At 69.1% G+C, this 56,798-nt stretch carries 53 protein-coding genes (2 of these 53 running past the window's edge); 21 read left to right on the forward strand and 32 right to left on the reverse strand.

The features are described from left to right. The 3 genes in view from ACFXKA_RS19215 to ACFXKA_RS19225 are tightly spaced (at most 53 nt apart) and all read right to left on the reverse strand, a layout consistent with a single transcriptional unit that may run on beyond the window. Window positions 1-582 carry the 5' portion of an alpha/beta fold hydrolase gene (locus tag ACFXKA_RS19215; protein WP_379428247.1) on the reverse strand. The gene continues 258 nt to the left of window position 1, outside the view, so the window shows 582 of its 840 coding nt (coding positions 1-582); its start codon is at window positions 580-582; its stop codon lies beyond the left edge, outside the window. A gap of 53 nt (window positions 583-635) precedes the next feature. Continuing rightward, window positions 636-1,208, reverse strand: a complete 573-nt coding sequence (locus tag ACFXKA_RS19220; RefSeq protein WP_379428248.1) for a TetR/AcrR family transcriptional regulator — start codon at window positions 1,206-1,208, stop codon at window positions 636-638. After that, on the reverse strand, window positions 1,201-2,052 hold the full coding sequence (locus tag ACFXKA_RS19225) for an alpha/beta fold hydrolase (protein ID WP_379428249.1): 852 nt from the start codon (window positions 2,050-2,052) through the stop codon (window positions 1,201-1,203). The genes ACFXKA_RS19220 and ACFXKA_RS19225 overlap by 8 nt, the downstream gene beginning before the upstream one ends. 356 nt (window positions 2,053-2,408) lie before the next feature. Between ACFXKA_RS19225 and lon the strand changes: the two genes are divergently transcribed. The 4 genes from lon (at window position 2,409) to ACFXKA_RS19245 (ending at window position 6,945) form a co-directional block, all read left to right on the forward strand. Further along, the gene (gene lon, locus ACFXKA_RS19230) at window positions 2,409-4,802 is read left to right on the forward strand and encodes an endopeptidase La (protein WP_379428282.1); all 2,394 of its coding nucleotides are present in this window, start codon (window positions 2,409-2,411) and stop codon (window positions 4,800-4,802) included. 130 nt (window positions 4,803-4,932) lie between these two features. After that, window positions 4,933-5,748, forward strand: a complete 816-nt coding sequence (locus tag ACFXKA_RS19235; RefSeq protein WP_379428250.1) for a heavy metal-binding domain-containing protein — start codon at window positions 4,933-4,935, stop codon at window positions 5,746-5,748. Continuing rightward, window positions 5,745-6,116: a DUF5073 family protein gene (locus ACFXKA_RS19240; RefSeq protein ID WP_364609173.1), complete on the forward strand. Its 372-nt coding sequence runs from the start codon at window positions 5,745-5,747 to the stop codon at window positions 6,114-6,116. Before ACFXKA_RS19235 ends, ACFXKA_RS19240 begins: the two co-directional genes overlap by 4 nt. 127 nt (window positions 6,117-6,243) lie before the next feature. Next, the gene (locus ACFXKA_RS19245; protein ID WP_379428251.1) at window positions 6,244-6,945 is read left to right on the forward strand and encodes an endonuclease/exonuclease/phosphatase family protein; all 702 of its coding nucleotides are present in this window, start codon (window positions 6,244-6,246) and stop codon (window positions 6,943-6,945) included. Here the strand turns inward: ACFXKA_RS19245 and ACFXKA_RS19250 are convergent. From ACFXKA_RS19250 to ACFXKA_RS19275, 6 genes are all read right to left on the reverse strand, one after another. Then, window positions 6,942-7,934: an oxidoreductase gene (locus ACFXKA_RS19250; RefSeq protein ID WP_354841315.1), complete on the reverse strand. Its 993-nt coding sequence runs from the start codon at window positions 7,932-7,934 to the stop codon at window positions 6,942-6,944. The genes ACFXKA_RS19245 and ACFXKA_RS19250 overlap by 4 nt on opposite strands. Before the next feature lie 89 nt (window positions 7,935-8,023). Further along, on the reverse strand, window positions 8,024-8,860 hold the full coding sequence (locus tag ACFXKA_RS19255; RefSeq protein ID WP_379428252.1) for an enoyl-CoA hydratase/isomerase family protein: 837 nt from the start codon (window positions 8,858-8,860) through the stop codon (window positions 8,024-8,026). A 29-nt stretch (window positions 8,861-8,889) separates the two neighbouring features. Next, the gene (locus tag ACFXKA_RS19260; protein ID WP_379428283.1) at window positions 8,890-9,963 is read right to left on the reverse strand and encodes a DNA polymerase IV; all 1,074 of its coding nucleotides are present in this window, start codon (window positions 9,961-9,963) and stop codon (window positions 8,890-8,892) included. A 51-nt stretch (window positions 9,964-10,014) separates the two neighbouring features. After that, window positions 10,015-10,485, reverse strand: coding sequence for a hypothetical protein (locus tag ACFXKA_RS19265; RefSeq protein ID WP_379428253.1), 471 nt, complete (start codon window positions 10,483-10,485; stop codon window positions 10,015-10,017). 190 nt (window positions 10,486-10,675) lie between these two features. After that, window positions 10,676-11,641 (reverse strand): class I SAM-dependent methyltransferase, encoded by a 966-nt coding sequence (locus tag ACFXKA_RS19270; protein WP_379428254.1) that lies wholly within the window; start codon window positions 11,639-11,641, stop codon window positions 10,676-10,678. A gap of 96 nt (window positions 11,642-11,737) precedes the next feature. Then, window positions 11,738-13,618: an ABC transporter ATP-binding protein gene (locus ACFXKA_RS19275; RefSeq protein WP_354840860.1), complete on the reverse strand. Its 1,881-nt coding sequence runs from the start codon at window positions 13,616-13,618 to the stop codon at window positions 11,738-11,740. A gap of 177 nt (window positions 13,619-13,795) precedes the next feature. On the opposite strand from ACFXKA_RS19275, the gene ACFXKA_RS19280 reads away from it, so the two are divergent. Next, entirely contained in the window at window positions 13,796-16,567 is a 2,772-nt protein-coding gene (locus tag ACFXKA_RS19280; protein ID WP_379428255.1) for an FAD-binding and (Fe-S)-binding domain-containing protein, read from the forward strand. 330 nt (window positions 16,568-16,897) lie between these two features. Next, the gene (locus ACFXKA_RS19285; protein WP_379428284.1) at window positions 16,898-17,815 is read left to right on the forward strand and encodes a DNA-3-methyladenine glycosylase family protein; all 918 of its coding nucleotides are present in this window, start codon (window positions 16,898-16,900) and stop codon (window positions 17,813-17,815) included. A 7-nt stretch (window positions 17,816-17,822) separates the two neighbouring features. Here the strand turns inward: ACFXKA_RS19285 and ACFXKA_RS19290 are convergent, their stop codons facing one another. From ACFXKA_RS19290 to ACFXKA_RS19300, 3 genes are read right to left on the reverse strand one after another with little or no spacing between them, the layout of a single operon-like run. After that, on the reverse strand, window positions 17,823-19,112 hold the full coding sequence (locus tag ACFXKA_RS19290; RefSeq protein ID WP_379428256.1) for an extracellular solute-binding protein: 1,290 nt from the start codon (window positions 19,110-19,112) through the stop codon (window positions 17,823-17,825). Further along, entirely contained in the window at window positions 19,109-19,939 is an 831-nt protein-coding gene (locus tag ACFXKA_RS19295; RefSeq protein WP_379428257.1) for a carbohydrate ABC transporter permease, read from the reverse strand. Before ACFXKA_RS19295 ends, ACFXKA_RS19290 begins: the two co-directional genes overlap by 4 nt. Beyond that, window positions 19,929-20,816 carry a sugar ABC transporter permease gene (locus ACFXKA_RS19300; RefSeq protein ID WP_354840871.1) on the reverse strand — a complete coding sequence of 296 codons (888 nt, stop codon included), beginning with the start codon at window positions 20,814-20,816 and terminating at the stop codon, window positions 19,929-19,931. The genes ACFXKA_RS19295 and ACFXKA_RS19300 overlap by 11 nt, the downstream gene beginning before the upstream one ends. Window positions 20,817-21,011: 195 nt before the next feature. On the opposite strand from ACFXKA_RS19300, the gene ACFXKA_RS19305 reads away from it, so the two are divergent. The 4 genes from ACFXKA_RS19305 to ACFXKA_RS19320 are packed head-to-tail and all read left to right on the forward strand — an operon-like array spanning window position 21,012 to window position 25,863. Then, window positions 21,012-22,892, forward strand: a complete 1,881-nt coding sequence (locus tag ACFXKA_RS19305) for an SCO2524 family protein (RefSeq protein WP_354840874.1) — start codon at window positions 21,012-21,014, stop codon at window positions 22,890-22,892. Further along, complete coding sequence (locus tag ACFXKA_RS19310; RefSeq protein ID WP_354840877.1) at window positions 22,889-23,821, forward strand: SCO2523 family variant P-loop protein; 933 nt, start codon at window positions 22,889-22,891, stop codon at window positions 23,819-23,821. The genes ACFXKA_RS19305 and ACFXKA_RS19310 overlap by 4 nt, the downstream gene beginning before the upstream one ends. After that, a complete protein-coding gene (locus ACFXKA_RS19315) occupies window positions 23,818-24,867 on the forward strand; it encodes an SCO2522 family protein (protein ID WP_354840880.1) in 1,050 nt (349 codons plus the stop codon). The genes ACFXKA_RS19310 and ACFXKA_RS19315 overlap by 4 nt, the downstream gene beginning before the upstream one ends. Before the next feature lie 12 nt (window positions 24,868-24,879). Beyond that, window positions 24,880-25,863, forward strand: coding sequence for an SCO2521 family protein (locus tag ACFXKA_RS19320; RefSeq protein ID WP_354840883.1), 984 nt, complete (start codon window positions 24,880-24,882; stop codon window positions 25,861-25,863). Between the two features lie 18 nt (window positions 25,864-25,881). Here ACFXKA_RS19320 and ACFXKA_RS19325 read toward each other — a convergent pair whose 3' ends face one another. From ACFXKA_RS19325 to ACFXKA_RS19340, 4 genes are all read right to left on the reverse strand, one after another. Further along, window positions 25,882-26,742, reverse strand: a complete 861-nt coding sequence (locus ACFXKA_RS19325; RefSeq protein WP_379428258.1) for a hypothetical protein — start codon at window positions 26,740-26,742, stop codon at window positions 25,882-25,884. A gap of 2 nt (window positions 26,743-26,744) precedes the next feature. Beyond that, window positions 26,745-27,215 carry a GNAT family N-acetyltransferase gene (locus ACFXKA_RS19330; RefSeq protein WP_379428259.1) on the reverse strand — a complete coding sequence of 157 codons (471 nt, stop codon included), beginning with the start codon at window positions 27,213-27,215 and terminating at the stop codon, window positions 26,745-26,747. 155 nt (window positions 27,216-27,370) lie between these two features. Then, window positions 27,371-27,622: a hypothetical protein gene (locus ACFXKA_RS19335; RefSeq protein ID WP_354840892.1), complete on the reverse strand. Its 252-nt coding sequence runs from the start codon at window positions 27,620-27,622 to the stop codon at window positions 27,371-27,373. After that, a complete protein-coding gene (locus ACFXKA_RS19340; RefSeq protein ID WP_040862491.1) occupies window positions 27,592-27,795 on the reverse strand; it encodes a hypothetical protein in 204 nt (67 codons plus the stop codon). Before ACFXKA_RS19340 ends, ACFXKA_RS19335 begins: the two co-directional genes overlap by 31 nt. A 263-nt stretch (window positions 27,796-28,058) precedes the next feature. Between ACFXKA_RS19340 and ACFXKA_RS19345 the strand changes: the two genes are divergently transcribed. Both ACFXKA_RS19345 and ACFXKA_RS19350 read left to right on the forward strand, forming a co-directional pair. Continuing rightward, window positions 28,059-28,946 (forward strand): helix-turn-helix domain-containing protein, encoded by an 888-nt coding sequence (locus tag ACFXKA_RS19345; RefSeq protein ID WP_379428260.1) that lies wholly within the window; start codon window positions 28,059-28,061, stop codon window positions 28,944-28,946. Continuing rightward, window positions 28,943-29,146: a DUF397 domain-containing protein gene (locus ACFXKA_RS19350; protein WP_354840899.1), complete on the forward strand. Its 204-nt coding sequence runs from the start codon at window positions 28,943-28,945 to the stop codon at window positions 29,144-29,146. Before ACFXKA_RS19345 ends, ACFXKA_RS19350 begins: the two co-directional genes overlap by 4 nt. A 46-nt stretch (window positions 29,147-29,192) precedes the next feature. On the opposite strand, the gene ACFXKA_RS19355 is transcribed toward ACFXKA_RS19350, so the two are convergent. The 4 genes from ACFXKA_RS19355 to ACFXKA_RS19370 all read right to left on the reverse strand — a co-directional run bounded on the left by ACFXKA_RS19355 (window position 29,193) and on the right by ACFXKA_RS19370 (window position 33,033). Next, window positions 29,193-29,348, reverse strand: coding sequence for a hypothetical protein (locus tag ACFXKA_RS19355; RefSeq protein WP_354840902.1), 156 nt, complete (start codon window positions 29,346-29,348; stop codon window positions 29,193-29,195). Between the two features lie 130 nt (window positions 29,349-29,478). Continuing rightward, window positions 29,479-30,225 (reverse strand): succinate dehydrogenase/fumarate reductase iron-sulfur subunit, encoded by a 747-nt coding sequence (locus ACFXKA_RS19360; protein ID WP_379428261.1) that lies wholly within the window; start codon window positions 30,223-30,225, stop codon window positions 29,479-29,481. A gap of 2 nt (window positions 30,226-30,227) precedes the next feature. Then, the gene (locus tag ACFXKA_RS19365) at window positions 30,228-32,159 is read right to left on the reverse strand and encodes a fumarate reductase/succinate dehydrogenase flavoprotein subunit (RefSeq protein ID WP_354840908.1); all 1,932 of its coding nucleotides are present in this window, start codon (window positions 32,157-32,159) and stop codon (window positions 30,228-30,230) included. 40 nt (window positions 32,160-32,199) lie between these two features. Then, on the reverse strand, window positions 32,200-33,033 hold the full coding sequence (locus ACFXKA_RS19370) for a hypothetical protein (protein ID WP_379428262.1): 834 nt from the start codon (window positions 33,031-33,033) through the stop codon (window positions 32,200-32,202). Between the two features lie 336 nt (window positions 33,034-33,369). Here ACFXKA_RS19370 and ACFXKA_RS19375 point away from each other — a divergent pair, with 336 nt between their 5' ends. Further along, window positions 33,370-34,671, forward strand: coding sequence for an acetyl-CoA acetyltransferase (locus ACFXKA_RS19375; protein ID WP_379428263.1), 1,302 nt, complete (start codon window positions 33,370-33,372; stop codon window positions 34,669-34,671). 24 nt (window positions 34,672-34,695) lie between these two features. Here ACFXKA_RS19375 and ACFXKA_RS19380 read toward each other — a convergent pair whose 3' ends face one another. Then, entirely contained in the window at window positions 34,696-35,169 is a 474-nt protein-coding gene (locus tag ACFXKA_RS19380) for a nitroreductase/quinone reductase family protein (protein WP_379428264.1), read from the reverse strand. 115 nt (window positions 35,170-35,284) lie between these two features. Here ACFXKA_RS19380 and ACFXKA_RS19385 point away from each other — a divergent pair, with 115 nt between their 5' ends. Next, window positions 35,285-35,878, forward strand: a complete 594-nt coding sequence (locus ACFXKA_RS19385; protein ID WP_379428265.1) for a TetR/AcrR family transcriptional regulator — start codon at window positions 35,285-35,287, stop codon at window positions 35,876-35,878. Here ACFXKA_RS19385 and ACFXKA_RS19390 read toward each other — a convergent pair whose 3' ends face one another. From ACFXKA_RS19390 to ACFXKA_RS19405, 4 genes are all read right to left on the reverse strand, one after another. Then, on the reverse strand, window positions 35,879-36,166 hold the full coding sequence (locus ACFXKA_RS19390; protein WP_354840923.1) for a hypothetical protein: 288 nt from the start codon (window positions 36,164-36,166) through the stop codon (window positions 35,879-35,881). A 181-nt stretch (window positions 36,167-36,347) separates the two neighbouring features. Further along, window positions 36,348-37,322, reverse strand: coding sequence for an alpha/beta fold hydrolase (locus tag ACFXKA_RS19395; RefSeq protein ID WP_379428266.1), 975 nt, complete (start codon window positions 37,320-37,322; stop codon window positions 36,348-36,350). A 357-nt stretch (window positions 37,323-37,679) separates the two neighbouring features. Continuing rightward, window positions 37,680-39,635, reverse strand: a complete 1,956-nt coding sequence (locus tag ACFXKA_RS19400; RefSeq protein ID WP_379428267.1) for an acyl-CoA dehydrogenase family protein — start codon at window positions 39,633-39,635, stop codon at window positions 37,680-37,682. Between the two features lie 127 nt (window positions 39,636-39,762). Further along, window positions 39,763-40,947 (reverse strand): ATP-binding protein, encoded by a 1,185-nt coding sequence (locus ACFXKA_RS19405; protein WP_354840932.1) that lies wholly within the window; start codon window positions 40,945-40,947, stop codon window positions 39,763-39,765. Window positions 40,948-41,135: 188 nt separating this feature from the next. Between ACFXKA_RS19405 and ACFXKA_RS19410 the strand changes: the two genes are divergently transcribed. The 3 genes from ACFXKA_RS19410 (at window position 41,136) to ACFXKA_RS19420 (ending at window position 42,750) form a co-directional block, all read left to right on the forward strand. Continuing rightward, entirely contained in the window at window positions 41,136-41,393 is a 258-nt protein-coding gene (locus ACFXKA_RS19410; protein ID WP_354840935.1) for a hypothetical protein, read from the forward strand. A gap of 220 nt (window positions 41,394-41,613) precedes the next feature. Then, complete coding sequence (locus ACFXKA_RS19415; RefSeq protein ID WP_354840938.1) at window positions 41,614-42,285, forward strand: NlpC/P60 family protein; 672 nt, start codon at window positions 41,614-41,616, stop codon at window positions 42,283-42,285. 42 nt (window positions 42,286-42,327) lie between these two features. Further along, on the forward strand, window positions 42,328-42,750 hold the full coding sequence (locus ACFXKA_RS19420) for an RNA-binding S4 domain-containing protein (RefSeq protein ID WP_354840941.1): 423 nt from the start codon (window positions 42,328-42,330) through the stop codon (window positions 42,748-42,750). A gap of 88 nt (window positions 42,751-42,838) precedes the next feature. On the opposite strand, the gene ACFXKA_RS19425 is transcribed toward ACFXKA_RS19420, so the two are convergent. The 5 genes from ACFXKA_RS19425 to ACFXKA_RS19445 form a co-directional block, all read right to left on the reverse strand. Further along, a complete protein-coding gene (locus ACFXKA_RS19425; protein WP_379428268.1) occupies window positions 42,839-44,002 on the reverse strand; it encodes a cation:proton antiporter in 1,164 nt (387 codons plus the stop codon). A gap of 27 nt (window positions 44,003-44,029) precedes the next feature. Continuing rightward, window positions 44,030-44,419 carry a hypothetical protein gene (locus ACFXKA_RS19430; protein WP_354840947.1) on the reverse strand — a complete coding sequence of 130 codons (390 nt, stop codon included), beginning with the start codon at window positions 44,417-44,419 and terminating at the stop codon, window positions 44,030-44,032. A 79-nt stretch (window positions 44,420-44,498) separates the two neighbouring features. Continuing rightward, window positions 44,499-47,174, reverse strand: a complete 2,676-nt coding sequence (locus tag ACFXKA_RS19435; RefSeq protein WP_379428269.1) for an acyltransferase domain-containing protein — start codon at window positions 47,172-47,174, stop codon at window positions 44,499-44,501. A gap of 174 nt (window positions 47,175-47,348) precedes the next feature. Beyond that, window positions 47,349-47,522, reverse strand: coding sequence for a type II toxin-antitoxin system VapB family antitoxin (locus ACFXKA_RS19440; protein ID WP_354840953.1), 174 nt, complete (start codon window positions 47,520-47,522; stop codon window positions 47,349-47,351). A 143-nt stretch (window positions 47,523-47,665) separates the two neighbouring features. Then, window positions 47,666-48,640: an NAD(P)H-dependent flavin oxidoreductase gene (locus ACFXKA_RS19445; RefSeq protein WP_379428270.1), complete on the reverse strand. Its 975-nt coding sequence runs from the start codon at window positions 48,638-48,640 to the stop codon at window positions 47,666-47,668. A gap of 284 nt (window positions 48,641-48,924) precedes the next feature. On the opposite strand from ACFXKA_RS19445, the gene fadD5 reads away from it, so the two are divergent. After that, complete coding sequence (gene fadD5 / locus ACFXKA_RS19450) at window positions 48,925-50,490, forward strand: fatty-acid--CoA ligase FadD5 (protein ID WP_379428271.1); 1,566 nt, start codon at window positions 48,925-48,927, stop codon at window positions 50,488-50,490. Here the strand turns inward: fadD5 and ACFXKA_RS19455 are convergent. Further along, window positions 50,487-52,943, reverse strand: coding sequence for a lysylphosphatidylglycerol synthase domain-containing protein (locus ACFXKA_RS19455; protein ID WP_379428272.1), 2,457 nt, complete (start codon window positions 52,941-52,943; stop codon window positions 50,487-50,489). The genes fadD5 and ACFXKA_RS19455 overlap by 4 nt on opposite strands. Window positions 52,944-53,181: 238 nt before the next feature. Between ACFXKA_RS19455 and ACFXKA_RS19460 the strand changes: the two genes are divergently transcribed. Next, entirely contained in the window at window positions 53,182-53,808 is a 627-nt protein-coding gene (locus tag ACFXKA_RS19460) for a GDSL-type esterase/lipase family protein (protein ID WP_379428273.1), read from the forward strand. Here the strand turns inward: ACFXKA_RS19460 and ACFXKA_RS19465 are convergent. Continuing rightward, on the reverse strand, window positions 53,754-55,253 hold the full coding sequence (locus ACFXKA_RS19465; RefSeq protein WP_379428274.1) for a threonine/serine exporter ThrE family protein: 1,500 nt from the start codon (window positions 55,251-55,253) through the stop codon (window positions 53,754-53,756). The genes ACFXKA_RS19460 and ACFXKA_RS19465 overlap by 55 nt on opposite strands. A gap of 182 nt (window positions 55,254-55,435) precedes the next feature. Here ACFXKA_RS19465 and ACFXKA_RS19470 point away from each other — a divergent pair, with 182 nt between their 5' ends. Both ACFXKA_RS19470 and ACFXKA_RS19475 read left to right on the forward strand, forming a co-directional pair. Continuing rightward, window positions 55,436-56,353 (forward strand): LysR family transcriptional regulator, encoded by a 918-nt coding sequence (locus tag ACFXKA_RS19470; protein WP_354840969.1) that lies wholly within the window; start codon window positions 55,436-55,438, stop codon window positions 56,351-56,353. A gap of 28 nt (window positions 56,354-56,381) precedes the next feature. Continuing rightward, window positions 56,382-56,798 carry the 5' portion of a class I SAM-dependent methyltransferase gene (locus ACFXKA_RS19475; RefSeq protein ID WP_379428275.1) on the forward strand. Its footprint extends 228 nt past the window's final position, so the window shows 417 of its 645 coding nt (coding positions 1-417); its start codon is at window positions 56,382-56,384; its stop codon lies beyond the right edge, outside the window.

Genomic DNA, 56,798 nt, shown 5'->3' on the forward strand with positions numbered 1-56,798 from the left:
GACCAGGTAGATCAGTGCCCGCGCCGGGAAACCGGAGGACAGGGGCGCGACATAAGGGCATTCGCGGTAGGCGCGCCGGGTGGTGAACCAGGATCGGGCGGTGCGGCGGGCGACCCAGCGCGGGGTGTGCCAGCCGCTCAGCTTCCGGGCGGAGTCGTCCGGCAGCACTCGGGCCAGGCGTGCCGCCTGCCGCCAATCACCGTGCATGGCAGTGGATTCGGTGAGCGGATTGATCGCCACCACCGCCCGGATCAGCTCGGGATGCCGCCGGGCCAGCGTCAGGCCGACGGCCGAACCGACGCAGTTGCCGACCAGTCCGACGTCGCTGAGCTCGTGGTGTTCGATGAAGGCGCGGATCAGTTCGGTGTAGCGCTCGAGCGTGTACCCGTCGGCGGGCCGGGAGGAGGCGCCGTAACCGGGCAGATCGACCGCGTACACCCGGTATGCACGGGACAGCGCCGCGATCTGGGGCGTCCAGATGAGATGGGAGGACCCGGCGCTGTGCAGCATCACCACCGGCGGACCGGATTCCCCCTGCCGCACATACGCCATCCGGGTGCCGTCGAAACTGAAGTCTTCCATGACACTCCAACACCTTCGTTGCCAGTGTTGGATTCATGGTCCCGCAAACCGGTTCAGCGCGAGCCGATTTCGGTGAGGCCGCGGTCGAGGAAGCGGATCATCCACTCGAAACTGTCCTCGGAGTCGTTGCTCCACTGGAAGCCGTCCGACGCCTGCAGGGTGGCGAAGCCGTGGAAGAGGCAGCGCAGCGTGCGCTGCGCGTGCACCATTTCCTGCTCGCCGATCCCGTAGCCGCGCAGCACCGCCGCCATGGATTCCAGCACCCGCGCACCCGACTGCAACAGTGGATCATCCGGTCCGGTGAAGGCGGCGCCGACGGTCGCGGTGTACCGGCCCGGATGCTCGACCACGTAGTCGCGGAAGGCATTCGCGAAGGCGGCCAGGGCCGCACTGCCGGAGAGCCCGTGCATGGCGTCGCGGACCCGCTGGTCGACTTCGGCCATGGCGAGCGCGGCGATGCCGTGCTGCAGGTCGGCCAGGCTCTCGATGTGTTTGTACAGCGAGGGGGTTCGCACCCCGAGCCGCTGCGCGAGGGCCCCGAGCGCCAGATTGCCGAAACCGACCTCGTCGGCGAGGGCGGCCCCCGCGGCGACGACGTCGGTCCGGCTCAAGCCCACCCTAGGCATGATGTTCCTTCAGGAACGGCAGGATCAGCTCGGCCACCCGGTCGGCGGCCTCGAACTGCGGGTAGTGGCCGGTGCCCTCGACCAGGCCCAGGCTGCCCAGTCCGGCCGGCAGGGCGGCGACGATGCGCTGGCCTTCGGCCTCGGGGCTCGGGAAGTCCGGGTCGGCGGTGCCCATGATGATGAGCGCGGGCTGGGTCACATTGGGCACCTGGGCTTCCGCGTCCGCGGGGGTCGACTGCCCGGTCTTCATGAATTCGGCGAACCGGCCCGGCTCGCGCAGCTTGGCCGCGAACTCGGCCAGGTAGTCGTCGAGGTCGGCGGGCTTGGTCGGGATGGCCACCTTCAGGTACTTCAGCCACTGGCCGAGGCTCTTGAACATCATGGTGCCCATCAGCGGGATCATGCCGCTGCGGTGGCGGGAATTGGTGAGAAGCGCTGCGATGTCGGCCTTCTGGGTCAGCGTGAACGGGTTGATCTCGACAATGGCCCGCACCAGGTCCGGCCGCTGCGCCGCCGCGATGGTGGCCGACCCGCCCGAGAGCGAGTGGCCCACCACGATGGCCGGTCCGCCGCCCAGCTTCTCGATGACCGCCAGCAGATCATTGGCGACATCGGTGCGGCTGATGGCCTCCTTGCCGGTGACCGACGCCCAGCCCATGCTCGACTCGCCGTGGCCGCGCATATCGGTGTTGACGACCCGGTACCCGGCCGCCGCCAGCAGCGGCATCAGGTGCCGGTTGGCATTGCGGTCGACTCCCATGCCGTGCGACAGCACGACCAGCGGACCCTCACCCATCTCGTCGTAAGCGATCCGGCCACCGTCGATGTCCACGTACTGCGTCATGGTCTTTCACTCTCCAGGAGTAGCTAACTGCGATAGCCATAAAGCTAATCGCTTTAGCCGAAGCCGTCAACCCCTATCCGGGATTTCGATTCGACCGGCGTGGCGCACCGCGTTGGAACCCCTGTTCACTGCCGAGCTCGACTCCCTGATAGCGCTCTGACGAGCTCATATGCCGCTGTTCCCGATTTCGATCCCCGACTCGAGACATGTTCGCCCCCGGCGAACATCGGTCCGGAACAATCGGTATACCCCCCGGGTTGAGTAGGTAACGCTCAACCTTGGAAGGGGTCGAAGACGTGACTACACCAACGAACCTGCCGGTCCTGTTCCTGACCGATCCGATCGTGCTCCCCGGCATGGTCGTGCCGATCGAGCTGGACGAGTCGTCGCAGGCCGCCATCGATGCCGCCCGCGCGGGCAAGGTCAACCAGGTGCTGGTCGCGCCGCGCCTCGATGAGGGGTACGCCACCTACGGCGTCGTGGCCACCATCGAACAGGTCGGCCGGATGCGCGGCGGCGCTCCCGCGGCGGTGCTGAAGGCGGAGAGCCGGGCCAAGATCGGTCACGGCGTGACCGGGCCGGGCGCGGCGCTCTGGGTCGAGGCCGAACCGGTCGAGATTCCGGCCGCCGACGGCCGCACCAAAGAGCTTGCGGCCGAATACAAGAAGCTGGTCGTGTCGGTCCTGCAGCGCCGTGAGGCCTGGCAGGTCATCGACGCGGTCAATCAGATGAACGATCCGTCCACCCTGGCCGACGCGGCCGGCTGGGCGTCGTACCTGAGCAATGAGCAGAAGCGCGAGATCCTGGGCACCCCGGATACCACCGCGCGGCTGCGCAAGCTGATCGAGTGGACCACTCAGCACATCGCCGAGACCGAGATCACCGAGAAGATCAGCGAGGATGTCCGCGAGGGCATGGAGAAGCAGCAGCGGGAATTCCTGCTGCGCCAGCAGCTCAACGCCATTCGCAAGGAGCTGGGCGAGGACGAGCCGGACGGCGCGGAGGACTACCGCACCCGCGTCGAGAACGCCGACCTGCCCGCGGACGTGAAGGAAGCCGCTCTCCGCGAGGTCGGTCGCCTGGAGCGTTCCAGCGATCAGAGCCCGGAGACGGGCTGGATCCGCACCTGGCTGGACACCGTCCTGGAACTGCCGTGGAGCGTGAAAACCACTGACTCCACCGATGTTTCGGCCGCTCGCGCGGTGCTGGACGCCGACCACCACGGCCTGGACGAGGTCAAGGACCGCATGGTCGAGTACCTGGCCGTCCGTTCCCGGCGGGCCGCGCGCGGCCTGGAGGTCGTCGGCGGTCGCGGTTCCGGCGCGGTGCTGGTGCTGGTCGGTCCGCCCGGCGTCGGCAAGACCTCGCTGGGTGAATCGGTGGCACGGGCCCTGGGCCGCAAGTTCGTTCGCGTCGCCCTGGGCGGCGTGCGCGACGAGGCCGAGATCCGCGGTCACCGGCGCACCTACGTGGGCGCGCTGCCCGGCCGCATCGTGCGCGCCATGAAGGAGGCGGGATCGATGAATCCCGTTGTCCTGCTGGACGAGATCGACAAGGTCGGCTCGGACTTCCGCGGCGATCCCGCGGCGGCGCTGCTGGAGGTCCTGGACCCGGCACAGAACCACACCTTCCGCGACCACTACCTGGACCTGGATCTGGACCTGTCGGACGTGCTGTTCATCGCGACCGCGAACGTCATGGAGACGATTCCCGGCCCGCTGCTGGACCGCATGGAACTGATCACCGTGGACGGCTACACCGAGGCCGACAAGGTGGCCATCGCCCGCGACTTCCTGATCCCGCGGCAGCTGGAACGCAATGCCCTCACCGCCGAGGAGGTCTCGATCACGGACGAGGCGCTGCGCGAGGTCGCCGCGAACTACACCCGGGAAGCCGGAGTGCGGCAGATGGAGCGGCTGATCGCCAAGGCGCTGCGCAAGGCGGCGACCAAGCTGTCGGAGTCGGCGGACATCGCCGGGACCGAAAGCCTGGTCAGCAAGGGCGAATTCGTGCCGGAGGGCCTGGGCTACGACCGCGAGCTGGGCTACGACGCCGAATCCGGTCCGGCCGCAGGCGGTTCCGGCAAGCTGGTGATCGGACTGGGTGACCTGAAGGACTACCTGGGCCGTCCGCGCTTCACCCCCGACGGGGTCGAGCGCACCGCGGTCCCCGGTGTCGCCACCGGATTGGCCGTGACCGGCGCGGGCGGCGACGTCCTCTACATCGAGGCCAATGCCGCCGAGGGCGACCGCTCGCTGACCCTGACCGGTCAGCTGGGCGACGTCATGAAGGAGTCCGCGCAGATCGCCCTGACCTACGTCCGCTCCCACCTGGAGGAGATCGGCATCGAGCCGAAGGTGCTGGATCGCAATATCCACATCCACTTCCCGGCGGGCGCGGTCCCGAAGGACGGTCCGTCGGCGGGCGTCACCATGGTCACCGCCCTGGTGTCGCTGGCCCTGGGCCGCCAGGTCCGCGCGGATGTCGGCATGACCGGCGAGGTCACGCTGAACGGACGGGTGCTGCCGATCGGCGGCGTGAAGCAGAAGCTGCTCGCCGCTCAGCGCGCCGGCCTGAAGACCGTGTTCATCCCGGCCCGCAACGAGCCGGATCTGGACGAGGTCCCCGCCGAGGTGCTGGCCGCCCTGGATGTCCGCCCCGTCGCCGACGTAGCCGAGATCCTGGCCTACGCCATCGAGCCGGTCGCCGAACCGGCCTACGACGGCCGTGCGCTGAGCGCCACCGCCTGAGGTCGCGAGAACGGGAGCCGTGCGTGTTCGGTGAACACGCACGGCTCCCGGCCATTTCGGCGGGCTCCGAACCTGACCGGGTCGTACCCTCGTTAGGGGTCCATCGGGGATCCGACGGAGGGCGAACGACATGCAACCGAACCAGCCCGGTCAGCCGAATCAACCGAACCAGCTCGATCAGGTCGCGGGTGAGCGCCTTTCGCACGCGAACCGGATCTTCACCTCGGATCTGTCGGTCAACGAGTTCGCGCTACTGCACGGGGCGGGCTTCGAACCCATCGACCTGGTGATGGGCGTGTCCGTCTATCACGTCGGGTTCCAGTTCACCGGGATCCGGCAGCAGCAGGAGCTGCCGGTGCTGACCGAGGCCACCTATCGGGCGCGGTGGAATGCCATGTCGCGCATGCAGGCCGAGGCGGACTCGCTCCAGGCCGACGGGGTGGTGGGGGTGCGGCTGGAGTGGCGGCAGCACGGGGAGTCGATGGAGCATCTGGAGTTCATCGCGGTGGGGACCGCGGTGCGGTTCGCGAAATCGCCGGGCAGCTATCGGCGGCCGAACGGGCAGGCCTTCACCAGTCACCTCTCGGGGCAGGACATGGTGACGCTGATGCGCACCGGCTACGCCCCGATCGCCTTCGTCATGGGCAACTGCGTCTTCCACGTGGCGGTGCAGGGCTTCCGGCAGATGCTCAGCCAGATGGGCCGCAATATGGAGATGCCGCAGTGGACCCAGGGCAACTATCAGGCCCGTGAGCTGGCCATGTCGCGCATGCAGGCCGAGGCAGAACGGGACGGCGCGAACGGCGTCACCGGCGTCAGCGTCGATATCTCCAACTACGCGTGGGGATACCACACTGTCGAGTTCTACGCCTCCGGCACGGCCATCCGCCGCATCGGCGACGGCGAACCGATCATTCCGCAGTTCACCCTCGGCATGAACTCGTGAGCGATTTCGATACCGGGGCCGCCACCCGCGCCATCGATGCCGCGCTCGGCGGCCCGGGCGGCCTCGGACTGGTCTTCACCGTCTTCGCGAGCGTCCCCGGGGTGACCCGGACACCGCCCCGCAAATCTTTGTTCCGCTCCGAGCCGGAGCGGGTCCAGATCGGTTCGTGGCGTTACGAGGTCACCTCCGACGAGCGGATTCGCGCGGCCCACGTGGTGGGCGGCATCGTGCTGGCCGAGGAGCTGCTGCCGGCCGCCACCATCGCCCCGCACCTGGCCCGGGCGCTCGCCGAGATCGCCGCCTCGTACGGTCCGACCGCGCTGCCCCACCTCTCGGCGGCGCTGGACGTTCTCGCGGGTCCGGGCTGAGTCAAATGACGAGCAAGGACTGAATCGACGATCGAGAGAGGGCCGGTTGGCAACCAACCGGCGAATATCCTTTGTTTCACATGAAACGAAACCCGCACGGTCAGTGGGTTTCTCGTAGGGTGCGTAGGTGATCACCATTGCCACCTGGAACGTCCTGCACCGCGTCCACGCCGACAACTGGGACAGCGAGATGGCCGTGCGCTGGCCGCAGGAGGCGAAGCGGATCGCGGTCGTGACCGCCGCCGTCGCGGCCCGGCCCGAAGCGGTCATCGCGCTCCAGGAGGTCAGCGGTGATCAGCTGGCGAGCCTACGGGAGGCGCTGCCCGACCGGACTTTTCACGTCCTCGACTACCCGCGCGTTCCGAGCCCGCGCCGCGTGCCGAGCACCCTGGCGGATCGCTCCGAACATCTCGTGCTGATCGTGCGCGGGCCGAGCCGGTTCGTCACCGCGGAGCCGCACCCGGTCGATCCGGGAAAAGGGCTGTTGGCGGCCGAGATCGACGGCATTCTGATCATCGCCACCCATGTGAGCGGGGATCGGCGCCGGGCCGGCCAGTTCGAGCGCCTGGCCGCCGTCGCCGGCGACGGCCCGGCAGTCCTGCTCGGTGACTTCAATGTCGGCCGGGACGATCTCGCCGCCGCGTTCGGCGCCGGCTTCACCATCGCCGGGTTTCCGCCGGATTCCATTCCCACCCGGCCCCGGACGGCCGGTTCGAAATCCCAGTTCATCGATCATGTGGTCACGCGCGGCGTGCCGGTGCGCGGTGTCGCGGTCGAGGATGTGGCCGGGGCGTCCGACCACAACCTCGTGCGTGCGATCGTCGGCTAGAACTCGCCCGCGACCCCGAGAACCGTTCGGCCGGAGTGGGTTCCGTCCAGGATGGCGCGCAGCACCGACTCGGCCTCGGTGATGGGTGCGAAATTCTCCAGCAGCGACAGATGCCGGGGCTTCAGGTCCTTGGCCAGCCGCGCCCACAGTTCACGGCGCTGGGCGATCGGGAAGTGCGCGGAGTCGATACCGATCAGGGACACGCCGCGCAGGATGAAGGGCATGACCGTGGTGGGCAGGTCGGAGCCGCCGGTCAGGCCCGAGACCGCGACCGCGCCACCGTATTTGACCGTGCTCAGAATGTGGGCCAGCGAGGTCCCGCCCACGCTGTCGACGGCGGCCGCCCACTGCGCCTTGCCGAGCGCGCGCAGCTTCTCCCCTTCGCCCGGCTGCCGGCCGATGACCGAGGCGGCGCCGAGCGCCGAGAGCAGTTCGCCCGCACCGAGTTTGCCGGTGGAGGCCACCACCTCGAATCCGAGCCCGGACAGGATGTCCACCGCCACACTGCCGACGCCGCCGGTCGCGCCGGTGACCAGCACCGGACCGGAGTCGGGGGTGAGACCGCGGTCGAGCAGCGCCTGCACACTCATGGCCGCGGTGTAGCCCGCGGTGCCGATGGCCGCCGCCTCGCGCGGGGTCAGGCCGTCCAGCTTCACGACCCACCCGGCCGGAATCCGTGCGTACTCGGCGAAACCACCGTGGTGGGCCACGCCGATGTCGTAGCCGTGCGCGACGACCAGGTCGCCGGGCGCGAATTCCGGATCGGTGGAGGACACCACCTCACCGGTGAGGTCGATGCCGGGGATGAGCGGATACTGCCGCACCACACCGCCGCGCGGGGTGATGGCCAGCCCGTCCTTGTAGTTGGCGCTCGAGAAGTGCACCTTGATCGTCACGTCGCCCGGCATGAGGAAGTCGTCGGCGACCTCCTCCCGGATGAGGGCGATCCCACTGTCCGTTTCGTGTGCCACCATCGCCTGGAACTCCATGTCCAGAGCATAGGTCGCCACCTGCGCGGACGCGTCACCTTCCGGCCTGACTCGCCCCCGACCTCGGCCGGGGGCGAAACCCGTTGTCCTCAGGCGAACTTCGGTGCGCGCTTGCCGGTGAACGCGGCGATGCCCTCCTGCCCGTCGGCGGAATCGGCGCAGCGGGTGATGAAGGCCGCCTCGGTGTCCAGCTGCTCCTCGAGGGTGTGCCGCGAGGACACCAGCAGCAGTTTCTTCACATTGGCGTTGGATCCCCTGGGGCCGGTGGCGAATTCCTGCGCCAGGGCCTCGACGGCGCCGGTCAGCTCGGCATCGGGCACCACCCGGTGCAGCAGACCCCACTCCAGCGCCTCCGCGGCGGACAGGGTGCGGTTGGTGAGCATCAGCTCCTGGGTCTTGCGCAGGCCGATGATCCGCGGCAGGTAGTAGGACGCGCCGCCATCGGGGCTCAGCCCGACCTTGGTGTACGCCATGGTGAAGGCGGCGGATTCGGCGGCGACCACCAGATCGCCGGCCACCGCGAGGCTCATGCCCGCGCCGGCCGCGGTGCCGTTCACACCCACGATGAGCAGCGCGTCCATCCGCGCCAGCGCCGACACCGCCCGGTGCAGGGTCCCGGCCAGCTGCTCGATGAATGCCCCGGTGTCCGCGCTGGCGGCCATGGCCCGCACGTCGCCGCCCGCGGAGAAGAACCGCCCGGCCGCGGTCAGCACCACGACCTTCACCGCGGGATCCTCCGAGCAGTAGGTGGCCGCGCGCTCCAGCTCGTCCGCGAGCGCCTGATCGATGCCATTGGCGGCATTGGGCCGGTTCAGCGTGATGCGGGCGATCGGGCCGTCGTGCTCGAACAGGATGTTCTCGTAGTCGCGCCCGCCCGTCGCCCCGCCGCCACCCCTGTGGGAATCGCTGCGCGATGCTGAGTTCATTTGAGTGCCTTCCGTCGGGTGGAACCTGATCACAGCATGGCGTACTCGACCCGGACTCCGAGCAACCGGATGGGCCGATCCAGCTCGAAGGCGTGCAGCACTTCCAGCGCCGTCTGCACGATCTCGTCCACATCGGTGGTCGGTGTGGATAGTTTCCGCTGCTTGCTCCGGGTGAAGAAGGTCTTGGTACGCACTGTGACGCTGACCCGCCCGACGGCCCGCCCGGCCGCGAGGGTCTCCTCGGCCACCTGGGTGGCCAGCCGCACCACCGCGGCATCGATGTCGGCGCGTTCGGTGAGGTCGTGCGGGAAGGTCTCGGATCGGCTGTGGCCCACCGGTTCTCGCGGCTCGGCGATGTCCGTGTCGCCCGCGCCGTGCCCGAGCACCCATAGATACGGCCCGGTATTGGGGCCGAACTCCGCCGCGAGCACCTTCCGGTCGGCGGCGGCCAGGTCGGCCACGGTCTCGATCCCCAAGCCGCTCAGGCGTTTCGCGATGCGCGCGCCGATGCCCCAGAGCGCGGAGGTGGGCCGGTGCGCCATCAGCTCGACCCAGTTGTCCCTGGTCAGCCGGAAGATTCCGGTTCCGGTGTCCGCCGCCGGCGGCTCGTCGGCCGATCGCGCCGACTTGCCGACCGCCTTGGCGAAGCCGGTGGCCAGCTTGGCCCGGGTCTTGTTGTCCCCGATGCCGACCGCGCAGGTCAGCTCCAATTCCGCAACGGCGGAACGGATCTCTCGCGCCAGTTCCCCGGGATCCTCGGTGTCCACCGCCAGGAACGCCTCGTCGAAACCGAGCACCTCGACCCGGCCGGGGAAGGTGCGCAGCAGCGCCATGATCTCCTCGGACGCCTCGGCGTAGCCGGCGAGGTCCTGAGGCAGGAAGACGCCGCCGGGGCAGATCCGGGCCGCCGTGCGCAGCGGCATGCCCGCCCGCACCCCGAAGGCCCGGGCGGGATAGGACGCGCAGGACACCACTTTGCGGGGTTCGGCCGGATCGCCGTTGCCGCCCACGATGATCGGCTGCCCGCGCAGCTCCGGATGCCGCCGGAACTCGACCGCGGCCTGGAATTGGTCGAGGTCGACGTGCAGCAGCCAGCGCGTCACCCCTCCGTCATACCGCATGGTCTCCCGAAATGCCGGGAACTGCGGAAACCGTCAGCGGGAGCGGCGCAACCACCTGAGCGGCGAGCGGTAGGCGTAGCGCGCCTTCACCGCACCGGTGTCCACCTCACCCGTGACCCGGATCAGCGGCGCGCCCGGGAATCGCGGCAGCTTGACCCGGTTGGCCACCGCGCCGGCACCCGGCTGCACGCCGTCCGTGTCGACCCGCCAGCCGCGCGGCACGATCAGCACGATCGTCCCGGCATCGGCCTCGACCCGGATGTCGATTTCCCGCCGTGAGCACCGGGCCCGGGTGAAGTCCAGCACCAGCTTGCCCGAAACACAGTCGGCCACCAGCTGTTTGGGGACGATCCAGTCGTCGTCGGTGCGTTTGGTGCCGCTCGTCACCCGTAGTTCCATGGCAGGGGTGTCGGCGGTGGGCTGATATCGGCGGGAACCGAACATCCGCTCGATATCGTCGACACGGGTCGCGGGCGTGTGCCGCTGCTCCTTGGTACGGGTCACCGAAACTCCTCCCCCGGCATGTGAAACGATCTTGTGGGTTATGCCATGGGAGCTCGAATTATGCCGCATAGCAGGGCATTTCGGGAGGTCGGAGCGGCCGCTGCGGCCACAACACGGTGTCGGTTCGGGCACGGCCAGATCACGATCGTGCCCGGACACGGACCCGCCCCGCGCGCGGTCGCGGTGACGGCTAGCGGCGGCCGAGGAAGACCGTGGTGGCGCCGAGAATGTAGATGTCCTCGCGCGCACCGATGAACGTGTCGGCGGCCGGATCGAGCAGCGCCGCCAGGGTGGCCCGATCATCATCGCCGATACGTTCACCGACCCGCTCGCTCAAGCCGCCCAGCCAGGCGACGACGCTCTCGCGCACGGCCGGCGCGGGCGGCGCGGGGTGATCGATCAGCACGCTGAAGGAGGTCGCGTCGGCCAGCCCGGCCCGGCTCAGCGCCACATTCCAGCCGTAGGGCATGGGGGTCGCGGCGGTGATGTCGGCCCGCATCTGGGCGAAGCCCGCGTCGCGCAGGGCCAGCAGCCGGTCCTGGAGTCCGGGCGCGCCGACGCCGAGTTCCCAAGGCAGGCAACGCATCGACAGCCCGCCCTCGGCCAGCGCCAGCCAGCCGCCCGGGCGCAGCAGCCCGGCCAGGCGCGCGGTGCCCGCCTGCTGATCGGGCAGGTGGTGCACCATGCGCGAGGCCCACACCAGATCCGCGGCCGGGATCCCGGCGCCGAAGTCCGCGGCCGCGGCGTCGGCGTGCACGGTCCGCACCCGCACCCGATCGTCGCCGTCCAACGCGACCTTCACGGCCTGCTGAGCCGCCTCGAGCAGCTCCGGCACCGCGTCCACGATCACCAGACTCCCGCCGCCGCGGGCCAGCAGTTCCCGCGCGAACGCGACACTCTGGCCGCCCGCTCCCGCGCCGATGTCCAGCACGGTCGCCTCCGCGCCGGCCGGGATCAGGGCGACCAGCCGCCGCGCGATCTCGGCATTGGCGTCGGCCGACATGGCGTCATCGCGCCGGAGATCGTCGACCATGGCCGCCCAGTCGATCCCGTCGTGGGTGTGGCCGTGCCCATGTCCGTGACCGTGCCCATGTCCGTGGCCGCGGGAATGCGGATGTCCGTGCGTGCCTGTCTGTTCGTGCGAGTGAGCGCTCATACTCCGACGCTATCGGCGCGCCCCCGGACGGCTCGAATCCTTTTGCCGATCCGGCAAGGTGCCCGGTCCGATCGGACTGCCGAGCCCCGGGCCCGATCAGACTGTCGCCGGGGCACCGGAATCGGCGAACTGGGTGCGGTAGAGCTCGGTGTAGCGGCCGTCCGCGGCGAGCAGTTCGGTGTGCGTACCGCGCTCCACGATGCGGCCGTGCTCGAGCACCAGGATCTGGTCGGCATTGCGGATGGTGGACAGCCGGTGCGCGATGACCAGGGCGGTGCGGCCGTCGAGGGCCTCGGCCAGCGCCTCCTGTACCGCGGCCTCGGAGGTGGAGTCCAGCGAGGCGGTGGCCTCGTCCAGGATCACCACGCGGGGCTGTTTGAGCAGCAGCCGGGCAATGGTCAGGCGCTGGCGTTCCCCGCCGGAGAGCCGATAGCCGCGCTCACCGACCACGGTGTCCAGGCCGTCGGGCAGCGACTCGATCAGCTCGCGTAACCGGGCGCGCCGCAGCGCATCCCACAGCTCGTCCTCGGTGGCCGCGGGGCGGGCGAGCAGCAGATTGGCGCGGATGGTGTCGTGGAACAGGTGCCCGTCCTGGGTGACCAGGCCGACGGTGTCCTGAATCGACTGCCCGGTCAGCTCACGGACATCCATGCCGCCCAGCAGCACCGCCCCGGAGTCCACGTCGTAGAGCCGCGAGACCAATTGCGCGATGGTGGATTTCCCGGCCCCGGAGGAGCCGACCAGCGCCACCATCTGCCCGGGCTCGGCCCGCAGCGAGACATCGTGCAGCACCTCCTCACCGCCGCGGGTGTCGAGCGTGGCCACATCCTCCAGCGAGGCCAGCGAGACCTTGTCGGCCGACGGGTAGCCGAAGGTGACGCCGTCCAGCTCAACCGCCACCGGGCCCGCGGGCACCGGCACCGCCAGCGGCGAATCCTCGATCAGCGGTTTCAGATCCAGCACCTCGAAGACCCGCTCGAAGCTCACCAGCGCCGACATCACATCCACCCGGGCGCTGGCCAGCGCGGTGAGCGGCGAGTACAGCCGGGTCAACAGCAGCGAAAGGGCCACCACCGCACCGGGTTCCAGCTCACCCTGCAGCGCCAGATAGCCGCCCAGCCCGTAGACCAGGGCCAGCGCCAGCGCCGAGACCAGGGTGAGCGCGGTGACGAACACCGTCTGCAGCATGGCCGTGCGCACCCCGATATCGCGCACCCGCCCGGCTCGCAGCCCGAACTCCGCGGACTCCTGCCGCGGTCGGCCGAACAGTTTGACCAGCGTCGCGCCCGGCGCGGAGAACCGTTCGGTCATCTGGGTGCTCATGGACGCGTTCAGCCCGGCCGCCTCGCGCTGGATGCCGGCCAGCCGCTCGCCCATGCGCCGGGCGGGCACGACGAAGACCGGCAGCAGCACCAGGGCGAGCAGGGTGATCTGCCACGACAGCCGCAGCATCACGGCCAGCGTGAGCGCGAGGGTGACCAGGTTGGTGACGACCCCGGACAGGGTGGTGCTGAACGCGCGTTGCGCCCCGATAACGTCATTGTTGAGCCGGCTCACCAGTGCGCCGGTCCGGGTGCGCGTGAAGAACGCGATCGGCATCTTCTGTACGTGATCGAACACCGCGGTGCGCAGATCGAAGATGAGCCCCTCTCCGATGCGCGCCGACAACCACCTGATCACCAACCCCAAGCCGGCATCCAGCACCGCGACCGCCGCGATGATCGCGGCCAGCGTGATCACCGTGCGCGGCGCGCCGTGCCCGACGATGGCGTCGACCACTCGCCCGGCCAGGACCGGGGTGGCCACCGCCAGCAGCGCCGACACGATGCTGAATACCAGGAACGCCACCAACTGCCGGTGGTGTGGCCGCGCGAAGGCGAGGATCCGCCGGGCAGTGGCCAACCGCAGCGGTCGCTGCTCTGCAGGCGCGTTCATCTGCCGATACAGCTGATTCCACGCCACGGATTCGATACTCATCCCCGCTCCTCACCGGTCACGGGGTTCATCGAACCCCGCACCACCGACACTAATACCTCAACAAAGGTTGAGATCAAGGCCATCCGCCCAGCCCAGCGGTTCGCGCTGAGCGAAATCCGCCGCCCGCCACCGGGCCGGATCGGCGAAGCCTCGCCATGGCGCGCATAGGGTTGGGGCGTGAGCGAGGCGTGGGAGCGAGCGTTGCGCGCGGTGATCACCGGTGAGGTCGACACCGGCCCCCGGCGGCGGGCCGAATACTCCTCGGACGCCTCGAACTACCGGATCCTCCCGCGCGGCGTGGTCTTCCCGCGCGATGCGGCCGATGTGCGGGCGGCCCTGGATGTCGCGCGCGCGGAGGGGCTGACCGTGACCGCGCGCGGGGCGGGCACCTCGGTGGCGGGCAATGCCATCGGACCGGGTCTGGTCCTGGACTTCAGCCGCCATATGAACGCCATCCTCGACCTCGATCCCGAGCGCCGCACCGCACGGGTGCAGCCCGGGGTGGTGCTGGCCGCGCTGCAGCGGCGCGCGGGCGCGCACGGGCTGCGCTTCGGCCCGGACCCGTCCACCCAGAACCGCTGCACGCTGGGCGGGATGATCGGCAACAATGCCTGCGGTCCGCGCGCGGTGGCCTGGGGCCGCACCTCGGATACGGTGCGCGAGTTGCGGATTCTCGACGGGATGGGCATCGAGCGCACCCTGGGCGCGGACCTGTCCGTGCTCGCGGGCCTGCCCGAATTCACCCGCGCCCACCTGGCGCTCATCCGCACCGAGCTGGGCCGGTTCGAGCGGCAGGCGTCCGGATACGGGCTGGAACATCTGCTGCCGGAACGCGGTTCGTCGGTGGCCAAGGCCTTCGTCGGCACCGAGGGCACCTGCGGACTGCTGCTGGACGCCACCGTCGGGCTGGTTCCGGTGCCCGCGGCGACCGTGCTGGTGGCGCTCGGCTACCCGGATATGCCGGCGGCCGCGGACGATATCGCCGCGATCATGGCGGTGCGGCCCATTGCCGTGGAGGGCATGGACGCGCGCCTGGTCGACGTGGTGCGTGCCCATCGCGGCGGGGTGCCCGATCTGCCGCGCGGCGGCGGCTGGCTGTTGATCGAAATCGACGGTGCGACAAGGGAACAGGCACGGGACAAGGCGGAGCTGCTGCGCGGGAGCGTGCACGCGCTGGATTCCCGCGTGGTCACCGACCCGGCCGAGGCGCAGGCGCTGTGGGGCATCCGTGCCGACGGCGCGGGTCTGGCCGGCCGCACCCCGGACGGCCGTCCGGCCTGGCCGGGCTGGGAGGACGCCGCCGTGCCGCCCGACCGCCTCGGCGACTACCTGCGCGAGTTCGAGGCGCTGCTCCGGGACCACGACCTGGACGGCCTGCTCTACGGCCATTTCGGTGACGGCTGCATCCATGTGCGCCTGGATCTGCCGATAGCCGATGCGCCGCAACGCTTCCGGAGCTTCCTCGAGGACGCCGCCCGGCAGGTGGTGCGGTTCGGCGGCTCGCTCTCGGGTGAGCACGGCGACGGCCGGGCGCGCTCGGATCTGTTGCGGTTCATGTACTCCCGGGAGGCCCTCGACGCCTTCGCGGGCTTCAAGGCGCTGTTCGACCCCGACGCCGTGCTGAATCCCGGTGTGCTCGTGCATCCCCGCCCGATCGATGCCGACCTGCGCCTGGCCGGGTTGCGCCCGCTGCCCACGACCGGCGGTTTCGTTTTTCCCGCCGACGGCGATCTGGCCACGGCCGTGCATCGCTGCGTGGGAGTCGGCAAGTGCCGGGCCGACACCCACGCCGCGGGCGGGTTCATGTGCCCGTCGTATCTGGCCACCGCCGACGAGAAGGACAGCACCCGCGGCCGGGCCCGGGTGCTGCAGGAGGTGGTCCGGGGCGCGCTGGATTGGCGGTCGGACGCCGTCGCCGAGTCGCTGGATCTCTGCCTGTCCTGCAAGGCATGCCATTCCGACTGCCCCGCCGGCGTCGACGTGGCGACCTACAAGTCGGAGACCCTGTACCGCCGCTATCGGCGCAGGCCGCGCCCGGTCGACCACTACACCCTGGGCCGCCTGCCGCGCTGGCTCGGACCGGCGACGCGACTCCCCCGGCTGGTGAACGCGCTCGGTGCGGCGGGACCGCTGCGCCGCCTCGGCCTGCGGTTGTCCGGAATGGATCCGCGTCGCGAGGTGCCCACGATGGCGCACCGGAGTTTTCGGCGTTCCTGGCGGCAGCCGGTGCGCACCGGCGACTCCGCACCCGGGGTGATGCTGTGGATCGACACCTTCACCGACGCCTTCGATCCCGAGATCGCCGGTGCCGCCGTGGAATTGATCGAGTCACTGGGTCATCGCGTGCGCATCCCCGACTCCCGGGTCTGCTGCGGTCTCACCTGGATCAGCACCGGCCAGCTGGACGGCGCGCGGAAGCGGCTGCGCGCCACCGTCGATGCCCTGGCCGCGCATGTCGGCGCGGGTGGGGTGGTGGTCGGGCTGGAACCGTCGTGCACGGCCGCGCTGCGCGATGATCTCCCGCGCCTGCTGCCGGAGGATCCGCGGGCGGCCGCCGTGGCGGGCGCGGTGCGCACCCTGTCGGAATTCCTGGAGGGCGAGCCCGGCTGGCGGCCGCCGGACCGCAGCGGCCACACCGTGGTGGTGCAGCCGCATTGTCATCAGCACGCCGTGCTGGGGTTCGCGGCCGATCGCCGAATACTGCGCGGCACCGGTGCGAAAGTGATCGAGATCTCTGGTTGCTGTGGACTTGCTGGAAATTTCGGAATGCAGCGCGGCCACTACGACGTATCGGTCGCGGTCGCCGAGAACGGCATGCTCCCGGCACTGCGTGCGGCGCCCCCGAATTCGATCTTGATAGCCGACGGTTTCTCCTGCCGGACCCAGGCCGCACAGCTGGCCGGCCGCCCGTCCCGTCACCTGGCCCAGTTCCTGCTGGACCGGCCGTAATCGGCACGGACCGGCCATGATTGGCAGGTTCCGGCCACGATCGGCACAGACGAAGGGGCACCCGCCATGGCGGGTGCCCCTTCCCTCATCGTCAGCTGCCGAACGGCAGCGTGCCGGGCGCAATGTGGTAACCGCTACTGCCGGCGAAAATGTTTCCCCAAACGCCGAGCAGGAAATTGATCAGGTTGGTGATCATGCCGAGTACCTCCAGTGCCGGATGCCATCAGTTTGCTGAGCAACCAAGACAATCGGAATGAACATCGCCGCCATCGATCTTCGCGTTACCAATAGAATGGCGCGGTGACTTCAGCGCCGCCCGGAATCGATCGGATGACGGTCGAGCGCGCCCGCACCCTCCGCTCGGATCGGCCGCTGGATCTGGCCGCCACCATCTCCCCGCTGCGCCACGGCTTCGGCGATCCCTGTCACCGCGAAACCCCCGACGGCTCGCACTGGCACGCCTCCCGCCTGCCCTCGGGGGAGGTCACCTACCGGCTGCGGCAACTCGATCGCCAGACGGTCGACGCCCGCGCGTGGGGTCCGGGTGCGGAGGAGTTCCTGGCGGGGCTCCCCGCCATGCTCTGCCTGGACGAGGACCTCAGCGATTTCGCCCCCGGGCACCCCAAGGTCGCCGAGGCGCACCGCCGCAATCCGGGTCTGCGCATGCTGCGCACCGGCCTGGTGTGGGAGGCGCTGGTCCCGGCGGTGCTGGAGCAGAAGGTGCACACCAGGACCGCCCACGACTCCTGGCGGAAACTGGTGTGGCGCTACGGAACTCCCGCCCCCGGTCCGGCTCCGCAGGGCCTGCGGGTCATGCCCGACGCCGAGACCTGGCGGCACATCCCGTCCTGGGTCTACCACCGCGCCAATGTCGGCCCGCAGCGTTCGAAAACCATTGTGCTGGCGGCACGTATCGCACCGAAGCTGGAACAGGCGGCCGGGCTGAGCCACGCCGACGCCGCACAGCGGCTGCGCACGGTGCCCGGGATCGGGGTGTGGACGGCCGCCGAGATCGCCCAGCGCGCCTTCGGCGATCCGGATGCTCTGTCGGTGGGCGATTTTCATCTCGCGGCCATCGTCGGCTGGACGCTGCTCGATCGTCCGATCGACGACGACGAGATGGTCGAATACCTGGAACCCCTGCGCCCGCACCGATATCGCGCGGTGCGGCTGCTCGGCCTGGCCGGGTTCGCGCGCAAACCGAAGTTCGGCCCGCGCACGCCCTACACCGATCACAGTCGCATCTGAGGGTCGATCACTGCTGGGCGGCCGCCGCGTCGGCCTCCCGCTGCGCCCGGGCCAGCGCGTCCGGGACGGGGATGCGGCCCAGGTACATCTCGTCGAAGATCGGCGTCATCGCCTCCAGAGCGGCCGGGAATCCCGCGCCCCCGCCCGCCGCGATCTCTTTGTCGCGCAACACATCGAAGAACGGTGACACGTCGACCCCGTGCCGGGCCCAGTAGTCCCGGTACACCTGTTGTTCCGATACCACGGCCGGAATCGTCGCCCCGTCGATGCCGAGGTAGAGGTTGCCCGCCGCACTGCCCAGCCAGGCCAGCACCCGCCGCACCGCCGCGGGGTGCGCGGTGGCGGCATTGCCCGCGAGGCCGATGGCATTGTTGGCGCTCACCCGCCCGGCCGGGCCCGCGGGAATCATCGCCAATCCCCAGTGGAATCCGGCGTTCTGGGCAATCGTGGCCAGATTGAAGGTGCCCGACTGGAACAGCGCCATCCGGCCCTGCAGGAAGGCGTTCTTGGCGAAGTCGCCGCTGGCATTGGTGTCCGCGGCCGACGGGGACAGCCGGTCGGCGACCAGCCCCACCGTGTAGCCGAAGGCGTCCCGTCCCTGTGGGGAATCGAGGGCGAACCGGCCGTCGCGCTGGAGCTGCCCACCGGCCGAGCCCAGATACGGCAGGGTGATGGATTGAAAGTCGTTGGCGGCGTTGTACGGCCACTCCGATACCGGCGCCAACCGCCGTAGCAGCGGCCGGAAGGTATCCAGCGCCGGGTCGGGGCTCCAGCGCGCCGCCGTGACCGCGCCCGGATCGACCCCGGCCTGTGCCAGCAGGTCCCGGTTGACGTACACGGCGGTCCCGCCGTCCACGAATTGCGGTACCGCCCACAGCTTTCCGGCGCGCGTGTACTGGGTGACGGCCTGCGGGTCCCAGGCTCGGGCCGCCTGCGGTCCCAGCGCCGCACCGATATCCATCAGGTGCCCGCTGTCGGCGTAGTCCTCGTAGAGATTGGTCCAGAACAGGTCGTCGGCGATCCCGCCCGCCACATCCAGCCGTAGCTTCTGCGCGTAGGAAGCCCACGGCACCAGCGTGATTCGCACCTCGATATCGGGATTGGCGCGCTGGAACTCGTCCAGCGAGGCCCGATACGCGGAGACGAAGCTCTGATCCCAGATCCGCAGCCGCACCACCGTGCGCCCGCCGCTCGCCGTCTCGCGGCCCAGCCACAGGGCCGCGGCCACCAGCAGCACGGCGACCACGACCAGCCCGAGCACGGCCCGGGTCGAATCCTTGATCCGGATCTCTGTCATTTGATCCCCGTCACCGCGATGGAGGCCAGCACCTGCCGCTGGAACACCACGAACAACAGCACCAGCGGAGCGATCGCCAGCGTGGTGGCGGCCATGATCAGCGTCCACTGCGCGTTGTACTGGGTCTGCATACTCGCCGTGGCCACGGTCAGCACCTGCCATTTCGGGCCGGACGCGGCGACCAGCGGCCACATGAAGCTGTTCCACTGCGAGACCACCGTGATGACGGCGAGCGTGGCCAGGATCGGCCTGCTCATCGGCACCACGATGCTCACCAGGATGTCGAGGGTCGAGGCCCCGTCCATCCGCGCCGCGTCGATGATCTCCTGCGGAATGGCCCGGAAGTACTGGCGCAGCAGGAAGATCGCGTACGGCGAGCCGAACAGGAACGGCAGCACCAGCGCCCAGAAGCTATTGAGCCAGCCCAGCTTCGCGAACATCAGGTACAGCGGCACCAGGGTGACCGCGCTGGGCACCATCATGGTCCCTAGATACACCCAGAACAGCACGTCACGACCGGGAAAGCTGGTGCGCGCGAAGGCGTATGCCGCCATGGTCGAGGTGACCAGCTGTCCGCAGGTGATGCAGACCGTCATCAGGGCGGTGACCGCCACGGCCCGGCCCACCCCCTGGTCGAGGACCGTGCGGAAGTTGTCCAGCGTCGCGGGATGCGGTGTGGCCAGGGCGGATTCGCTGGCGAACTGCTTCGGCGTCTTGACCGCGGTCAGGGCGCTGAGCACCAGCGGGGCCACCGTCAGCAATGCCGCGAGGATCAGCACCGTGTACGCCGCGACGGCCCGGGCGGCCGCCCTCCGTTCAGTACTCATAACTCGTCCGATCCCGGAAGTATCGGTGCTGCACCATCGTGATCACGAACATGACCGCGAACACCACCACCGCCATGACCGCGGCCCGCCCCGGATGCGCGGCCTGGAAGGCCTCCGAATACATCCGCATGGCAACCACATCGGTGTGGTGGTCGGGCCCGCCCCGGGTGAGCGCGTACACCGCGTCGAAGGTCTGGAAGACGCTCAGCACCCCGGTGACCAGTACGAAGAACATGGTCGGGCGCAGCAGCGGCAGGATCAGCCAGCGAATGCGCCGCCAGCCGGTGGCCCCGTCCAGCGCGCCCGCGTCCAGGATCTCCCCGGGTATGGCCCTGATCCCGGCCACGAAAAACAAAGCCACATAACCCACATTCATCCACACGATCACCGAGGCCACCGCCGGCAGCGCCAGCGCCGGCGAGCTCAGCCACTCCACCCGCCGTCCCAGCAGCGCGTTCAACGCCCCGCCCGTGGGTGCGAAGATCCACTGCCACACCACCCCCACCGCCACCGGCGCACACATCCACGGCAGCGCGTACACCACCCGCAGCACGGTCCCGCCCCGCCCGCGCCGCGCCAGCACGGCCGCCACCGCGAACCCCAGCGCCGTCTGCACCGGCACCACCAGCGCCGTCAACGCCAGCGTCACCAGCAGCGAATGCCCGAACTGCCGATCCCCCAGCACCGACCGCCAGTTGCTCGCTCCGGTGAATTCGATGGGCCCCAGCAGATTCCAGCTGTGCACACTCAGCCACAACACCACCGCGATCGGCACCAGCAGGAAACACCCGACCCCGATCAGGCTCGGCAGCAGCAGCGCATAGCCCACCGCCGCCTGTCTGCGCCGGGCCGAACCGCGGCGAACCGTCCGATCCATGATCAGCGACGCTACCGGCCCGCTCCCGGCGGCCGCGCCCTCCCACGCCCGATCTGCCCGATATTGCCCTGTGCGCGATGCGATTTCGAGACGGCGTCCCACCCGGTGCCGGGCGGTGGCGCATGATAGTTTGTGCCGCGCTCGTTCATAGCTGTGACGGCGCGGCTGGCCACGACAGGGCAGGGGACGGCGCCGATGAGAATCAAGCCACGGGAACAGATCCTCGGAGTCTGGCGGTCGCTGCTGACCGCGTGTTATCGGGATGGCGAGTGGGTGTGGGGCGGCCGCAACGGCTCCAACTCCATCAGCGACGCCGAACAGCTGCTGTGCCTGCTGTACCCGGCGACCGAGATCGACGGCTTCGGGCTGGAGCATCCCGACGAGATCGCCGACGACATCCGCGAGGTGCTCTCCCCCCTCGGCGACAATGGCCTGCGCATCGGCGAGCGCGTGGTCTGGCTGCTCGAGCAGTACATCGACCGCCACACCGACCGCGACCCCGACTCCGACGCCGCCCTGCCGAATTTCGCCGCGGGCAGCTACCTGACCTCCTCCGACGGTGCCGAGCCGACCCCGGCGCAGCGCACGCTCGAGGTCGTCGACTCCTATTCCATGTCACTGACCCTGTGCCTGGCCGCGCTGAAATTCCTGCGCGGATTCAGCGGCCCGGTCGCCGAACTGGCCGTGGGCCGGCGGATCAAGCTCGCCGTGGACCTGGGCCCGCGCATCGAGGCGCTCGACGCGGTCATCAATGTCCGGCTCACCGCCGCCATGGTGGGCCTGATCCGCAGCTTCGTGGTGAATACGGTCTCGCCCAAATCCGCCGCCGGGCAGGCCATGCTGTCGATGCTCAACCAGACCGGCGGTTCCCCCGACGCGGTGGTGCACGCCGTGCAGCAGCGCCTGGACCGGGTGCGGATCCGGCTGCGCAACGACACCACCCTCAGCCAGGTGGAGGGCGTCGACCTGGACAGCGGCGACATGCTGTTCGAATGTGGTTGGAGCTGGGCCATTGTGCGCAAGGCCGCGCCCATCGACTTCGTGGACATGCCGATCGCGGATCAGCCCGGCCATGCCGTCGCCCGGCCCTACCTGCACTTCACCGTGGTGGCGCTGGACGGCATCAACGACCTCACCTCGGTGCGCACCCGTGAACTCGACCTGCTCAACGGCCAGCAGCGCCGCCTGGCCGAGGCCCTGCAGCTGCGCTGGGATCTGGCCCAGCGCTACTGGGCGGCGGTGGCGCGCTTCGGCACCGGGCGCTGGCCGCTCGAGGACATTCCGTGGCGTACCTCCGACGGCGAGGAATCGGACTACTTCAGTCTCATCGTCTCCGCGGTGCTCATGCAGGATCTGCTCAACCGCGAGGCCAATGACGACGATCTGGACCGCGCCGCAACGATTTTCGACGAGCTGGCCCGCCGCGGCCGCATCGTGCGCCGCTTCACCGCCGACGATCCGGCCCGCACCATGCACACGCCGGGCGTGAGCCTGCGCCTGCTGGGCAGCGAGGCGCTGGACGGCCCGCTGCTGCTGTGGACGGTCTCCGATTACGCCACCGTCCTTCTGAAACGCACCCTGCAGGCCGCGCGGCTCTCCGGCACCATCGAGACCCGCGACCAGCTGATGACGCTGGCCCAGGCCACCATGGACCACCTCGACCTGCGCGCCTTCCGCGAAGGACCGGCCACCGGCCTGTGGGACGATCCCAGCCGCATCTTCGGCGGCCCCGAAAACCACCTGCCCTCCTGGTATCTCACCGAGCGCGTGGTCGAGTGCATGGTGACCGCCGCGCGCCTGTACCGGGAACCGCCGCTGCGGGCGCCGACCTCGGTGACCCGGGCCATGGAGTTGCTGACCGAGGCCGAGCACCTGCTCAACCGGGAGATGCTGGAGCTGAGCGAGACCGACGTGTCGGCCGGCCGCACCGCCCTGGCCCTGGCCGAGCAGCGCCTCGAACGGGCCCGCACGCTCATCGACGAGCGCCCCGGCACCGCAGTCAGTCTCGCCTCGCAGGCCCTCTTGGAACTGGACGAGCTCGCCTACGCCCGGTTCGACGCCACCAGGAGTGTGTGACCGTGCTCGTGTTCTCCTCTTCGGACAAGGGCGGCACCGGGCGCTCGGTCACCAGCTGCAATATGGCCTACTGGCTGAGCATGAAGGGGTACAAGGTCGCCTATCTGGACTTCGATTTCGGATCCCCCACCGCGGGCGGCACTTTCGAGATCAGCCGGATCGACAACGGGGTCCGGGACGGGACCGGCCTGCACGCCTATCTGCTCGACGAGAACGGGACACCGGCGCGGCTGAGTGTGCGCTCCGAGACCGACCGGATGGAACTGAGCCGGTCCCGGCATCCCTCCGGCCGCCTGGTGCTGTTCCCCGGCGATCTCGGCGGCTCCGAGTTCACCACCCTCGACGAGCGCATGATCGATCGCTGCGCCGCGCTGTTCGCCACCTGCGAGCAGGAATTCAATGTCACCTTCGTCGATCTGAGCGCGGGCCGATCCATCGCCCTGGCCCTCGCGCTCAGCGCGACCCGGCACCCGCAGCTGTCCCGCGCGGTGTGCCGCTGGCTCATCTTCCACCGCTGGACCCGCCAGCACATCGCGGCCGCCCGCGGCCTGGTGCACGATGAGCACGGCGTGCTGGCCGTCGGCGAGGCCTGGGGACACGACCGGGCCGAACTGCTGAATTCGCTGCGCTTCGTCCGCACCGCGGTGCCCGAACTCAACCTGACCGCCGGCCTCCGCCCGGCCCAGGCCGCCTGGCTGCAGGAACAACACAACACCCTGACCCGCGCGGCCAACCGGCACGGCATGGGCGAGAGCGGGATACTGGGCAAGATCCCGGTGGAACCGATGCTGCAGTGCCGGGAACAGGTGATCCTGGATGTGGATGTGGCCGCACACGTCGCCAATGCCGAGACCGTGGCCGCATTCCGCCTGCTCACCGAGAAACTCATGAACGACGCCGTCTGGGAACAGGTGGAGGTGCGCCGATGAGCTCCGCGACCGACTACAGCGAGGCGGGCGAACGCAATCGCGTGGCCGGCCAGCCGCTGTCGCATCTGTCCATCGAGGTCGGGCACTTCTATATGGACGAGCTGGTCGACGGCGTCGACCGGATCCACGCGCAGCTGCGCAAGGTGGCGCCCATCGTCCAGACCCAGATCGCCGCTGCCGAAGCGGAATTCGGGGCGGGCGCCCGGGTCAGCACCTGCTTCCTGGTCGACGACTACTTCTGGACCCGCACCGCCAACCGCCCGCGCGATGCCCGCCGCACCGCCGACCCGCGCGACGTGCTGGAGAAGCTGCTGGCCGCCGCGGAGGAATGCGGTGTGCGCATCGACTATCTGGCGCGCGAGGCGGGCTGCGCCGAGGTGCCGTCGTTCCAGGACGGCGAACCGGTCGGCGAGCCGGTGCGGCTGGCGGAGATGATGGCGGCCCGCATCGTCGCCGAACCCGAGCGCGACAGCACCGGCCGCCGCCCGCCCACCGTCGAGTCCGGCTGGCTCTGCAATGGCCGCCGATCCTCGGAATTCGATGCGGGACAGGCCATGCGCGTCTCGCGCTACCGGCCGCCGGAGGAATTCGGCGCGCGCAATCACTCCATCTTCCTGGATGTGCAGCTGTGGAGCCGCCGCCTGGAGGAAGAGGGCGATCAGCAGGTGGAGCGCATGCTCTGGTCCTGCCCCTTCCTGGCCGCCATCTGGCAGTTGCTGCGGCTGGGCCTGATTCGCAACGAGGGCGCCATGGTGGCGGCTCCGGTGCCCTGGGAGGAGCCGTGGCCCAGCGACTGGTCCCGGCTGCCCGCGGTGGTGAAACTGAATCCGAAGGCCAAGCCCTTCGCGGCCTATCGGGCGCTGTCGGTGCTGCCCTACAGCTACCTGGGCATCGAGCACGCCGTGCGGGTCATCCTCGACCATCTGCAACTCGATGACGATGTGCAGGCGAAGCTCGCCGAACGCGGTGCGGGCGAACGGATTCCGGTGCAGGTGCCGCGCCGGGCCACCCACCGGCTGAACCACATCTTCCTGGGTGACGTCTGAGGTGGCCGCCCGGTGAACGAGCCGCTGGTGCTGCTGGGGGAGGTACGCACGGCACTGCTGCCCAATGCGGGGGGACTGGCGGCGCGGGAGGCGACGGCGCTGCTGTCACTGCTGCCCGGGCAGCGGGTACTGATGCGGGAACGACCGCTGGCCCTGGCGATTTCGCCGGGTTCCGCCGTCGGGGTGGACTGCAAGCTGGCCACGGTGTCCGGATCGGACAGCCGCGCCATCGGGACGGTGGCGGCGCACGCGATCCTGGTGGGCGGCCGGGTGCTGCAGAGTTCGGCCTGTTCCACGGTGGTGCGGACGGCCGACAAGAACCGGCGGCCCTGGTCGCACTACCTGAATCAGGTCGGGACGCTGGAGGTGTGGCACCGCATCGCCGACGACGCCGCGGCCGCCGTCGATCTCACCGAGGGGTTCCTGGAGGGCTCCGGCGCCACCACCCTGGACCTGGGCTCGGTCAGCGACCGGCTGCTCACCCGCGTGCGCACCGATCCCCGCCTGGATCAGCAGCCGCCGGTGCGCTCCAGCGCCACCCGGCTGCGCTGGGCAGCGCGGGTCGCGCCGCCGGTGGGCGGCACCGTGCGCGGGCGCACCCTGTTCGCGTTCCGGCTCGAGGACGAGCACACCCGGTCGGTGCGGATCATGGTGCCGACCGCACGGGATCTCGGTGCGGTGCAACGCTTCTGCGAGGATCTGGCCGTGCACGACTGGCTGCTGTCCACCCTGGGCGCGGCCCTGTCCGAGGCGGATCGTCCCATGCCCGAACGTGATCCGTCCGCCGAGCTGGCGCCGCTGCTCGAACAGCTGGTGCACCTGTGGATGCCGGGCGCCCACACCCCGCCCCGGCTGCGCGAGCTGTGGACGCGGCTGGAGTCCGATCCGGGCTTCACCCGGCAGTGGACCGCGCAGGTCGGACATCTGCGCGACCGGCTGGCGGTGGCGACCCTGGCGGCGCTGCGCAGCGCCAAGATCAGCACCGTCCAGTGGTGACCGGCGGATCCGACCGGATCAGAGCCGGAACCAGCGGCGTACCAGTAGCGCGAAGAACACCGACATGGTGACCGCGCCCAGATAGCTCTCGGTCACGAACACCGCCCGCCCGCCGACCCGCAGGTTGTCGGTGTCCCCGACGCCCAGCGGATTCAGGTAGTTCATGAGCACCTGGTACACGGTGATGGCCGGCGGCTGATCCGACCGCAGCATGACCGCCACCACGAAGACCAGCAGCTGGAGCGCCACGAACCACAGCATGCGGAAGGGCCGGTAACCGTAGCCGCAGATGAGATCCGGGACCAGGCCGCCGGCGCGCCGCCAGGCCGCCGACTGTGCCAGCCGCCGCGCCCGGGCCAGCGCCAGGCCGCAGCGGTCCTCGGCATCGGTGTCCTCGTCGATGCGGTAGAGACTCCCGGCCCGGCGGTAGGCCAGGGCGGCGTGCGCGGGCAGTCCGGCCTGCACCAGTGGGCGACCCAGCCGCTCGTAGGCCTCGGCCAGCAGCCGATTCTGGGTGCGGCTCAGGCGCAGTGGCCCGCGGAACTCCACCTCCGCGGCGATCAGGGCCGCGAGCAGCCGGTTGACCGCCATCGGCTGCGGTGCCGCGGTGGCGGTGTGTTCGAGGACCGGCGCGTAGAGGTGGCCGAAGACGAGACTGTCACCGGCCCTGCGGATTCCGGGCGGATCGTAGGTCGCCACCACCGCCTCGGTGTGCCGGGTGAACAGGTCCAGCAGCGGCTGTTCGGTGGCGCGGCGGCGCAGGCCGTGCGGCTGCTCCAGGAATTCGGTGACGTTGTCGGCGTAGGTGTCGGCGTGGCGCTCGATGCGCATGCTCATGTCCGTCACGAACGGCGACGACGGAGCGCTTTTCTCGAGCATGATCAATGATAGATCCTGTGCACCAGCACATCTCGCGGCTCGTCCGCGCCGAAGTAGGCCGCCTCATGGTCGGCCCACACGAAGCCGACCTCCTTGTAGAGGTGGTAGGCGACCCGATTGCCCGGTTTCACCGTGACGAAGACCTGTTCGGCGCGGGCCTGACGGCATTGGGCCAGAGCGGCTTCCAGCAGTGCCCGGCCGTGGCCGCGACCCCGGCACTCGGATGCCACCGCGAAGCCGAGAAACCAGGCCGTGCGCTCACCGTCGAGGGCGGTGAGCACGTAGCCGCAGAGCTCCCCCGCATCCTCGGCAACCGTCCAGTTTGCTCCGTGTAGCTCGAAGAGTTGCCGGAGTACGAAATACGGATACGCGAGATGCTCGAATTCGACCACCTCGAGTGCGCGGATCGCGTCCAGATCCGACAGTGACGCGATCCGGTACGCCGGATCGTCCGGCTGTTCGAAGGCCGACAACGGTGTTCCCCTCCACCCCGGGCACAAATGCGATGGATTCCAGGGTAGGCGTCACACCGAATCTTGGGTGCGGTTCGACCGCCCGCCGTCTGTGGAGCGGGCGGCCGAACCGCGCTGCAGCACGCGGTGGGGACTGCGCCACCGCTGCCCGGAGGTTAGGCGCGGGGCGCTCGAAAGCGCTGTGCGGCAGCGTTCATCGCGGCCGGAGGCCTTCCCCGGTACTTCCCGGGCCGCGAAATCCTGGTGTGGAACTGTGCCTTCTGGTGGCGGAGCTGTGCTGTCCGGGCGTCGAGCAGCAGCCACAGCATCCGGTGGACGAACCGGTCGTAGCCGGTCGATACGGGATCGGGGCCGGCCTGGGCCGGTGCGGGGCCGGTCATGGCAGTGCCCGCTCGTCGAGCACGCACCGTCCCTCCTCGACCAGCGTTGCCCGTGCTCGTCGCCGTACCTTGCAGGTCTGCACCGTGCAATCGAGGTGCAATTGCATTGCGGCGTGCGCTTGTTCGACGGTCATCACACCCGGATCGCGGCGGCAGCGCGACAGACCGGCAATGTGCATATTGAGGGACGTCAGTTGCATGTCCAGACCACTCCTCGTTCCCGCTGGTTCCTGAAGTGCCCGGAGGTTCAGGAAAGGAAAGGGGCCTAGCTACACCGCTCCGGGCACATCTCCAGCACACCACGAGCAGACGCCAGGCGGGCGAATTTCGAGCAGGAGAACGCAAAATTGCGCGAATTCCCAGCAGTGAATCCACTTGGGGGAGGACGATTCTCCAAAGTGGACGAAGCCCTCGCCCGCCGTCGAGCCCCGATCCATGCCCGCGATCGCGAATGGAGCGTGTTGTGTCCGAAGGTCCCGCGTCATCCACCCTGCCTCGCCGTCAGCTCGGTCGCTATCTACGGGACTGGCGCATCCAGGCAGGATTGACCATCGCCGAAGCCGCCAAGCTGATGGAGTGGGGCGCGAGCACCTTGCAGCGGCTCGAGAAGGGCAACGCGGACCGCATCCGCACCATCGACATCCAGGAACTGTGCCGCATCTACGGGATCCCCGCCGAAATCGCCGAGGGGCTCAAGGGTTTGGCGCAGCAGGCGGCGGTCAAGAGCTGGTGGCACTCGTACGGCGACCTGATTCCCGAGAACTTCGACGTCTACGTCGGCCTCGAGGCATCCGCGCAGCAGTTGTCCTGCTACCAATCGGAATTGGTGCCGGGCCTGCTGCAGACGGCCGAGTACGCAAGGGCCCTGAACCGGCTTGGATACCCGGAAGAGACCATGGTGGAGGTGGATCGGCGCGTTCAGCTGCGTATGCAGCGGCAGGCCATGATCACCCGCCGCATGCACCCGGCGACCATCGCCATGGTGTTGCACGAATCGGTATTGCGCCGCCTGGTGGGAGGTGCAAGGGTGATGGCGGCGCAGGTGCGACACTTGGCGGAATTGAGTACCCGGTCCAATGTCGCGCTGCGTATCCTGCCCTTCGCCGCCGGTGTCCCCCTGGGACTTTCGACCGGACCGTTCGTGATTCTGGAATTCGGATGCGACAGCAAGGGGCAACCGGTGGAGCCCCCGGTGGTCTACGTGGAGGGGTTCACCGGCGATCTGTATCTCGAGAGACAGGGCGACGTTCAGCGTTATCGCCGGGCACAAGCGGGCCTGGAACGCTGCGCGCTGGACGTTCAGGACAGCAGAAACCTGCTCCGGCAGGTGGCGAAGGAGTATTCGGCATGAGTGTGGATCTTTCCGGGGCCCGCTGGTTCAAGAGCAGCCGCAGCGGGGCCGGTAAGGAGTGCGTCGAAGTGGCGTTCCTGCCCGCGGGCCGAGTGGGCGTGCGGGACAGCAAGAATCCGCAGGGCCCGGCGCTGGTGTTCGGCGCGGCGGAATGGGGATCCTTCACCGCGGGCCTCGAAAACGGGGTCTTCGACCGGTGATTCGCTGAACGAGGGTTCACGGGCCCCGACCCGTGAACCCCCGGTATCAGAGGATTGCGACCACACCCATGGCGACGGCGGCGACCAGCACGCCGATCGCGACGGCGGGCATCAGTGCGCCGGTGAGTACGTATACGCCCATCGCCGATACCGCGAAGAGCATCCCTACGATCAGCCGTTCGACCCAGTCATCGGGACCCATTTTCCGGTACCGGGGACGCGCATTCTTGAGTCCTCGGTCCACGAATAGTTGGATACCCATGCTTAGCCGTCGCAAACATACTTCCGTTGCCAAACGGCAGCCGTTTCGTGATCAACAACCAGCTCGGCCGTCAGCGCCGGAAGAGCTTGTTGCCCAGCCAGACGATCGGGTCGTACTGCCTGTCCACCACGCGTTCCTTGAGCGGGATCAGCGCGTTGTCGGTGATCTTGATGTGTTCCGGGCACACTTCCGTGCAGCACTTGGTGATGTTGCAGAAGCCCAGGCCCGCATCCTCTTGCGCCAGTTCCCGGCGGTCGGCCACATCCAATGGATGCATTTCGAGTTCGGCAATACGCATCAGGTATCGCGGGCCGGAGAATGCGTGCTTGTTGTCCTCGTGATCACGGACCACGTGACAGGTGTTCTGGCACAGGAAGCATTCGATGCACTTGCGGAATTCCTGCGACCGTTCCACATCGGCCTGCTGCATCCGGTACTCGCCCGGCTTCAGATCCACCGGCGGCGTGAAAGACGGTACTTCGCGGGCCTTCTGGTAGTTGAACGACACATCCGTGACCAGGTCGCGAATAACCGGGAAGGTGCGCATGGGCGTCACCGTCACCACTTCGTCCTGGGTGAACGTCGACATGCGGGTCATGCACAGCAGCCCCGGCCGGCCGTTCACCTCGGCCGAGCACGAACCGCACTTGCCCGCCTTGCAGTTCCAGCGCACCGCCAGATCCGGCGCCTGGGTGGCCTGCAGCCGGTGGATGATGTCGAGCACCACCTCGCCCTCGTTCACCTCGACGGTGAAGTCCTGCAGGCCGCCGCCCTCGGTGTCACCGCGCCACACCTTGAACTTCGCCTCGTAACCCATGGCTATTCCGCCTTTCCGGCGTCGTCCCGCAACTCTGCGAGATCGGCGGGGGTGTAGTACTTTTCGAGTTCCGCCAGGTCGAACAACCGGAGCAGGTCGGTGCGCATGGGCACCTGGGCCTCGGCCGTGACGGTCACCGACGGCACCGAGAACCCGACCTCGTCCGGGTCGATGGTGCAGACCAGCAGCTTGTTGCGCCACACCGGATCCATGCCCGGGTGGTCGTCGCGGGTGTGGCCGCCGCGGCTCTCGGTGCGCAGCAGCGCGGCCTGGGCGACGCATTCGCTGATGAGCAGCATGTTGCGCATGTCCAGGGCCAGATGCCAGCCCGGATTGAACTGCCGGTGGCCCTCCACGGTGACGTGGTCGTAGCGGTCGCGCAGCTCGGAGAGATGCTCGACGGCCTGCTTCAGTTCGTGTTCCTTGCGGATGATGCCGACCAGATCGTTCATGGTCTGCTGCAGGTCCATGTGCAGCGTGTACGGGTTCTCGCCCGGGCCGCCCTCGGCGGGCGGATCGAACGGCGTCACAGCCGATTTCGCGGCCGCGGCGATATCGGTGTCGGCGATCTTGGGCCGCGCGGCCAGCTGCTCGACATAGGTGGCCGCGCCCAGTCCGGCGCGCCGGCCGAAGACCAGCAGGTCCGACAGCGAGTTGCCGCCCAGCCGGTTGGAGCCGTGCAGGCCGCCTGCGCATTCGCCGGCCGCGAACAGGCCGGGCACCGTGGCCGCCTGGGTGTCCGGATCGACCTCGATGCCACCCATCACGTAGTGGCAGGTCGGCCCGACCTCCATCGGCTCCTTCGTAATGTCCACGTCCGCCAGCTCTTTGAACTGGTGGTGCATGGACGGCAGCCGCTTGACGATCTGGTCGGCGGGCAGGCGGGAGGAGATATCCAGATAGACGCCGCCGTGCGGGGTGCCGCGCCCGGCCTTGACCTCTTCGTTGATGGCCCGCGCGACTTCGTCACGCGGCAGCAGATCCGGTGTGCGCCGGGCGGAATCGTTGTCCTTCAGCCACTGGTCCGCCTCCTCGATGGTCTCGGCGTACTGGCCCTTGAACACCGGCGGGATGTAATCGAACATGAACCGCTTGCCGTCGGAGTTCTTGAGCACCCCGCCGTCACCACGCACGCCCTCGGTGACCAGGATGCCCTTCACCGACGGCGGCCAGACCATGCCGGTCGGATGGAACTGCAGGAACTCCATATTGATCAGCGACGCCCCGGCCCGCAGCGCGAGCGCGTGCCCGTCGCCGGTGTACTCCCAGGAGTTCGAGGTCACCTTGTACGACTTGCCGACGCCGCCGGTGGCGATCACCACCGCGGGCGTCTCGAACAGGATGAAGCGCCCGGACTCCCGCCAGTACCCGAAGGCCCCGGCGATCCGGTCGCCGTCCTTGAGCAGCTCGGTGATGGTGCATTCGGCGAAAATCTTGATGCGCGCCTCGTAGTCACCGGTCTGCGCGTAATCCTCCTGCTGCAGCGAGACGATCTTCTGCTGCATGGTGCGGATGATCTCGAGCCCGGTGCGGTCACCGACGTGCGCCAGCCGCGGATAGGTGTGGCCGCCGAAGTTGCGCTGGCTGATCCGGCCGTCCTTGGTCCGATCGAACAGCGCCCCGTAGGTTTCCAGCTCCCACACCCGGTCGGGGGCCTCCTGGGCGTGCAGTTCGGCCATGCGCCAGTTGTTGAGGAACTTGCCCCCGCGCATGGTGTCCTTGAAATGGGTCTGCCAGTTGTCCTTCTCATTGGCATTGCCCATGGCGGCCGCGCAGCCGCCCTCGGCCATGACGGTGTGCGCCTTGCCGAACAGGGACTTGCAGACCACCGCCACGGACAGCCCGTGCTCACGGGCCTCGATGACCGCACGCAGGCCGGCACCGCCGGCACCGATCACGACGACGTCGTACTTGTGCCGCTCGACTTCAGGCATGGAACCGAATACTCCTGGGAGACAGAGGAATAGAGGACTGTCAGCCGATGAGGCGAGGATCGGAGATGGTTCCGCTCGCCACCAGCATGACGTAGAAATCGGTGAGGACCAGCGTGCCCAGCGTGGTCCAGGCCAGCTGCATGTGCCGGGTGTTCAGCTTCGACACCACGGTCCAGAAGCGGTAGCGCACGGGGTGCTGCGAGAAGTGCTTGAGCCGTCCGCCCGCGATGTGGCGGCAGGAGTGGCACGACAGCGTGTACGCCCACAGCAGCAGCGCGTTGCCGGTGATGATCAGCGTCCCCAGGCCGATGCCGAAGCCGCCGCCCTTGGCGTGGAAGGAGATCACCGCGTCATAGGTGTTGATCACCGAGATGATGATCGCGACGTAGAAGAAGTAGCGGTGCGCGTTCTGGATGATCAGCGGAAGCCGCGTCTCCCCCGTGTATTTCGCGTGCGGCTCGGCCACCGCGCAGGCCGGCGGCGACATCCACACCGACCGGTAGTAGGCCTTGCGGTAGTAGTAGCAGGTGAGCCGGAACAGCAGCAGGAACGGCAGCACCAGGAAGCCCAGCGGAATCCACATGGGCAGGTGGCCGACCGGCGTGCCGAAATGGCTGGAGCCCTCGACGCACGAGGCGCTCAGGCAGGGTGAATAGAACGGTGTCAGATAGTGGAAGTCCGGCACCCAATACGCGCTGCGCACAAAGGATCTGATGGTCGCGTAGATGACGAAGGCCGCGAGCCCCAGCACCGTCGCGGCCGGCGGCACCCACCACCGGTCGGTGCGGAGCGTGCGTGCCGAAATGGCAGCCCGTCCCCTACTGAAAACCCCGGTTGTGCTCGATTCAGAAGCCTTGCCTGGTGCGGCGCTCACTGCTGGATGCCTCGCTGCTCTACCCCGTGGAACGTCATCGTTACCTCCGGCATCGAATGTGATGGTGAGCACCTTACGACAGGGGTGCTATCACTCGAGCTCGCAACAGCTATTTCGCGATCCCGTGATTTGCGCCACATTTCCTGTGGCCGTCAGTGATTCGTTTGCTTGGTGAACAAACGGCAATCTCGCGAACTCGCCGGGCTGTCAGAGTGTTTCGGATTCCGGCCCGCGCGCAGGTCGGGCGGCTCGTCCGCAGCGGTTACCGGCCGTCATATGACAGCAACAACGGTGTGGTGGCCTGTCGGTCTGCTGAGCGTTCGAAGGGAGCCGGTAATGAGACGCGCCGCCATCGTCATGCCGATGCGCACGCCTGTGGGTCTGCCCGGCGGAGCACTCGCCGCGGTGCCGCCGAACCGGCTGGTCGGCACTGTCGTCGCGGCGGTGCTCGGCCGCTCGGGCATCGATCCCGCGCGGGTCGAACAGCTGGTCACCGCCGTCCCCGATGCCGAGGCCATCCGCTCGGCCCTGCCGCAGTGCGGACTGTCGCCGGAGCTGGGTGACTTCGCCCTGGGCGGGGGCCCTGGCAGCGGACTGCGCGCCCTGATCACCGCCGCCATGATGGTGCGCACCGGCGCGGCCGACGTGGTGCTGGCGGTGGGCGCCGAATGCTCCAGCGCCGCAGGGGGATTCGACGCGCAATCCGCCAGCGTCCCGCCGCTGCCCGGCGTCCGCCCAGGACCCGCGGCCGGCGACGGACCCACCACCGACCAGCAGATCGCGATCTGGTCCGCCGAACCCGCACGCGGACAAGCGGATTCGGAACGCGCCGAACAGCTGGCCCGCGACCACGAGCTGGGCCGGGCCGCGGCCGACGACTTCGCCGCGGTCAGCCACCGCCGGGCCGCCCGCGCCCATCGCCAGGGTGTGTTCGGCGCGGAGACCGCGCCCGTCGTGGTGTGCGCGCGTCCCGATGATCCGAATTCCGAGGTGGTCCGCCTGGTCGACCGGGACGAGGGGTTGCGCGACGATGTTTCGCACCGCGCCTTCGCGGCGCTGTCCCCCTTCCGGCCCGACGGCGTGACCACGGCCGGAAACAGCAGCAGCCGCGGCCTGGCCGCCGCGGCCTGCCTGGTGGTGGCCGAGGACCGGCTGGTGGATCTCGGCCTGGAGCCGATGGGCTACCTGCTCGACTGGATCAGCACCACGGCTCCCCTCGGCGTCCCGGTGCCCGCCGCCACCTCCGCCGTCGCAAAGGCACTGTGGCGCACCGGTTTCGAACTGTCGGACCTGGAGTTGCTGGAGGTGGAGGAGACCTCCGCCGTCGAGGTGCTGGCCCTGGCCCGCACCCTGGGCCTCGGGGGCGACACCGCGGAGCGCCTGAACGTGCACGGCGGCGCGATCGCCCTCGGTGATCCGGGCGGCGCGGCGGGTCTGCGCATGGTCACCACCATGCTGCACGAACTGGCCCGCCGCGACGGCGGTCTCGGCCTGGCCGTGACCCCGGTCGGCCCCGGCGGCGCCCTCGCCGCGATCTTCGAATCCCCCGATCTGGAACCGGTTTCGCAGGCCCCGCGCGGCGCCCGCTTCCGCGGCGTCGGCGGCCGGCGCTCGGGCCGGGGCCGGCACCGACACTGAGGACCGGTCGACCGCCACCGAGGACTAGCCACGCGGGCGGAGCCGGACGACCGCCGTGCCCCGGGCGAAGGCCGCCGCCAGCTCCTCGCGGTTGACGCTACCGTCCGAATTCAGGCTGATGCCGGCGTATTTCCCGTGGGTCGGGTTCTGCTCGAGGATGATCCGATACGGCTCGGCCGCCGCGTCCACGTCGGTGACGACCTCCCAATCGGCGTCGATCTCCCGGCGCCGCAGGCCGATTCGCACCGGCTCGCCGGGGCGCAGGTTGTGCCGCCACGTGGCCGCGGTGCCGATCAGCAGCGTGCCGTCGTGTTCGGCGTAGGCGACGGGGTGCTCGTACACCCGCCCGGTCTTGCGGCCGACCACGGTGACGATGAGCAGTTTCCCGCTGACCACCCGGTGCAGCGGTGAGCGCAGGATCCGGCGCATGACGGCGTTGAGCCGCTCCTGTTTGCGGGTGGCGGCCGGGTTCGGGGTGGTCGTTGCTGGCTGGGACATCGGTGCGTCCTCCGGTTCCCTGTTTACTGAGTGACTACTCAGAAAATACGACCAGGTGCGGCATACTGCAAGGGTCGTGCCGGAAAGCGACAGTCGAAACGTGACAGGAGGCGATGTGGCGACCCGTTCCCGAGGGCGGCCCAGTACCGGTGTGCGCGAGGCCGTGATCGCCAACGCGCAACAGGCGCTCGCGGAATCCGGCCTCGCCCGGCTGTCCACCAAGGAGATCGCGGTCCGGGCCGGCGTCGCCGAATCCAGCATCTTCTACCACTTCGGCGATCGAATGGGCCTGCTACAGGCCGTGATCCAGCATCAGCTGCGCCCGCTCGAGGACCTGCTCGCCGACGCGCCCGCGGCGGATCTGCGCACGGCGCTGCGGTCGCTGCTCGCGACCCTGGAGGAATTCTTCGTCTCCGCCCTGCCCGTGATGGCGGCGGTGCAATCGGATGCCGAGTTGGGCGCGGTCTACCGGGAACGTAGCCGCGATCTCGACCTGGGCCCGCACCGCGCGGTGGACGCCGTGGTCGCCTACCTGTCGGCCCGGGGCGTCGAGGCCGGGGATCTGCGCACCCGGGCTCTGCTGCTGGTCGGCGCGGCTCATCAGCGCGCGCTGCAGCGGCAGCTGAGCCCACCCGGCGCGCTCGTCGAATTGCCCAGCCTCGACGCCATTGTCGAGGTGGCCCTCCCGCTGTTCGAAACGAAGGATTAGCTACTTGGTGCGCGGGCGGGAGTGGAAGCCCAGCCCCTCGTCCTGCGCGCCCATCCAGGCCGCCTCATCGTGCTTGGCGTCGGGGACGTAGATCGTCTCCTGCTTGGCCCGCGGTGGTTCCGGCGGCGGCGCCTGTTCGAACTCGTCGGTGTCGATGACGAGCCTTTCCAGATCGTTTTCCAGCCGGCGGACGGTGCCCGCGTCTCCGTAGTGCGAACGCAGTGCGGTGACGCACTGCCGGAGCTGGCCGACCGCGTAGCGGAGTTCCGCAATCTCGCTGCGTGTCATCGAAACCTCCTCGAGCCGTGTGACAGACCACACATCGTGATCTACAACACAGTACGTGATCGTGCGGGATTCGTCTCGTCGGCAACCAATATTCGCAGCTAGAGGGCCTGTCACCGGGCGCGGAATTGAGGCGGCGGACGTTTCAGATCTTCGAATCCGCCCGCCGCCGATGATCTTGCGGCTACCCCGCGATGGCGTACTCCGGCCCGCAGTCCGGGTCCGCGCCGCGCGCCGCCGCGGTCGCCCGGGCCACCAGCGCCACCACCGCGGCGGCCACCTCCTCGGCCCGCTCCAGGATCACGCTGTGCCCGGCGCCGTCCAGCCGCACCAGCTCGGCGTCGGAGACCTGGGAGGCGAGCACCACCGAGTGCGCGAACGGAATCATGATGTCCGCGGACCCGGCCAGCACCAGCACCGGAATCGAGCCCAGCCGGTGCAGGGTCGCGGTCTCGTCGAAGCGGATCAGCGACTCCAGGAAGCTGGCCATGGTCAGCAGCGAGGTGTCGTTGAGCATGGCCGTCGCCACCGCCAGCATGCGCGGGCTCACCTTGCGGGTGCCCAGGGTGGCGTCCCGCATGATGGGCTCGAAGATGCGGCGGCTCAGGTGTTTCGAGGCCTGCATGGCCCGCGGCGCGCGCCGCACCGCCACCCGCAGCGAGTTCACCGCCGGTGCGCTCAACAGCCGCCCCAGCCCCACCCGGGTCACCCCGTTGGCGGCGCTGGAGAGCAGGCCGACGCCGACCACCCGCGTCCCGATCGTCTCCGGGTACAGCCGGGCGTAGGCGAGCACGGTCATGGCGCCCATCGAATGACCCACCAGGACAACGGGTCCGGTCGGCACCACGACCCGCAGCACCGCGTCCAGATCCCGGGCCAGCTGCTCGATGGTGTACGTGGCCGGGTCGGCATTGCCGGAATCCCCGTGTCCGCGATGGTCGTAGAAGACCATGTGGGTGTCCTCGCCCCAGGTCTGCAGCAGGTGCCCGCGCATGAACGCCCACGATTCCGCGCGCAGGCAGTGCCCGTGGACGAACACGACGGTGACGGGGGCGTCGGTGGTGCCGAACTCGCGCACCGCGAGTGGCACGCCGTCATCGGCGGACACGGTGATGTGGTGGCCGTCGAAATCGGCCGCGCGGGTGTTGATCGTGGACATGACGTCCTCCTGAAGAGTGCGCCTTCTTGCCCGGTTGTCGATAGAAATAACCCCTGCGTTAACCCCCCACACCAGGCGTTATAGACAAGTTGTCCAACTGTCTCCGCTGATCTATGCACGGCTGTCGGGGGATCTATCGGAGTCTCGCCACATTGCTAGACCCGTGTAGAAATCCCTGTACGTCCGGTCGGCGTCCGCAATTTCTACTCGCATCTAGCGAATGACCTAGACAAAAGTAGATTCATATCGCATCGACAGTGTCGTCCATGCCGCATCGACGCATTCCGGCTGTCATGACAATCTGCCGCCCTCTAGCAATCGGACTAGAGGGCGGCAGATTTCTGTGCGGATCTCGGCTTACGTCGCCGCCCCCGTCTTCGTGGACGGGAGGAACGGGCGCAACAGGTTCTGTTCCACCGACGGCCCGAACTGCCATTCGGCGATCCAGGGGCCGGTGCCCTCGCTCGGATCCAGTGCGCCGCCCTCGAGCCAGCGGTAGCGCCCGTCGAGGATGCCGCGGGTGAGGTCGGTATCGGCGTCATCGGTGTTGGACCAGAGATCGTCGAAGAGCTTCTCGACCCGCCGGCGGGCCTGACGGCAGAAGACCTCGGCGAGTTCCTCGGCGGCCACGCCGTCGGGACTGCCGTCGACGCGCAGGGACTGGGCGCGCACGCAGGCCGCGGCCATGGCGAACAGTTCCGCGCCGATGTCGACGATGCGGCCCAGGAAGCCCTGCTTGTACTCGAGCTTGGCCTGCCAGCGCGCCATGCCGTACATGAGGGCGCGGGCCTGCTTGCGTGACATCCGCTCGACGAAGCGCATGTGCCGTGCCAGCGGCCCGAATTCGCCGTAGCTGACCGGCGCGGTGCCGGCGCCGACGGTCAGCTGCGGGAACCATTTGGCATAGAAGCCGCTCGCCCCGACCGCAGCCTTGGCCTTGTCCTTGAGCTCGGCATTGCGATCCACCAGCGCCCCGGCCGCGGCCATATGGGCATCGGCCATCTCGCGGGCGATGAGCAGCCGCATGATCTCGCTGGAACCCTCGAAGATGCGGTTGATGCGCAGATCGCGCACCAATTGCTCGGCGCTGACGGCTCTTTCGCCGCGGGCCCGCAGCGAGGCCGCGGTCTCGTAGCCGCGGCCGCCGCGGATCTGCACCAGTTCGTCGGCGATCCGGCACGCCATCTCCGAGGCCCACAGCTTGGCCAGCGCGGCCTCGATGCGGATGTCGTTGCGGTTCTCGTCGCACATGGTGCCCGACAGATCGAGCACCGATTCCAGCGCGAAAGTCGTTGCGGCGATGTAGGAGAGCTTCGCGCCGACCGCGCCGTGCTCGCCGACCGGGCGGCCCCACTGCACCCGGGTGGCCGACCATTCCCGCGCGATCTTGAGCGACCACTTGGCCGCGGCCGTGCACATGGCCGGGATGGCGAGGCGACCGGCGTTGAGGGTGGTGAGCGCGATCTTGAGCCCGTCGCCCTCGCGGCCCACCAGGTTCCGCTTGGGTACGCGCACCTTGTCCATCCGGGTGACACCGTTCTCGATGCCGCGCAGGCCCATGAACGCATTGCGCCGCTCCACCGTGATGCCGGGGCTGTCGGCCTCCACGATGAACGCGGAGATGCCTCCGCGATGGCCCTCGCTCTTGGGCACCCGCGCCATGACCACGAGCAGTTCGGCGACAACGCCATTGGTGGTCCACAGCTTCACGCCGCTGATCTCGTAGGCCTCCCCGTCCGGGGTCGGGGTCGCGGTGGAGGCCATGCGTGCCGGGTCGGAGCCCACATCGGGTTCGGTGAGCAGGAACGCGCTCACCGCGCCCTTGGCGCAGCGCGGCAGGAACTCTCGCTTCTGTTCCGGGGTGCCGGCCAGTTTGAGCGGTTCGGGCACGCCGATGGACTGGTGCGCGGAGAGCAGCACGCCGAGGCTGGCGTGCGCGGAGCCGACCAGCATGAGGGACTTGTTGTAGCCCACCTGCGACAGCCCGACCCCGCCGTACTCCTCGGGAATCTTGAGGCCGAAGCAGCCGAGTTCGGCCAGCCCGCGCACGTATTCGTCGGGGATGCGGCCCTCGGCCTCGATGCGCTGGCCGTCGATGGTCTCGCAGAAGGCTCGCAGCCGGGTCAGGTACGCCTCGGTCTTGGCGGCGTCCGCGGCGTCGGGGCGCGGGAATGGATGGATGAGGTCGAGCCGGAACCGGCCGAGGAACATCTCCTTGGCGAAGGACGGCTTGGCCCAGGTGGTTTCGCGGGATTCCTCGACCAGTGCCCGGGCTTGTTCTTCGGTGGCGTCGACTTTGGCGGCAGTCGCCATGTTGTCCTCCTCGACCGTGATGAGAATCACATTCGAGTGTAGGAGTCTTTGTTACCCGCCGGTAGGGGCTGGCAAAGATCGAAAAGCCTCGTCACGAGATGATCTTGATCAGTTGGCTAATCTTTGGTTATTGAACGCCGCGCAGATATCGGCCGAAATGCGGGACCGTGAAACCGATGGTTCCGCGCTCGGCCGAGTAGATCAGACCCTTCTTGATCAAGCCGTCGCGCGCCGGGGACAACGAGGCAGGTTTGCGTCCCAGCTCGTGTGCCACCGCCGAGGTGGCCACCGGCCCGTCGTCGCCGGACAGGTCGGCCATGGCGCGCATGTATTCGCGCTCGGCCGGCGTCGCTCGCTCGTAGCGGGAGCCAAAGAAACCGACCGCCAGCTCTTCTTCGGCGGCAGGCGACGCCACCGCCACATCCTCGGCCGAGATCGGGCTCTGCGCCGCCGCGTCCCAGGCGGCCTTGCCGTAGGCCTGCACGAAATACGGGTACCCGTCGGCCTTCCGGTACAGCGCGTCCAGCGCCTCCTCGGAGTACTTCACGCTCTCCCGCTCGGCCGGCGCGATGAGCGCCTGGTCGGCCGACTCCCGATCCAGTCGATCGATGCGGTGGTAGGAGAACAGGCGCTCGGAGTAGCTCTTGGACGCGGTCAGCACCGCGGGCAGATGCGGCAGACCCGCCCCGACCACGATCAAAGGCGCGGCGTCCTGGCTCAATTCGTGGCAGGCCCCGCAGATGGCCGAGATGTCGGCCGCGCCGAGATCCTGCATCTCGTCGATGAACACCGCGATGCCGATGCCCAGATCACGCACCAGCGCCGCCGCTTCCATGAGCAGCTCCACCAGATCGATCTCGATATCGCCGGAGTCGGCCCGTCCGGTCACCGCGGGCACATCGATGCCCGGGTTCCAGCGTTCCCGCATGCCCTTGCCGTCGGTGGAGCGCAGTGCGAAAGCCTTGAGAATCCCCAGGAAATCGTCCACCTGCTCCGGATTGCGGTGTGTCACAGCGATCGAACGCACCGCCATGTGCAGCGCCGAGGCCAGCGGCCGCCGCAGTTCCTGATCGGGGCGGGCCTCCAGCTTCCCGGTGCCCCAGCCGCGCGAGCGGGCGGCCGAGCGAAGCTGGTTGAGCAGCACCGTCTTTCCGACGCCGCGCAAACCGGTGAGCATGACGCTGCGCTCCGGCCGTCCGCGCGCCACCCGCTCCAGCACGATGTCGAAGGCGTCGAGCTGCCGGTCCCGGCCCGCGAGCTCGGGCGGTCGCTGCCCCGCGCCGGGTGCGTAGGGATTCCTGACGGGGTCCATGCGGCCCAACCGTAGCGCGGTCATCGCGGATTATCCGGGCATCTATCGAGGACACTAGAGACAGCTATCGACCGGCATACCGGCCCGGCCGATTCGCGATCAGCGGAAGTCGATACAGCGAGTCCGCGGTGTCCCCGGGGGTCTCTACCCTTATGCCTGATTCGTTGGGATCCAGCGCAGGAGGGTTCATGTCGGAAGAAGCCGTACCCACGCCCACCGTCGCGGAGGTGGTCGAATCCTGGAACGTGCCCGCCGAGGCGATCGTGGCCGCGCGCATCCGCAACAACATCCTGGTGGCCATCGAGCGCGGGTACGACGATCCACAGCTGGTGGCCGATCTCGCGGTGGGTCCGCTGGTCATGGCGCTGGGGCAGTTGGAAGTCGATCTCGCGGACGCTCGCCGGCGGATTGCCGAGCTGGAGCGGGCGATCGAGGCGAAAGATTGATAACGGGCGAATTGACGACGTATATCGTCTCGTGATCCACGGCCCTATACACCGAATTGCTTGTTCAGCGGGGCGTTTTCGTAAAGATGCGACGCGCCTATCGCGTCGGGTGGACAACGCGGCGGCCTAGTCGTAATCTTCTCGTGACTTAGCGGAGTCTGTTGCTTCATCGGAGAGGCAGCCCGCGACGTTACAGCAGCAAGATCGGAGATGCGGCTCAGTGGGTAAGCACAGCTTGCAGCAGGAATCTCGGCTTCCGAATTCCGTGAAGGGCGCCATCGTCATGGGTGCGATGGCCGCGACGACTACCGGCGTGTTCCCGGCGATCACCGCCACCGCCGCCACCGTCGAGATCCCGGGCATCGGAAACTTCGACGTGCCGGACGATTTCGCGCCCCAGGTGCAGCAGTTCAACCAGACGGTCAAGGACGCCGAGACGGCGCTGCAGACCCCGGGCGGACTCGGCGGCGGCGCTCAGGTCGGCGTCCCGGCTGCTCCCGCTCCGCAGTTCCAGCTGCCCAGCATCTTCCAGAAGTCCAGCTCCGTCGGCGACATCGCGCTGCACGCCGCCGAGACCAAGGTCGGCGCCCAGTACTCCTGGGGCGCGACCGGTCCCTACAGCTTCGACTGCTCCGGCCTCGTGCAGTGGGCCTACAAGCAGGCCGGAGTCGAGCTGCCCCGCACCAGCTTCGAGCAGTCCAACGTCGGTGCCCCGGTCGCCTTCGAGGACCTGCAGCCCGGCGACATCGTCATCACCAACGGCGGCGGCCACGTGGGCATCTACGCCGGCGACGGCAAGCTGCTGAACGCCGTGCAGACCGGTACCCCGGTCTCCTACACCAACCTGCACGCGAGTCAGGTCGTCACCGCGCGCCGCATCGTCAACGCCTGACGCACATATCGTCGTCAACGTCTGACGCAGTATCGTCGACGTGTGACCACTGCTCCACTGAGCACCACGGCTCAGGCCCGAGTTGATTCTTGGACCTGGGCCGTCCGCATTTTCAAGACCCGCTCGGCGGCCGCCGCGGCCTGCCGGTCCGGGCATGTGCGGGTCAATGGCGTACCGGTCAAGCCCGCGCACCAGCTGAAGCCCGGTGACGAGATCCGCGTTCGTGTCCATGGTTCCGAACGCATCGTCATCGTCGAGCAGCTCATCACCAAGCGTGTCGGCGCGGCCGTGGCCGGGCAGTGCATGATCGACAAGAGCCCGCCCCCGCCCGACCCGCAGCTGACCGCCCTCCTGCCGCGCCGTGATCGCGGCGCGGGCCGCCCGACCAAGCGCGAGCGCCGCGAGACGGACCGGTTGCTGGGCCGCGACCTCCCCCGCCTCCCCGGGACTTCAGCGGACGGCTAGGAGCCGCCGACAGCCTGGCACCCGTGCCGAAGGTCGGGTGCCAACCCGATTTCGGACGTGCCCGGCGAGTTGCCCTCGACTCACGAAATCAGTTGTCTCGCTGGGATATCGCGGCACCGCCCGGCGTGCCCGTGCCCGTGGACGCCGCCCGCGCTCCCCACGCGGCGGCGGCGATGGTGACCAGCGCGCCGAGCATGAGCGCGGCCGGTTCGCCCGGTTTCAGCACGTGCAGCTGGGTGCCGACCGTAACCGCCGCGACCGGCACGCCGATCTGCGCGGAAGCGATGGCCCCGAGTGGAATCGGCTGACCCAGGAACCGCATGACCACATGGGCCAGTACCGCGGCCGCGCCCAGTGCCAGGCCCAGCAGGATCAGATGCGGGTGGTCGCCGAATTCGCGCAGGTTCAGCCGTGCGCCGAGCCAGACGAAGAACAGCGGCGCGAGGAAGCCGTCGCTGATGGCGAAGAGCTGCTTGGCGACTCGGCGCGGTTCCCCGATGGCCGCCACCGCCAGGCCGAGTGCGAAGCCCGCCAGCATGATCGAGACGTGACTGCGGGTGGCGAGCGCGCCGAGGGCGAACAGCAGGGCGAGGCTGACCCGCAGTTCGAGCGCGAACTGCCGATCCTCGGAGATCTTGTGCAGCCGGTGCCGGATGCCGGAATCCTCGAGCCAGCGCAGGAAGAAGTACGCGACCACCGCCGCCCCGGCCACCAGGAGCGCCCCGAGCGCGGCCCGGCTCGCATTGTGCGGATCGATCACCAGCGGCAGCGCCACCACCGCGGCCGCGTCGGCGATGGCGACCTGAGCGGTCATCTCCAGCACGGGTTTTCCGCTCAGCCGCTGGGAATCGATGATGGGCAGCACGATGGCCGCCGAGGAGGAGGCGAGCAGTACGGCGTAGAGCAGTCCGTGTCCGGTGTCGAACCAGGTCGCGATGCCCTGCCCGGCGATCACCGAGAGCACGCCCACCAGCACCGCGCGCAGCGTGCCCCGCCCCAGCGCCGAGCGAATGGCCGCGTCCCGCACCGGCACGTGGGTGCCGGCCACGAACATGACCACCGCGAAGCCGACATCGGCGATGAAGGTGAAGGTCGGGTCCTGCGGGTGCAGCAGGCCGAAGCCGGTGGTGCCGAAGACGATTCCGGCGAGCAGTTCACCCAGGATGACCGGCAGGTGCCAGGTCTGCCGCCAGGCCAGCCAGGGCCCGGCCAGGCCGAGCAGGGTGATGAGGGTGAGGGTCTGGAAGGTCACGGCGTCGTCGTCTCGGCATTCACGCGGTCAGGGCAGGGAGGCGATCTTCACCGGGATCGCGATGTTCTCGTCGGTGTAGTAGATGGCGCAGACCCGGTGATAGCCGTCCACGATCTGCATGGGCACGGCCTTGCGGAAGTCACCGCGCACCACCAGGATCGGCGAGAGCGCCAGGCCGGCCGTGATCTTGGCGAGGTCGCGGCGGACAAAGGGGTTGTAGGTCGGCAGGATCTCCAGCTGCGAGGCGCGCAGCAGGTCCTTGGCCTTCTTGTGCACCACGGGGGCGGCGCGCAGCTTCTGGATGACCTTGTCGACGATATCCGGCTCCGCCAGCATGTCGAGGTAGTCCGCGGCGGCCGGGTAGTCGTGCTCGTCCGGCTCCTTCTTCCACTTGACCGTGATCTCGGGGTCCGCCATGGAGTCATCATTCCCGTGCGACCGACCGGTCGCATATTGACACACGGTTTTGGCTCCAATTGACCGTTTTGCCCGGCTGTCAGGCTGCGGGGCCGACCACCCACTCCACGCAGATGACCCGCCGATCCACCTGCGCCGCCGCCAGTTCCCGTACCGCACCCGGCTCGGCCGCACTGGGTACGCAGGTCAGCAGCACGGTGAAATCGGTGGGATCCGCCGCCGTCAACTCCAGCAGATTCGCCGCCGCCACCAGCCGGGTCTCCCCCGACGCGTGCACCACGCCCCGGACGTCCGACCCGCACTCGCGAATGTCCTGCAGCGCCGTCGCCAGATCGGTGCGATCGGCGCAGTCGCACCGCATCACCACGATCCGCTCCTCCATCCCGGTCAATCCCGCCGGCAGCGGCCGCGGCGTGCGGGTCAGCACCACCACGTCCCGCGCCCCCGCCTCCAGCAGCCAGCGCACCGCGACCTCGCCCTGCGGGCCCAGCCCGCCCGCGACCAGATACGTCCCGTCCGGCCGGATTTCGACGGCCGGAAAAGCCGGCGCCGGCGGCTGCCCGGCCGGGTAGGCCGCGCCGAAGGCGCCGTCGCGCCACCGGCGCCGCGCACCGGAATCCGATCTGCGCCATTGCCGTTGCGGTGGAGCGGCCGTCAGCGAGCCGAGGGCCGTCCAGTCCACGGCGCACCCGTCCAGATAGCGCCGCGCGATGGTGTGCAGAAAACTCTCCGCCTCGTCGTCGCGGGACAGCACGGCCCGCGCGCCCTCCCGGAACGGGGCGCGCTCCCGCAATCCCGGGGTCAGCACCGGCTGCGGCCCGATCTCGAGAATTCTCGAAATCCCTTCGGCGGCAGCTGATTCCAGCGCCGCGGCCAAGTGGATCGGCTGCCACGCGTTGGCAGCCCAGTAGGCGGCGTCCGTGCGCGGATCGTCCGCCGTGGCGGGCGGTGCCGTGGTGCGCGTGGTCTCGTCCGCGGTGGCCCGGGCGCGTGGCACCGGGCCGGGCCGGGTGGTCGAGTAGAACCGCAGCTGCGGCGGGTTCGCCTCGAGATCGGTGAGTTCACCGTGCAACTCGGCGGCGCGGTCGCGGATCGCGGGCAGGTGCGCGGCGGCGGGTATGGCGTCGGCGGGGAGGCGCTGGGCGAAGATGGCGCGGCGATGGGCCCGCCGCACCAGGGCGTCGATATAGCGGGGCTCGCCCGCCACGGTGATGGCGGTCGGACCGTCCACCGCGGCGACGGCGACATCGGCGCGCATGGGCTCGACCAGCCGGGTCACCTCCGCGAGAGTCGCCTCGAGCACGGCCGCGGCTCCACCCCCACCGGCGCGCTCGTGCAGCCGCGCCCGCGCCACCACCACCCGGGCCCCGTCGTCCAGCGACAGCGCGCCGCCGGCGACCGCGGCGGCGACCTCACCGACGCCGTGCCCGGCTACCGCATCCGCGTGCAGCCCCACCGACTCGAGCAGTTCGGCCAGTGCGACCTGAAAGGCGAACAATGCCGAATGCTCGAATACGATGCCGTCCGCGCCGGATTCGCCCGAAGTGTCGCTCTCACAGCCGAATTCGCGGGCGCGATCGAGCCCGTGGTCGCCGCCTCGACCCGCAGGGGTCGTTCGATGGAATCCATTGCGCGGCGTCCAGACTCGTGGGCCGCCGGCCGCTGCCACGGCGTCCACGGCCGCGGTCAATGCCGCCGCGAAGACCGGGTACCGGGCCGCGAGCGCGCGTCCCATGCGCGGGTGGCCGCCGGTTCCGGGGAAGAGGAAGAGCGTGCCGCCGTCGTGCTCGGTGCGGACCGGGTCGAAGATGCCGGTGGCCGCGCGTGGGAGGGGTGCGGGCGTGACCGTCCCCGTGGTGCCGGCGATCGCGGGCGTGGTGGCGATGCGGCGGGCCAGGGTGCGCAGGTGGGCCGCGGCCTCGGCGGTGTCGCGGGCGAGGACCCCGGCGCGGGTGGGTTCGGGTATGAGCCGGGTAGTGGCGGAAGCGAATTCGCGCAGCGAGCGATAGGACCCGATGGCGACGGCCCAGCGCAGCGCGAGGGCGTGGATGGCGGCCGGATCGCGTCCGGTGAGGGGCAGGAGAACCGGGGGTTCGTCACCGCGGTCGAGGGCGGGGGTCCCGCTCGGTCGCGCGGGGTCGTCCAGGGCGATGTGCGCATCGGGGCTGTCCGCCTCGGGGAATCCGATGGCGGGCCCGCCGATGTCGGCGTAGCGGCGGGTTCGGGTCCGGAGCGCGTCGGTCGTGCGTTGCAGCACCAGGACGGTGCAGATGCCGTTGCCGCCGCCGGCGCCGCGATTCCTGGGCACCGGTATCCGAAGGTCCGAAATGTCCGGTAGCAGAGCGAGATCCATACCGCCCGCGATAACGAAGGGCACGGCTTCGTCGGCCAGCAGGCGTACGCCCATGTCGACGGCGACCAGTGGCGAGGCGCGCCGGCTGTCCACGGTGAGGCTGGGACCGCGCAGGTCCAGGGCGCGCGAGAGGTGGTGGGCGCTATTGGTGCCGCCGACCGCGCCGAAGACCACCGCCGCATTGGACGCCGGTGCAAGACAGCCCAATCCGGAGTCGTCGAGGGCTTCCACGGCGACCTCGAGGTTGGTGCGCTGGCGCGGGGTGAGCCCCGCGGCCGCGAGGCGATCCATGCCGAACCACTCGTGATCGAACTCCAGACCCGTCGACCGGCAGCCGACGCCGACGATCGACACCCGCGGGAACGGGGTGGGATCGGTCGATGCTCTCGTACTCTGCCGCACAGGAATGCCCTCCCGTGTCCGCGCGCTGTCGGCCGTCGAGGTACCACCGGCGATTCTGCCAAGAATTCGCCCCGGCCAGAAGGGCTTTCGCGCAGGCGAATCCGTTACCCGGCGCTGTGCAGGTCAGCGCCTATCCGATCGCCCCGAAGGCCTCGGGGTCATCGTTGCGCATGATTACGAGGCCGTGGCCGTCCGCCCCTGAAAGGGATGGTCGAAATCCTCGGCGGTGGCATGGGAGCTGAAGAACCGCAGTGCTAGGTTCACCGCGTCCTGTTCGGTGTTCACTCCGGAGATGGCCATGGTCCGGCGCAGCGCGTCGTCGTCGAGATAGATTCGAGTGATGGCCATTTCGGGCACCTCCGCCGCATCCGTCGTGTCCTCAAAGCATGACGGATCCAGCAGGCGCCGATAGCCGGAATGGCCAGAGCCCTTGGCGGGAAATGCCAAGGGCCCTGTCGTAATTGTCTGGGACATACGGACTTTCGCCCGAATTATCCGATCATGCCCGCGAGCCGCTGCTGGATCAGCGCCTCTGCCTCGGTGACCATCCGGGAGACCAGCTCACCGCAGGTCGGGATGTCGTCGATGAGGCCCTGCACCTGACCGGCCGACCAGATGCCGGCGTCCAGGTCGCCGTCCTCGAACACCCGGCGGCCGCGCGCGCCCGCCACCAGATCCTTGACGTCCTCGAACTTGCCGCCGGCCTTCTCGATCTCGACGACCTTGCGGCTGATCTCGTTGTCCGCCACGCGGGCGGTGTTGTGCATGGTGCGGAAGATGAGCTGGGTGGCCCGCTCCGAGTTGGCGACGATCTGCTCCTTGACCGTCTGGTGGATCGCCGACTCCCGGGTGCACATGAAGCGGGTGCCCATGTTCACGCCGTCCGCGCCCAGCGCCAGCGCCGCGACCAGGCCGCGCGCATCGGCGATGCCGCCGGAGGCGATGACCGGGATGTCGAGGGCCCGGGTGGCGGCCGGAATCAGGATCAGGCCCGGCACGTCGTCCTCGCCCGGGTGCCCGGCGCATTCGAAGCCGTCGATGGACACGCCGTCCACGCCGATCTTCTGCGCCTTGAGCGCGTGCCGCACGCTGGTGCACTTGTGCAGCACCTTGATGCCGGCTTCCTTGTAGTACGGCAGGAAGGGCTCCGGATTGGACCCGGCGGTCTCCACGATCTTCACGCCGGACTCGATGATCGCCTGCACGTACTCCTGGTACGGCGGCGGGTTGATCGACGGCAGGATGGTGACGTTCACGCCGAAGGGCTTGTCGGTGAGCTCACGCGCGCGGTCGATCTCGCGGCGCAGATCGTCGGGGGTGGGCTGGGTGAGCGCGGTGATGATGCCGAGACCACCCGCCTCGGAGACGGCGGCGGCCAGTTCGGCGCGGCCGACCCACATCATGCCGCCCTGGACGATGGGGTGCTCGACCCCGAAGGTCTCGGTGAATCTGGTCTTCAGTGCCATGGGCGCTGTCCTCTCCCTGCCTCTCGCAAACTGCCCCGATACTCGCATAGTTGCATATGGAGCGACAACCCTGATGTGAGTCGAAGTTTGCACCTGACCAGGGCTGTGACCAGTGCTGCCGGGAGTGGCCGCTTGTGGATATGGGTGTCTACCAGGCTCGAATACATGCTCTGAACTGCTGAATGAATCGGTGAGAACTTCTCGATGAAACCTTCTCTGTAACCCTTGTCACGTCAGAAAGTTAAGGGATATTCTCACAGTCGATCAGCGTGAAAGGACACCGCATGACCTTCCAGCCGCTAGACGAGCCGATTCGGTCGCGTCGCAACCACTGGGTGAACCAGGTCGCGACCCACGCGGCCATGCGGCCCGGTCGGATCGCCTTCAAGTACAAGGGCGTGGACACCACCTGGAAGCAGCTGCACGAGCGGTCGGAGCGGTTCGCCGACGCGCTGTCCCGTCGAGGGGTCGGGTTCGGCGATCGTGTGCTCATCCTGGCGCTGAACTACACCGAGTACATCGAGGCCGTCATGGGCATCAATGCGCTCGGGGCCATCGCGGTGCCGGTGAACTTCCGGCTCACCCCGCCCGAGGTCGCCTACATCGTGGCCGACTCCGGCGCCAAGGCCATCGTCACCGACTCGGTGCTGCAGCCGCTGGCCGTGGGCGTCGCCGGGCAGGCCCCGGACCTGTCCACGGTCGTGGTCATCAACGGGCAGACCGGCGCGGGCGTCATCGGCTACGAGGACGTCCTGGCCGAGCCGGGCGAACCGCATGCGCCGCTGGACATTCCGGAAGAGACCCCCTGCCTGATCATGTACACCTCGGGCACCACCGGCAGCCCGAAGGGTGCGGTGCTCACCCACGCGAACATGAACGCGCAGGCGCTGACCTGTATCCGGGCCATGGAGATCACCCCGGACTCCATCGGCTTCTGCAGCTCACCGCTGTTCCACATCGCCGGATTGGGCTCGCTCACCCCGTATTTCATGCTCGGCGGCAAAACCGTGCTGCACCCGCTGGGCGCGTTCGATGCCACCGAATTCCTCGACGCGGTCGAGGCCGAGCAGGCCACCGCCGCCTTCTGCGTACCGGTGCAGTGGCAGCTCATCTGCGAGGAGCCGACGGTCAAGCAGCGCAAGCTCGCACTGCAGGCGCTGTGCTGGGGCGCGGCCCCCGCGTCGGACACGGTGCTGCGCGCCATGGCCGACTGCTTCCCGAACGCCTTCAATGTGGCGGTGTTCGGCCAGACCGAGATGTCACCCATCACCTGTGTGCTCGAGGGCAAGGACGCGCTGCGCAAGATCGGCTCGGTCGGCCTGCCCATCCCCACCATCCAGGCCCGCGTGGTCGACGACGAGATGAACGATGTCGCGCCCGGTACGGTCGGCGAGATCGTCTATCGCGGACCGACTCTCATGCAGGGCTACTGGAACAAGCCCGAGGCCACCGCGGCGGCCTTCCACGGCGGCTGGTTCCACTCCGGGGACCTGGTCCGCCAGGACGAGGAGGGCTTCATCTACGTGGTGGACCGCAAGAAGGACATGATCATCTCCGGGGGCGAGAACATCTACTGCGCCGAGATCGAGAACGTACTCTTCGCGCACCCCAAGATCCACGAGGCCGCCGTCGTGGGCCGCGCGCACGAGAAGTGGGGCGAGGTGCCGGTCGCGGTGGTCGCGCTCATCGACGGCGTCGACGACCTGACCCTCGAAGAGCTGGAACCGTTCCTGAACGAGTCCCTGGCCCGCTACAAGCACCCCAAGCACCTGGTGGTCGTACCCGAGCTGCCCCGCAATGCCAGCGGCAAGGTCGTGAAGGTCGAACTGCGCAAGGCGTATTCGGCCTAGATCAGGTCCTTGGCGGTGAGCCAGCGCATGATCGGCCAGCCGCAGAACACCGGCAGCCAGCAGGTCAGCACCCGGTAGAGCAGGACGGCGGGGACCGCGATCCCCGCCGAGACGCCGAAGGCGGCCAGACCACCGATGAGGGCGGCCTCCACCGCGCCCACGCCGCCGGGGGTCGGGGCGGCCGAGGCCAGGGTGCCGCCGATCATGGTGACGATGGTGACGGTCACGAAAGTCGTACTGCCGCCGAAGGCTTCGATGCTGGCCCACAGCGCCAGCGCCATGCCCAGGGTGGTGGTGGCACAGCCGCCCACGATCATGGCCAGCCGGCCGGGCCGCCGGGCCAGATCCTTCAGCTGGCCGACCACCTCCGCCAGCTGCGGGCGCACCTCGTTGAGCAGCCACTTGCGGACCTTGGGGACGAACATGGTCACGCCCAGCAGGCCCAGCAGGGCGCCCGCCACCAGGTACAGCACGGTGGCACTGGGCACGAAATGCGACAGGTTCGTGGAGGTTCCGGCCAGCGCGCCGAAGATCAGCAGCAGCACCACGTGGGTCACCACCTGCACCGTCTGCTGCAGGGCGACCACCGCGGTGGCCCGCACCGCGCCCAGGCCGCCCTTCTGCAGGAACCGCACGCTCAACGCCAGCCCGCCGACGCCGGCCGGGGTGGTGGTCGCGGCGAAGGTGTTGGCGATCTGCATGAGCAGCAGGTTGCCGAACCTGACGGCCTCGGAGGCACACGCCCACAACGCCATTGCCGCACCCGCATAGGTCAGGGCGGACACGGTCAGCCCCAGCAGCGCCCAGCCCCAGTTCAGATTGCGCAGCTCCGAGGCGAAGGTGGGCACCGCGCTGATGTACGGGTAGGCCACGTACACCAGGCCGATGAGCAGCACCAGCTGGATGATCTGGTTGCGCGAGAAGCGGGTGATCTGCGCGGCCTCGATCTTGTCCTGCCCGGTCTGCGCGGCCACCTCCGCGCGGATGCCCTTCATCAGCTCGCCCGCGTCCGGCACCGCCTTGCGGAGGTGGGTGGGCACCGCGGTCTTGGTGAGCCGGGCCGAGGCGTCCAGTACCGCCTGCTTGTCCAGTACTTCGAGCGCGGTGCGCACGGCCGGGCCGACACCGAACAGATGCGCGGAGGACAGCAGCAGCTGGGCCACGTCGGAGTCGAAACGTGCCTGGTAAGCGCCGAATTCGGATTGCACGAACCCGCCGAACAGCACGGTGTCGTCGTCGAGGACCCGGATCTCCTCGGCGTGCAGTTCGCCGTGCGAGATCTGGGCCTGGTGCATGCTGTGCAGCGCCTGCCACACCCGGGTCAGTATCGGCTCCCCGTCGGCGGCGGCCAGCGGCCGGCCCTGGGGCACGGTGTGCGCGTACACCATCCAGCCGCGGTCCAGCGCCGCCACGGTGAGCGGCTTGTTGCTGGCCAGGCCCAGATCGGCGATGGCGAATCCCATCAGGGCGCGATGCTCGACCGCGCGGCGCATGGAGGCGAACGGCGCCGGGTACTCGCCGCTGCGAATCGTGAGCCAGCGCTTGAGCTGCTGCAGCATGCCGCGGCTGCGCTGGTTCGCACCGTACATCTCGATGATCAATTCATTGTCCGGTGAAGGGGATTCACCGGACTCCGCCGCGGTCCCGGCCGCGGCGGGCGCGCTGTTGGGTGAGGCGCCCAGCTCCGGCTGCGGCACCGTGCTCGCCGAAAGCACCAGTGGCCCACGGGCGGCCGGGCGCAGCACCTTGAAGGCGGTCACCCGGAAGCCGCGCTGGGCCAGCACCCGCACCGCCGCGTCGAGCGGCACCTCGAGCGCGGGCGTGCCGACCACCAGCACGATGACCGCGCCCACCAGCCAGCCCACCACCAGGCCCAGCGCGGCCCGGGCGGGCACCACCAGCGAGACGAACAGGTGGATCGGCACGAAGGCCAGCAGCAGCGTCCACCACCAGCGTCGCGCCCGCGCGGGCAGCCACGGGCTGGCCACCGTGAGCGTCGCCGCCAGCATGGCGATCCAGCGCGGATCGTCGAGGAACTGCGACAGGAAGGTGTTGACCTGTCCCGGTTCCGACAGATGCCAGCGCGGCGCGGAGAACCCGGTGCCGGTGATGGAGAACAGGCCCAGCGCGATCAGGCCCGCGGAGACGAAGCCCGCCAGCAGTTTCCACTGCCCGCGCAGCACCAGCCGCACCAGAATGGCGAAGGGCAGCGCGAGAATGGCGATGCCGTAGACGATGTAGACCAGGTTCGACTGTTCCGGGGTCAGGAACCCCACGATGCCGGAGACCGAGCGCTCCAGCGCCTCCCACTGCGGCCTGGTGATCAGTGATCCGGCGATGACGATGGCCACCGACAGCGCGGACAGCACAACGCGCAGAATGTCACTGGTCCGGCGGATCCGCGGCTGCAGCAGGCTGCCGGAGACGGGAATCTCCCGCCCGTCGACTCGCATGTCCTATTCGCGCTTTCGGATCGTGGGAACGGCTGCGGTCCCATGGTCGGCTCGGTGTGAGTATGCGGCAGGCGACGGCATCACCGACCACCCAACACGCCGTAACCGTAACCCGTCCCCGCTGGCCGGTACCGACGAGCCCGGTTCGGGGCGTCCGCCGCGCTCGTTCGCGGGATCGGTTCCTCCGGCTTGATCCGAGCCTTGGGCACAGGCCGAACCGGCGTGCGAGGATCGGCCCGTGGTGCTCGATCTCCGTGTCTGTTTCGTCGGTGAGTCCTTCGTCGCGGGAGTCGGTGATCCGAGGTGCCTGGGCTGGGCGGGCCGGCTCGCGGCCCGGGCCACGGCGGCCGGACAGCCGCTGACCTACTACAACCTCGGCATCCGACGGGAGAACAGCACCGAGCTGCGGGCCCGCTGGGAGGCCGAGTGCACGCCCCGGCTACCCGCGGGTGCGGACTGCCGGGTGGTGATCTCCACCGGTGTCAACGACACCCAGCTCGAGGACGGCCGTCCCCGGGTCGATCCGGGGACGTCGGAGCGCAATCTGGCCGGCATCCTGCGCCGGGCGCGGGAAAAGGGCTGGCAGACAATGGTGGTCGCGCCGCCGCCGAATGTCGACGACGAGCACAATGCCCGGCTGCTGGCACTGGACGCCCGCTTCGCCGACCTGTGCGACGAGGCCGAGGTGCCCTACCTGCGGGCGCATCAGCCCTTGCGTGAGAACCAGATCTGGATGCGCGATGTCGCGGCCTGCGACGGCTTCCATCCGGGCGCGACCGGCTACGACGAGTTCGCCGCCCTGCTCGCGCCTCACTGGCTGCTCTGGCTGGCCGATCCGGGCTCGGAACTGCCGGTGGTGCGCTGAGTTTCGGTTCCGGGTCCCAGCCAGTCCTCGACCATGCCCTGGAGCCGCGGCTCCCGGGTCGAGGTCACCAGGCCCGAGCCGACCAGCACGCCCAGCGCGATGGCGAGCACGGTGAGCACTGCGGTGACCAGGATGTGCAGGCCGTTGGGGTCGTTCTCGGTGACCAGCGCGGAGATCCCGCTCAGGCTCATGCCGCCGGGCACCAGCATCCAGAAGGCGGGCAGGAACACCACCTGTGTCGGCGGGGCATCTTTGAAGCGCTGCACCAGGTATGCCACCGGCACCGCCACCATGCCGCCCAGGAACGAGCCGAGCAGCCCGCCGCCGAGCTGAGTGCCCAACTGCTGCCCGCAGAACGCCGCGTACAGCACGATCAGCAGCCAGCCGAGGGATCTCGGCGGGGCGCTGGCCCGCCGGCTGTGGCCCAGTCCGATCAGCAGCACCCCGAGTATCGGTGTCCACCAGCCCAATCCGGGTCCGGGCTGCGGTGACACCGTGGGCAGCGTGCCCAGCAGTTGCAGCCCCACCAGCACCCCGAAGGCCAGCAGCACCAGCTTGTTGAAGCCGTAGATGGTGCGGCTGGCGCCCGCGATCATGGATCCGGTGGCCAGCTCGATCGACCCGTTGGTGAGCATGGCGCCCGGCAGCAGGCTCGACACCGAGGGGATCAGCAGCTGGGAGGGATTGCCGCCGCCGAGCGCGTTGGGAAAGCCGAACGACAGCAGGGTGACCACCGCCCCGGCGAGCACCGGCAAGCTGGTGTACAGCAGCCGGAACCGGTCGGCCGCCATGATCAGCAGCTGCACCGCCAGCCCGAGCACGATGTAGCCGAGCAGGGCGGTGGAGGTGGGGTTGAGCATCAGGCCGAGCCCCACGGTGAGCACCACATTGCCGGTCAGCAACCGCCACACCGGTGTCGGCTGCGGCGAGGCGAGGATCTCCTCGAGCGCCACGGTGGCCTCGGCCGGCGGCGGCAGTTCGCTGGTGATCCGGTCGATGAGTTCGTAGAGCGCGGCGATCTGATCCAGGCGCAGGGTGTCGGAGTCGGCTTCCAGCAGGTCCATCGCCGATCCGCGCGAATCCTGTACGCGCACGAACACTCCCGTGGGCAGCACGAAGAAGTGCACCTCGGTGGCGTCGTAGCGGCGCGCCAGTTCGTCGAGGATGTCCTTTACCCGGCCGGTGGTCTCGCCCGAGCGAATGAGGGCTACGCCCATGTGCCGCAACAGATCCAGCAGGTCGGCGGAGACGGGTGGTTCCTCCGGCGGCGGAGCCTGCTCCGCCGGGGCGATCGCGCCGGGGCTGACCCGCCGCAGCCAGTGATCCATGGATCCGGCGGCCCTGCGGGTGGCCCCGTAGAGGCTGCGCGACAGCGCGCCCCGGCCGCGCCCCGCACGCCGGGGCCGTGGATGATGCCGCGACAGACTCGTAGGTCTCGCCTCCATAGATGAGCAACTTCGTAGCAATCAAAATCTAGCGCGCGGCGGGCCCGGATCCACCGGACGCGAGCCATCTCACTCCCATGCATCCCGGCTCTGGAACGGAACTGCCGATACCATCCCGCCCGAATCCCGGCTTCCAAGCCATCGGGTATGCCTATCGGTTGCCCTCTTCCTAACCTGGTGGCATGGATATCGATACGCGACTGCTGCGTTACTTCCTGGCAGTCGCGGACGCGGAGAACCTGCCGCGGGCGGCGCAGCGACTACATGTCGCGCAGCCCGCGCTGGCGACCCAGATCAAACAGCTGGAACAGCAGCTGGGTGTGGAGCTGTTCATTCGTTCCCGCGCGGGCTGGACGCTCACCGCGGCCGGCAAGGTGCTCGCCGAGCAGGTCCCGGCGCTGCTGGCGTCCTGGGACCGGATCCTGCGCGACACCAAGAGCGATGCCAGCCGCGCCTCCCGGGTACTGCGGCTGGGCTGCGTGAACAGCGCTGCCGACGGCCACATTCCGGAGATCATCCGGGTCTTCCACCGGCTGCACCCGGACTGGCAGGTCGATCTGCACCAGGGCGGCTGGACCGACCCGACCGCCGGGCTGGACGAGGGCGACGTCGATGTCGCCCTGCTGCGCCTGCCCTTTCCGGGCCAGGACGAATACCACCTGCGGGAGCTGTTCGCCGAACCGCGCTGGATCGCGCTGCCCGAGGACCATCCGCTGGCCCAGCGCGACGACATCGCCTTCCGGGAGCTGTGGGACGAGCCGTATGTCGCCTCGCCCGCGGAAACCGGCTGGTGGCGCGACTATTGGATGGGCCTGGACGCGCGGCCCGCGGACACCGCCATCATCGGGGCCATCGCCCGCAATACCGAGGAATGGCTGCGCGCCATCGCCAATGGCTTCGGCGTGAGCTTCACCCCCGCCTCCACCGCCCGCACCGAGTACCCGGGCGTGGTGTTCCGGCCCGTGCACGGCATCGGCCCCACCCGGGTGGCGGTGGTGTGGCCGGACGCCTCCGAGACCGATCCGGTCATGCGGTATTTCATCCGCTGCTGCTCCGACATCATGGGCCAGCACGGCGCGGACGGCCGTCGCACCTCCTAGCCGCCGCCGGTCGGACATGATTGAGGGCATGAGCGACCAGCACGAGCACTGGCAGCGCACCTACCGCACGCATCCGGAGATGTACGGCGACGAGCCCTCGGAGGCCGCCGTGTACGCGGCGCGCCTGTTCCGCGAGCGCGGGGCCCGCGACGTGCTGGAACTGGGCGCGGGCCACGGCCGGGACGCACTCCACCTGGCGCGCCAGGGTTTTCGGGTGACCGCCACCGATTTCAGTGCCGTCGCGCTGGCGCAATTACAGGAACGGGCGGTCGCCGAAGGCGCGGGCGAGCGGGTCCGCACCCTGGAACACGATGTGCGCCAGCCGATTCCGCTGCCCTACCGCAGCGTGGACGCGGTGTACGCGCACATGCTGCTGTGCATGGACCTCAGTACCCAGGAGATCCGCGACCTGGTCGCCGAGATCCGCCGCGTCCTCAAACCCGGT

The sequence above is a fragment of the Nocardia sp. NPDC059228 genome, assembly GCF_042754245.1.
Lineage (GTDB): Bacteria > Actinomycetota > Actinomycetes > Mycobacteriales > Mycobacteriaceae > Nocardia.

Coding starts and splice junctions, on each gene's coding strand:
- ACFXKA_RS19220 (WP_379428248.1), bottom strand. CDS start 1,208: ATGCCTAGGGTGGGCTTGAGCCGGACCGACGTCGTCGCCGCGGGGGCC.
- ACFXKA_RS19225 (WP_379428249.1), bottom strand. CDS start 2,052: ATGACGCAGTACGTGGACATCGACGGTGGCCGGATCGCTTACGACGAG.
- lon (WP_379428282.1), top strand. CDS start 2,409: ATGGTCGTGCCGATCGAGCTGGACGAGTCGTCGCAGGCCGCCATCGAT.
- ACFXKA_RS19235 (WP_379428250.1), top strand. CDS start 4,933: ATGCAACCGAACCAGCCCGGTCAGCCGAATCAACCGAACCAGCTCGAT.
- ACFXKA_RS19250 (WP_354841315.1), bottom strand. CDS start 7,934: ATGGAGTTCCAGGCGATGGTGGCACACGAAACGGACAGTGGGATCGCC.
- ACFXKA_RS19255 (WP_379428252.1), bottom strand. CDS start 8,860: ATGAACTCAGCATCGCGCAGCGATTCCCACAGGGGTGGCGGCGGGGCG.
- ACFXKA_RS19270 (WP_379428254.1), bottom strand. CDS start 11,641: ATGAGCGCTCACTCGCACGAACAGACAGGCACGCACGGACATCCGCAT.
- ACFXKA_RS19275 (WP_354840860.1), bottom strand. CDS start 13,618: ATGAGTATCGAATCCGTGGCGTGGAATCAGCTGTATCGGCAGATGAAC.
- ACFXKA_RS19285 (WP_379428284.1), top strand. CDS start 16,898: ATGACGGTCGAGCGCGCCCGCACCCTCCGCTCGGATCGGCCGCTGGAT.
- ACFXKA_RS19290 (WP_379428256.1), bottom strand. CDS start 19,112: ATGACAGAGATCCGGATCAAGGATTCGACCCGGGCCGTGCTCGGGCTG.
- ACFXKA_RS19295 (WP_379428257.1), bottom strand. CDS start 19,939: ATGAGTACTGAACGGAGGGCGGCCGCCCGGGCCGTCGCGGCGTACACG.
- ACFXKA_RS19300 (WP_354840871.1), bottom strand. CDS start 20,816: ATGGATCGGACGGTTCGCCGCGGTTCGGCCCGGCGCAGACAGGCGGCG.
- ACFXKA_RS19305 (WP_354840874.1), top strand. CDS start 21,012: ATGAGAATCAAGCCACGGGAACAGATCCTCGGAGTCTGGCGGTCGCTG.
- ACFXKA_RS19315 (WP_354840880.1), top strand. CDS start 23,818: ATGAGCTCCGCGACCGACTACAGCGAGGCGGGCGAACGCAATCGCGTG.
- ACFXKA_RS19325 (WP_379428258.1), bottom strand. CDS start 26,742: ATGCTCGAGAAAAGCGCTCCGTCGTCGCCGTTCGTGACGGACATGAGC.
- ACFXKA_RS19340 (WP_040862491.1), bottom strand. CDS start 27,795: ATGCAACTGACGTCCCTCAATATGCACATTGCCGGTCTGTCGCGCTGC.
- ACFXKA_RS19350 (WP_354840899.1), top strand. CDS start 28,943: ATGAGTGTGGATCTTTCCGGGGCCCGCTGGTTCAAGAGCAGCCGCAGC.
- ACFXKA_RS19355 (WP_354840902.1), bottom strand. CDS start 29,348: ATGGGTCCCGATGACTGGGTCGAACGGCTGATCGTAGGGATGCTCTTC.
- ACFXKA_RS19360 (WP_379428261.1), bottom strand. CDS start 30,225: ATGGGTTACGAGGCGAAGTTCAAGGTGTGGCGCGGTGACACCGAGGGC.
- ACFXKA_RS19365 (WP_354840908.1), bottom strand. CDS start 32,159: ATGCCTGAAGTCGAGCGGCACAAGTACGACGTCGTCGTGATCGGTGCC.
- ACFXKA_RS19375 (WP_379428263.1), top strand. CDS start 33,370: ATGAGACGCGCCGCCATCGTCATGCCGATGCGCACGCCTGTGGGTCTG.
- ACFXKA_RS19380 (WP_379428264.1), bottom strand. CDS start 35,169: ATGTCCCAGCCAGCAACGACCACCCCGAACCCGGCCGCCACCCGCAAA.
- ACFXKA_RS19390 (WP_354840923.1), bottom strand. CDS start 36,166: ATGACACGCAGCGAGATTGCGGAACTCCGCTACGCGGTCGGCCAGCTC.
- ACFXKA_RS19395 (WP_379428266.1), bottom strand. CDS start 37,322: ATGTCCACGATCAACACCCGCGCGGCCGATTTCGACGGCCACCACATC.
- ACFXKA_RS19400 (WP_379428267.1), bottom strand. CDS start 39,635: ATGGCGACTGCCGCCAAAGTCGACGCCACCGAAGAACAAGCCCGGGCA.
- ACFXKA_RS19405 (WP_354840932.1), bottom strand. CDS start 40,947: ATGGACCCCGTCAGGAATCCCTACGCACCCGGCGCGGGGCAGCGACCG.
- ACFXKA_RS19410 (WP_354840935.1), top strand. CDS start 41,136: ATGTCGGAAGAAGCCGTACCCACGCCCACCGTCGCGGAGGTGGTCGAA.
- ACFXKA_RS19430 (WP_354840947.1), bottom strand. CDS start 44,419: ATGGCGGACCCCGAGATCACGGTCAAGTGGAAGAAGGAGCCGGACGAG.
- ACFXKA_RS19440 (WP_354840953.1), bottom strand. CDS start 47,522: ATGGCCATCACTCGAATCTATCTCGACGACGACGCGCTGCGCCGGACC.
- ACFXKA_RS19445 (WP_379428270.1), bottom strand. CDS start 48,640: ATGGCACTGAAGACCAGATTCACCGAGACCTTCGGGGTCGAGCACCCC.
- fadD5 (WP_379428271.1), top strand. CDS start 48,925: ATGACCTTCCAGCCGCTAGACGAGCCGATTCGGTCGCGTCGCAACCAC.
- ACFXKA_RS19455 (WP_379428272.1), bottom strand. CDS start 52,943: ATGCGAGTCGACGGGCGGGAGATTCCCGTCTCCGGCAGCCTGCTGCAG.
- ACFXKA_RS19465 (WP_379428274.1), bottom strand. CDS start 55,253: ATGGAGGCGAGACCTACGAGTCTGTCGCGGCATCATCCACGGCCCCGG.
- ACFXKA_RS19470 (WP_354840969.1), top strand. CDS start 55,436: ATGGATATCGATACGCGACTGCTGCGTTACTTCCTGGCAGTCGCGGAC.